The sequence below is a fragment of the Marinobacter sp. OP 3.4 genome (genome assembly GCF_036224885.1).
Classification (GTDB): Bacteria; Pseudomonadota; Gammaproteobacteria; order Pseudomonadales; family Oleiphilaceae; genus Marinobacter.
Map to the genome: position 1 here is coordinate 1 of NZ_JAVVLT010000118.1, position 57671 is coordinate 57671.

The 57671-nt window shown below is 63.0% G+C and carries 47 protein-coding genes and 3 pseudogenes (1 of these 50 running past the window's edge); 39 read left to right on the top strand and 11 right to left on the bottom strand.

The window, feature by feature from the left end; translation table 11 throughout:
- The first annotated feature begins 446 nt into the window (after positions 1-446).
- Positions 447-1424: an HTH-type transcriptional regulator CysB gene (cysB, locus tag RO069_RS20085; protein WP_328189849.1), complete on the top strand. Its 978-nt coding sequence runs from the start codon at positions 447-449 to the stop codon at positions 1422-1424.
- An 81-nt stretch (positions 1425-1505) separates the two neighbouring features.
- Here the strand turns inward: cysB and RO069_RS20090 are convergent, their stop codons facing one another.
- Positions 1506-2255 (bottom strand): phosphoadenylyl-sulfate reductase, encoded by a 750-nt coding sequence (locus RO069_RS20090; RefSeq protein ID WP_328189994.1) that lies wholly within the window; start codon positions 2253-2255, stop codon positions 1506-1508.
- 185 nt (positions 2256-2440) lie between these two features.
- Here RO069_RS20090 and thrH point away from each other — a divergent pair, with 185 nt between their 5' ends.
- Entirely contained in the window at positions 2441-3049 is a 609-nt protein-coding gene (gene thrH, locus RO069_RS20095) for a bifunctional phosphoserine phosphatase/homoserine phosphotransferase ThrH (protein ID WP_328189850.1), read from the top strand.
- Positions 3050-3092: 43 nt separating this feature from the next.
- Here the strand turns inward: thrH and pabB are convergent, their stop codons facing one another.
- On the bottom strand, positions 3093-4412 hold the full coding sequence (gene pabB / locus RO069_RS20100) for an aminodeoxychorismate synthase component I (protein ID WP_328189851.1): 1320 nt from the start codon (positions 4410-4412) through the stop codon (positions 3093-3095).
- Positions 4413-4504: 92 nt separating this feature from the next.
- Here pabB and RO069_RS20105 point away from each other — a divergent pair, with 92 nt between their 5' ends.
- From RO069_RS20105 to RO069_RS20150, 10 genes are all read left to right on the top strand, one after another.
- The gene (locus RO069_RS20105) at positions 4505-5482 is read left to right on the top strand and encodes a DUF58 domain-containing protein (RefSeq protein WP_328189853.1); all 978 of its coding nucleotides are present in this window, start codon (positions 4505-4507) and stop codon (positions 5480-5482) included.
- Positions 5479-7542 (top strand): transglutaminase family protein, encoded by a 2064-nt coding sequence (locus RO069_RS20110; RefSeq protein ID WP_328189854.1) that lies wholly within the window; start codon positions 5479-5481, stop codon positions 7540-7542. The genes RO069_RS20105 and RO069_RS20110 overlap by 4 nt, the downstream gene beginning before the upstream one ends.
- A gap of 5 nt (positions 7543-7547) precedes the next feature.
- Positions 7548-8543, top strand: coding sequence for a DNA polymerase III subunit delta' (gene holB / locus RO069_RS20115; protein ID WP_328189996.1), 996 nt, complete (start codon positions 7548-7550; stop codon positions 8541-8543).
- Positions 8544-8652: 109 nt separating this feature from the next.
- Positions 8653-9003, top strand: a complete 351-nt coding sequence (locus RO069_RS20120) for a PilZ domain-containing protein (RefSeq protein WP_189577885.1) — start codon at positions 8653-8655, stop codon at positions 9001-9003.
- A gap of 49 nt (positions 9004-9052) precedes the next feature.
- Complete coding sequence (locus RO069_RS20125; RefSeq protein WP_328189855.1) at positions 9053-9967, top strand: alpha/beta fold hydrolase; 915 nt, start codon at positions 9053-9055, stop codon at positions 9965-9967.
- Between the two features lie 5 nt (positions 9968-9972).
- Entirely contained in the window at positions 9973-10893 is a 921-nt protein-coding gene (locus RO069_RS20130) for a DUF4892 domain-containing protein (protein WP_328189856.1), read from the top strand.
- Positions 10886-12073 carry a patatin-like phospholipase family protein gene (locus RO069_RS20135; protein WP_328189857.1) on the top strand — a complete coding sequence of 396 codons (1188 nt, stop codon included), beginning with the start codon at positions 10886-10888 and terminating at the stop codon, positions 12071-12073. The genes RO069_RS20130 and RO069_RS20135 overlap by 8 nt, the downstream gene beginning before the upstream one ends.
- A 93-nt stretch (positions 12074-12166) precedes the next feature.
- Complete coding sequence (prmB, locus tag RO069_RS20140; protein WP_328189858.1) at positions 12167-13069, top strand: 50S ribosomal protein L3 N(5)-glutamine methyltransferase; 903 nt, start codon at positions 12167-12169, stop codon at positions 13067-13069.
- Between the two features lie 36 nt (positions 13070-13105).
- Positions 13106-14200, top strand: coding sequence for a chorismate synthase (aroC, locus tag RO069_RS20145; RefSeq protein WP_328189859.1), 1095 nt, complete (start codon positions 13106-13108; stop codon positions 14198-14200).
- Between the two features lie 120 nt (positions 14201-14320).
- Positions 14321-15469, top strand: coding sequence for an MFS transporter (locus tag RO069_RS20150; RefSeq protein WP_328189997.1), 1149 nt, complete (start codon positions 14321-14323; stop codon positions 15467-15469).
- Here RO069_RS20150 and RO069_RS20155 read toward each other — a convergent pair.
- Positions 15462-16328 carry a LysR family transcriptional regulator gene (locus tag RO069_RS20155; RefSeq protein WP_328189860.1) on the bottom strand — a complete coding sequence of 289 codons (867 nt, stop codon included), beginning with the start codon at positions 16326-16328 and terminating at the stop codon, positions 15462-15464. The two genes, RO069_RS20150 and RO069_RS20155, sit on opposite strands and share 8 nt — an antisense overlap.
- A 413-nt stretch (positions 16329-16741) precedes the next feature.
- Here RO069_RS20155 and leuC point away from each other — a divergent pair, with 413 nt between their 5' ends.
- The 21 genes and pseudogenes from leuC to cobA all read left to right on the top strand — a co-directional run.
- Entirely contained in the window at positions 16742-18160 is a 1419-nt protein-coding gene (gene leuC / locus RO069_RS20160) for a 3-isopropylmalate dehydratase large subunit (RefSeq protein WP_328189861.1), read from the top strand.
- A gap of 17 nt (positions 18161-18177) precedes the next feature.
- Positions 18178-18825 carry a 3-isopropylmalate dehydratase small subunit gene (gene leuD, locus RO069_RS20165; RefSeq protein ID WP_328189862.1) on the top strand — a complete coding sequence of 216 codons (648 nt, stop codon included), beginning with the start codon at positions 18178-18180 and terminating at the stop codon, positions 18823-18825.
- A 52-nt stretch (positions 18826-18877) separates the two neighbouring features.
- A complete protein-coding gene (leuB, locus tag RO069_RS20170) occupies positions 18878-19951 on the top strand; it encodes a 3-isopropylmalate dehydrogenase (RefSeq protein ID WP_328189863.1) in 1074 nt (357 codons plus the stop codon).
- Positions 19952-20077: 126 nt separating this feature from the next.
- Positions 20078-21193 carry an aspartate-semialdehyde dehydrogenase gene (gene asd / locus RO069_RS20175; protein WP_328189864.1) on the top strand — a complete coding sequence of 372 codons (1116 nt, stop codon included), beginning with the start codon at positions 20078-20080 and terminating at the stop codon, positions 21191-21193.
- 423 nt (positions 21194-21616) lie between these two features.
- Positions 21617-24742 (top strand): FimV/HubP family polar landmark protein, encoded by a 3126-nt coding sequence (locus tag RO069_RS20180; protein ID WP_328189865.1) that lies wholly within the window; start codon positions 21617-21619, stop codon positions 24740-24742.
- Between the two features lie 87 nt (positions 24743-24829).
- On the top strand, positions 24830-25735 hold the full coding sequence (truA, locus tag RO069_RS20185; protein WP_328189866.1) for a tRNA pseudouridine(38-40) synthase TruA: 906 nt from the start codon (positions 24830-24832) through the stop codon (positions 25733-25735).
- 11 nt (positions 25736-25746) lie between these two features.
- A complete protein-coding gene (locus RO069_RS20190; protein ID WP_328189867.1) occupies positions 25747-26409 on the top strand; it encodes a phosphoribosylanthranilate isomerase in 663 nt (220 codons plus the stop codon).
- Positions 26402-27610, top strand: coding sequence for a tryptophan synthase subunit beta (gene trpB / locus RO069_RS20195; protein WP_442915402.1), 1209 nt, complete (start codon positions 26402-26404; stop codon positions 27608-27610). Before RO069_RS20190 ends, trpB begins: the two co-directional genes overlap by 8 nt.
- Before the next feature lie 46 nt (positions 27611-27656).
- On the top strand, positions 27657-28469 hold the full coding sequence (gene trpA, locus RO069_RS20200) for a tryptophan synthase subunit alpha (protein ID WP_328189868.1): 813 nt from the start codon (positions 27657-27659) through the stop codon (positions 28467-28469).
- Between the two features lie 41 nt (positions 28470-28510).
- Entirely contained in the window at positions 28511-29446 is a 936-nt protein-coding gene (gene accD / locus RO069_RS20205; protein ID WP_328189869.1) for an acetyl-CoA carboxylase, carboxyltransferase subunit beta, read from the top strand.
- Positions 29433-30746: a bifunctional tetrahydrofolate synthase/dihydrofolate synthase gene (gene folC, locus RO069_RS20210; RefSeq protein WP_328189870.1), complete on the top strand. Its 1314-nt coding sequence runs from the start codon at positions 29433-29435 to the stop codon at positions 30744-30746. The genes accD and folC overlap by 14 nt, the downstream gene beginning before the upstream one ends.
- 141 nt (positions 30747-30887) lie before the next feature.
- A complete protein-coding gene (locus RO069_RS20215; RefSeq protein WP_328189871.1) occupies positions 30888-31595 on the top strand; it encodes an SPOR domain-containing protein in 708 nt (235 codons plus the stop codon).
- Positions 31596-31753: 158 nt separating this feature from the next.
- Positions 31754-32332, top strand: coding sequence for a CvpA family protein (locus tag RO069_RS20220; RefSeq protein ID WP_328189872.1), 579 nt, complete (start codon positions 31754-31756; stop codon positions 32330-32332).
- Between the two features lie 48 nt (positions 32333-32380).
- Positions 32381-33904 (top strand): amidophosphoribosyltransferase, encoded by a 1524-nt coding sequence (gene purF, locus RO069_RS20225; RefSeq protein ID WP_328189873.1) that lies wholly within the window; start codon positions 32381-32383, stop codon positions 33902-33904.
- Positions 33905-33917: 13 nt separating this feature from the next.
- Positions 33918-35141 (top strand): O-succinylhomoserine sulfhydrylase, encoded by a 1224-nt coding sequence (locus RO069_RS20230; protein ID WP_328189874.1) that lies wholly within the window; start codon positions 33918-33920, stop codon positions 35139-35141.
- 192 nt (positions 35142-35333) lie between these two features.
- Positions 35334-35732: pseudogene (locus RO069_RS22150) on the top strand (DNA translocase FtsK 4TM domain-containing protein); the annotation flags it as partial.
- A 477-nt stretch (positions 35733-36209) separates the two neighbouring features.
- Positions 36210-37769: pseudogene (locus tag RO069_RS22155) on the top strand (DNA translocase FtsK); the annotation flags it as partial.
- Between the two features lie 18 nt (positions 37770-37787).
- Positions 37788-38426, top strand: coding sequence for an outer membrane lipoprotein chaperone LolA (gene lolA / locus RO069_RS20240; RefSeq protein WP_328189877.1), 639 nt, complete (start codon positions 37788-37790; stop codon positions 38424-38426).
- A complete protein-coding gene (locus RO069_RS20245; protein WP_328189879.1) occupies positions 38426-39775 on the top strand; it encodes a replication-associated recombination protein A in 1350 nt (449 codons plus the stop codon). Before lolA ends, RO069_RS20245 begins: the two co-directional genes overlap by 1 nt.
- Before the next feature lie 155 nt (positions 39776-39930).
- Positions 39931-41205 carry a serine--tRNA ligase gene (serS, locus tag RO069_RS20250; RefSeq protein ID WP_328189881.1) on the top strand — a complete coding sequence of 425 codons (1275 nt, stop codon included), beginning with the start codon at positions 39931-39933 and terminating at the stop codon, positions 41203-41205.
- Positions 41206-41348: 143 nt separating this feature from the next.
- Positions 41349-42110, top strand: a pseudogene (cobA, locus tag RO069_RS20255) (uroporphyrinogen-III C-methyltransferase); the annotation flags it as partial.
- A gap of 37 nt (positions 42111-42147) precedes the next feature.
- Here the strand turns inward: cobA and RO069_RS20260 are convergent.
- Positions 42148-43221, bottom strand: a complete 1074-nt coding sequence (locus RO069_RS20260) for a 3-deoxy-7-phosphoheptulonate synthase (RefSeq protein WP_328189883.1) — start codon at positions 43219-43221, stop codon at positions 42148-42150.
- A gap of 243 nt (positions 43222-43464) precedes the next feature.
- On the opposite strand from RO069_RS20260, the gene RO069_RS20265 reads away from it, so the two are divergent.
- On the top strand, positions 43465-45273 hold the full coding sequence (locus RO069_RS20265) for a DUF1631 family protein (RefSeq protein WP_328189884.1): 1809 nt from the start codon (positions 43465-43467) through the stop codon (positions 45271-45273).
- 32 nt (positions 45274-45305) lie between these two features.
- Complete coding sequence (locus RO069_RS20270; RefSeq protein WP_328189886.1) at positions 45306-45710, top strand: PilZ domain-containing protein; 405 nt, start codon at positions 45306-45308, stop codon at positions 45708-45710.
- Between the two features lie 62 nt (positions 45711-45772).
- Here RO069_RS20270 and RO069_RS20275 read toward each other — a convergent pair whose 3' ends face one another.
- The 7 genes from RO069_RS20275 to gloB all read right to left on the bottom strand — a co-directional run bounded on the left by RO069_RS20275 (position 45773) and on the right by gloB (position 55051).
- Positions 45773-46564, bottom strand: coding sequence for an enoyl-ACP reductase FabI (locus RO069_RS20275; RefSeq protein WP_328189888.1), 792 nt, complete (start codon positions 46562-46564; stop codon positions 45773-45775).
- A gap of 57 nt (positions 46565-46621) precedes the next feature.
- Positions 46622-48253, bottom strand: a complete 1632-nt coding sequence (locus RO069_RS20280; protein WP_328189889.1) for an ABC transporter ATP-binding protein — start codon at positions 48251-48253, stop codon at positions 46622-46624.
- Between the two features lies 1 nt (position 48254).
- Positions 48255-49274 (bottom strand): ABC transporter permease, encoded by a 1020-nt coding sequence (locus RO069_RS20285; RefSeq protein ID WP_328190000.1) that lies wholly within the window; start codon positions 49272-49274, stop codon positions 48255-48257.
- A gap of 6 nt (positions 49275-49280) precedes the next feature.
- Positions 49281-50357 (bottom strand): microcin C ABC transporter permease YejB, encoded by a 1077-nt coding sequence (locus tag RO069_RS20290; protein ID WP_328189891.1) that lies wholly within the window; start codon positions 50355-50357, stop codon positions 49281-49283.
- Between the two features lie 51 nt (positions 50358-50408).
- Positions 50409-52247 (bottom strand): extracellular solute-binding protein, encoded by a 1839-nt coding sequence (locus RO069_RS20295; protein WP_328189892.1) that lies wholly within the window; start codon positions 52245-52247, stop codon positions 50409-50411.
- Positions 52248-52331: 84 nt separating this feature from the next.
- Positions 52332-54044, bottom strand: coding sequence for a lytic transglycosylase (locus RO069_RS20300; RefSeq protein WP_328189895.1), 1713 nt, complete (start codon positions 54042-54044; stop codon positions 52332-52334).
- 212 nt (positions 54045-54256) lie between these two features.
- On the bottom strand, positions 54257-55051 hold the full coding sequence (gloB, locus tag RO069_RS20305; RefSeq protein ID WP_328189898.1) for a hydroxyacylglutathione hydrolase: 795 nt from the start codon (positions 55049-55051) through the stop codon (positions 54257-54259).
- Between the two features lie 122 nt (positions 55052-55173).
- On the opposite strand from gloB, the gene RO069_RS20310 reads away from it, so the two are divergent.
- The 4 genes from RO069_RS20310 to RO069_RS20325 form a co-directional block, all read left to right on the top strand.
- Complete coding sequence (locus RO069_RS20310; RefSeq protein ID WP_328189900.1) at positions 55174-56022, top strand: methyltransferase domain-containing protein; 849 nt, start codon at positions 55174-55176, stop codon at positions 56020-56022.
- Positions 56022-56474, top strand: coding sequence for a ribonuclease HI (gene rnhA, locus RO069_RS20315; RefSeq protein WP_328189901.1), 453 nt, complete (start codon positions 56022-56024; stop codon positions 56472-56474). The genes RO069_RS20310 and rnhA overlap by 1 nt, the downstream gene beginning before the upstream one ends.
- 8 nt (positions 56475-56482) lie before the next feature.
- A complete protein-coding gene (dnaQ, locus tag RO069_RS20320; protein ID WP_328189903.1) occupies positions 56483-57184 on the top strand; it encodes a DNA polymerase III subunit epsilon in 702 nt (233 codons plus the stop codon).
- A gap of 344 nt (positions 57185-57528) precedes the next feature.
- Positions 57529-57671, top strand: partial view of a chemotaxis protein gene (locus tag RO069_RS20325; RefSeq protein WP_328189904.1) — the 5' end (the start) only. Its footprint extends 1567 nt past the window's final position; 143 of the gene's 1710 nt are visible here — the first part of the coding sequence; its start codon is at positions 57529-57531; its stop codon lies off the right edge, out of view.

Genomic DNA, 57671 nt, shown 5'->3' on the forward strand with positions numbered 1-57671 from the left:
TCAGGCATTACTACAAGGCGCGTTCCGCCGGGAATAGTGGTTCTATTGCCAAGGGGCGCAACACCGTAGTAATGCCTGACACAGCCTCCCGGAGGGCGCGCCATACGCAGCCCCTGGCAGTGTTGCGACTCTTGGCAAGGGATTCACCATTCCCGGCGAGCCGCGCCTCGCCAGGAGCTGCGTATGGCACGCTGAAATGCTGCGAACTTATGTTAAGGGACACTAACCTGGACGATTCCGGGGAACGTCTCACACTGTTATACCCCGATTTCATGAAAACCGACTTGTATACCCCAGTTTTGGACTACACTGATTATCGAATGCTCTCTATTCTATAAAAGAATGAAAACAACGATCTTTATGCGTATTCTGGTAGTGGCTCAGGAACGACCACGCCAGTGGCAGGGTGCAATATCCTGCGTCCGCTATGGGGAGAGAAAGCAACAATGAAATTACAACAACTGCGCTACATCTGGGAAGTTGCCCACCACGACCTGAACGTCTCCGCTACGGCCCAGAGCCTGTTTACCTCCCAGCCCGGTATTTCCAAGCAGATCCGGTTGCTGGAGGACGAACTGGGTATCGAGGTGTTCGCGCGCAGCGGCAAGCACCTGACCCGGATCACCCCGGGCGGGGAGACCATTATCCGGGAAGCGGGGGAGATCCTGCGCCGGGTGGAGGGCATTAAGAAGATTGCCCAGGAGTTCAGCAACCAGCGCAAGGGTGACCTCAGTATCGCCACCACCCATACCCAGGCACGCTACGCACTACCGCCGGTGATCCAGGGTTTTATCGAGACCTATCCGGACGTGTCCCTGCACATGCACCAGGGCACTCCCATGCAGATTTCGGAAATGGCGGCCAACGGTGCCGTGGACTTCGCCATCGCCACCGAGGCCATGGAGCTGTTCAACGACCTGATCATGATGCCTTGCTACCGCTGGAACCGCTGCGTGATCGTGCCCCGCAACCATCCCCTGGCGCAGCTCCCGGAGCTGACCCTGCCGGAACTGGCCAAGCATCCGATTGTCACCTACGTGTTCGGGTTCACCGGGCGTTCCAAGCTGGACGAGGCGTTCCAGGCGGAGGGGCTGGAGCCGAAGGTGGTGTTCACCGCCGCCGATGCGGATGTCATCAAGACCTATGTCCGGCTGGGGCTGGGTGTGGGGATCATTGCCTCCATGGCCTACGACCCGGAAGCGGATTCCGACCTGGTGGCCCTGGACGCCAGCAAGCTGTTCAGGCCCAGCGTGACCCGCATTGGCTTCCGCAAGGGCACCTTCCTGCGGGGCTATATGTACGACTTCATTGAGAGGTTCGCGCCGCACCTGACCCGCGACACTGTCAACGAAGTGGTGTCGCACCAGGGCAGCCGGCAGGAAATCGAGGACCTGTTCCGGAACGTGGAACTGCCTCTCTACTGAGGCGGATAGTCCCGGAACGCCGGGAGGGCGGCGGGCGGTGCCCGATGCGTCTCCACGGCGTCAGGATATTCGTTCAGACGTTCAGGCGTCGCTGGCAATCAGGTTGCCGGCGTGCAGTCCGCATTCCTTCTGGGTGGCTTCCTCCCACCACCAGCGGCCCTCCCGCTCGTGCTGGCCGGGCAGTACCGGACGGGTGCAGGGTTCGCAGCCAATGCTCACAAAGCCCCGCTCGTGGAGCTTGTTGTAAGGGGCTTCGGAAATCCGGATATAGTCCCACACTTCCTTTGACGTCCAGTTGGCCAGCGGATTGAACTTCACCAGCTCGTCACCACGACCGTCGAAGGCATCGTCCAGTTGCACCACAGGCACCTCGTTGCGGGTGCCAGGGCTCTGGTCCTTGCGCTGGCCGGTGATCCAGGCATCCAGGGTCTTCAGCTTGCGGCGCAGGGGCTCCACCTTGCGGATACCGCAGCATTCGCCGTGGCCGTCCTCGTAAAAGCTGAACATGCCCTTTTCCATGACCAGGGCCTGGATGGCTTCCGCATCCGGAAACTGGAATTCGATATCGATGCCGTAGTGCTTGCGCACACGCTCGAAGAATTCGTAGGTTTCCGGGTGCAGGCGACCGGTATCCAGGGAGAACACCCGGAGCCGGTCCGTCAGTTTGTGGGCCATCTCGATCAGGGCCACGTCTTCCGCGCCGCTGAAGGAAATGGCGATCTCGTCGTAGCGGGCCAGTGCCGCCTTGAGGATCGCCCTCGGGCTCTGGCCGTCCAACTCTCTCTGAAGCTGCTCAATGTCAGTCATCGAATTATCGTTATCCTGTGAAATGGTGACGCCAATTTATCACCAGATCGAAGGTTCATGAAGTAATCTGCAATCATAAGGTTATAGCAGGCGTCGGTCATTTCCGGAGGCAGGCTCCCTGCAACGATGCAATTGGCGCCGGTTTTTTCTATCATAGCGGGCCCATCGATCAACAAGCGGCCGTGCCCGGCCGGTAACAGGAGAAGAGTGTGGAACTTGCGTGCCTTGACCTTGAGGGAGTGCTGATCCCGGAAATCTGGATCGCGTTTGCGGAAAAAACCGGGATTGAAGAGCTCAAGGCCACCACCCGGGACATCCCCGATTATGATGTGCTGATGAAGCAGCGGCTGCGCCTGTTGGACGAGCACGGTTACGGTCTGCCGGCCATCCAGGAAGTGATCGGTGAACTGGATCCGCTGCCCGGGGCGCGGGAGTTCCTGGACTGGCTGCGTGAACGCTTCCAGGTGGTGATCCTGTCCGACACCTTCTACGAATTCGCCATGCCGCTGATGAAGAAGCTGGGCTATCCCACGCTGCTGTGTCACAAGCTGGAGGTGAACGACGAGGGCCGCATCACCAACTACCTGCTGCGCCAGCGTGATCCCAAGCGCCAGTCGGTTCGGGCCTTCCAGTTGCTGAACTACCGGGTGATTGCCGCTGGCGATTCCTACAACGACACCACCATGCTGACCCAGGCCGAGGGTGGCATCCTGTTCCATGCGCCACAGAACGTGATTGAGGAATTCCCCCAGTTCCCGGCGGTGCAGGACTTCGAGTCACTGAAGAAGACCTTCCTGGAGCTCAGTAACCGCTTCTGAGCTCTCCCGAGGCCCGCGTCAATGCCCGGCGGGCCTTAGGTAGTCATTCTGAGGTTCCCGGATCCTGCCCCAGCGCTTCCAGCGTGGAGAGCAGACGCTGGATCTTGGTGAGGGATTCCTGGTATTCGTCCTGCGGATCGGAATCCGCCACGATACCGCAACCCGCCCAGCCGCGAATGCGGCCGTCCGCCAGGGTCTGCAGGCTGCGGATGGCGATATTGCTTTCCAGCCGGTTGTCCGCCCCCCACCAGAACAGGCTGCCGCAGTAGGGTTCCCGGGGGTGGGACTCCAGCTCGTCGATGATCTCCATGGCGCGGCGTTTGGGGGCTCCGGTAATGGAGCCGCCGGGAAAGGCGCCAAGCATGGCCTCGAAGGGCGTCGTATCCGCTTCCAGGGTGCCGGTGACGGTACTCACCAGCTGGTGCACGTTGCGGTAGCTTTCCACCTCGAAGAGCTGGGGCACCCGTACCGAGAAGGGGGCGCAGAAGTGGGACAGGTCGTTGCGTATCAGGTCCACGATCATCAGGTTTTCGGCCCGGTCCTTGGGGTTGGTGGCCAGTTCACGGGCCAGGGCCCGATCCTGCTCTGGATCTTGCCCCCGGGGGCGGGTGCCCTTGATGGGCTTGCTGGTCACGCGGTCGCCGTGGATTTCCAGGAACAATTCCGGTGACACGCTCAGCAACTGCCAGTCGCCGGCGTTGAGGTAGCCGCTATGGGGGACCGGGATAGCCCCGGTAAGGGCGTTCCAGGCCAGCCAGGGATCACCGTCAAAGCGCCCCTCGAACATCTGGGACAGGTTGGCCTGATAACAGTCCCCGGCGTGGATGTAGTCCAGTATGCGTCGCACTCCTGCCTGGTAGTCCTCCGCCGATGACAGCGGCCGGAACGGGGCGGTGAGGCGGAAGTCAGTCCGGGGGATCGTTTCCGGACTGGCGGTGGTCGCCGCCAGGATGCGGTCCGCCAGCGCCCCCGGACAGGTCTCGTGGAACAGCAGTTGGGCGTCCCCCGAGGCGGGAATCGCCAGTTCCCAGCGGTACAGGCCGGCCCAGCCAGCGCTGTCCAGGGCGTCGCCTCGGCTGCGGAAACCGGGAACCGTCTGCCGCCCCGCTTCGTAGAACAGACTGCCGGCGATGCCGCCGCAGGTATCTCCACTGGCCAGGAGCCGGTGTTCGGCGAGGATGTCGGCAACGGTATCAGCGAACCGCTGCGGGTCGTCCGGAAAGCGCCATTCCCGGACCGGCAGGGCACTGATCCGCCGACCGGCGCCCCGGTCCGTGTCCAGGCAGATAAAACCCTCAAGCCCGGAGAGGGCATCAACGATACCGTCGAGTCGGGAACGGGGGACTGTATAGCGGGTCAACATCCGGAAACCTGATGGGGTCGTGGCCGTCATATGGGCGGCACATGATACCCTATATGTTTGACCAATAAACGGCCCCGGGTAAGGAAGTAGTCGTGTCAGCCATCAAACTCAAGGCCAACCGCCGCTGGCGGGCGTGGGTCAATCGCCGGATACCCCGGGAAGACCAGCGCCACCTGGATCGACGCTCCATCTTTATCCTGCCCACCGGTGCCGGCGTCGTCTTCGGTGTGCTGCTCGTGGTCATGTTGCTCACCGGCATCAATTACCAGAACAGCCTGATCTACCTGCTCACCTTCCTGCTGGGGGCCCTGTTCGTGGCGGCCATGCACCAGACCCACAATAACCTCAGTGGCCTGGATATCGCCATGCTGAAACCCGGCGAGGGCTTTGCTGGTGAACCGATTGCCTTCCATGTCCGTCTGCAGGCGGACCATGACGCCACCGCCATTGATCTGCTCAACGACAACGGCCCGGGCGCAAGCCTGTCGGTTCCCGGGGGAACCCTGGTGGACGGAGCCATCGAGGTGCCCAGTCGCGAGCGGGGCTACCTGCTGCCTGACCGGGTGCGGGTGGAAACCCGCTTTCCCTTCGGCCTGCTGGTCGCCTGGTCCTGGCTGCAACCGGCCACGCCGGCCATCGTTTATCCCCGTCCGATCACCCCTCCCCAGGCGCCGGAAGGCAGTGACGACGGCGAGAACGCCGAGGCGGACCAGCGCAGCCAGGGGCAGGATCAGGTGGAACTGCGGCCCTGGCGGGAAGGAGATCTCAGTGCCCGGGTGGACTGGAAGCGCTATTCACGCAACGGTGAGATGGTGGTGGCTGACTGGCAGGGGGAACTGGGCAGCCCCCGGTGGCTGGACTTCGAGGGCTTTCCCGGTACCGATCACGAACTGCGCCTGAGCTACCTGGCGGCCCTGGTCCAGGAGCGCTCCCAGGCCGGCGAGGTCTGGGGCCTGCGCCTGCCCGGGCTGACCATTGAACCGGACCAGGGCGACCAGCACCGTAAGCAGTGCCTCCGGGCCCTGGCCACCTGGCGGCAGACACCGCCGCAGGGGGAGGGCGACCGATGAGCACCCGCGCTCCCATGCTGCCCAGCGGCGCACTGCTCTGGTTGCTGTGCGGATTTCTGGTACTGTTGCTGCCCCAGTGGGATCGCCTGCCCCTGTGGCTGCTGGCGGCGTGTCTGTTGCTGGCCGGCTGGCGCTGGGCGGTCCAGCAGGGCCGCGTGCGCCTGCCGGGTCGATGGCTGCGGCTGGGGGTGATGGGCACCCTGATTGCCGGCTATGTGGCCACGGTCAGCGGTCATTTCAGTGTCGACACCGCGGCCTCGTTCTTTGTCCTCGCCGTCGGTCTGAAATGGCTGGAGACCCGGACCCGGCGGGATTTCTTCGTGCTGTTCTTTATACTGGTCTACCTGGCTGCGGTGAACTTCCTGTTCCAGCAGGGTATCGGCTGGACGCTGGTCACCCTGGCCGGGATTGTCCTGCTGCTGGTGGCCCTGCAGATGCTCCATACACCGGGTGCCAGCCATAGCCCGGCCAAGGGCTTACGGCGGCTGGGGAGCATGATGCTCAAAACCCTGCCGGTAGTGCTGGCGCTGTTTATCTTCTTTCCCCGCATGGCGCCCCTGTGGAGCGTGCCGCTGGTGTCCGGCGAGGCCCGCACCGGGCTGTCGGACGCCATGACCCCGGGAGACATTTCCAACCTGGCCCAGAGCAGTGAACGGGCTTTCCGGGTCACCTTCGGGGGCGCCATGCCCGCCCACCGGGACCGGTACTGGCGGGCCCTGATCCTGGACCGGTTCGACGGCACTACCTGGAGCCAGTGGCAGGATGAACCGCCATCGCGGCTGGGCCGGGTCGACCTGGATGCCGGCATCGGCGACCTGGCCGACAACCAGTACGATGTGCTGATGGAAGCCTCCGGTGAACGCTGGGTCTACGCCCTGGACAATTCCCGGGCGGTGTCCGGCAATGTCAGTCCGGTGCCGGGCAATCTGTTCCGGCTGGAGCGACCGGCGGATACCTCGGTGCGCTACCGTATGGCCCTGGAGCCCGCCACCGAGGATCCCCGTTCACTGACACCCTCGGAGCGACGCCGATACCTGCAGTTGCCGGAGCAGGGCAATGAACGCAGCCGCCGGCTGGCCCGGGAACTGTCCACCGCCACCAATTCCGACATGGAACTGGCACAGTCGATCCTGACCCGCTTCCGGCAACAGGCATACTTTTACACCCTGCGACCGCCCACCATGCCCGACGATCCGGTGGACGCCCTGCTGTTCGATACCAAGCGGGGGTTCTGCGCCCACTACGCCAGTGCCACCACGTTCCTGCTGCGGTCCGCCGGCATCCCGTCCCGTATCGTGGCGGGGTACCAGGGCGGTTCCACCGGCGCCGATGATGCCTACCTGATCGTGCGACAGTACGATGCCCATGCCTGGGTGGAGGCCTGGATAGCGGACCAGGGTTGGGTCAGGCTGGATCCCACCGCCGCCATCTCCCCGGACCGCATTGAATCCGGCCTGCGGGATGCCGTGGCTGAGGAAGGCTCGTTCCTGGAGGACGACTGGACCTCGCCCCAGCGGTACGGAGATGTGGCGGTGGTGCAATGGTTCAGCCTGCAGATGGACCGGATCAACTATAACTGGCAGCGCTGGGTGGTGGGCTACCAGGGGCAGTCCCAGATGGACCTGATGAGTCGCCTGCCGGGCAACATCGGCCTCAAGGAACTGGGCTACATCACCGCCTCCCTGGTGGGGTTGGCGCTGCTGGTGGCTGGTGTGATCACCGCCCTGCGGCATAGTGGCGGTCGCTCAGCGGACCCGGTCGCCCTGCTGGTGGAGCGCTGGGTGCGGGCCCTCCGGCAACAGGGTGTCACGGTACCGGCGGGGGTTACCCCGGAGCAACTGGCCCGCATCACCGCCGACCAGGCGCCGCCCGCCGGTCGTCTGGCGCAAGCCTTTGCCCGTGACCTGAACAACCATTACTATGGCTCCAGTTCCCGTCGGTCGAGAACCGACAACCGGCAGGAGGCCCTCGGCCTGAGGGTCATGCGGCGTCGGCTGTCGGCCATCCGGCGGGCCCTCAGGGAACACCCCAAACCATCGTCGAGCAGGAACCGTCCGTGACCCGAATGCCCTGGCTGACGCCAGCACTGGAACCCTTTGCGCAGGCCCTGGATCAGGGACGGCTGCCCCATGCAACCCTTATCCACGGGGAACGGGGCGTGGGCAAGCGGCAACTGGCGGAGTCGATTGCCGCCCTGCTGGTATGTGACCAGCGCACGGAGGGGAGCCGCGAGGCCTGCGGCCAGTGCCGTCAGTGCCTGCTGGTGGCGGGGGAATCCCACCCCGATATCCGGGTCTACCAGCCGGAAAAATCCCGCATGATCCGTATCGACCAGGTGCGGGCGCTGTCCCAGTTCGCCGTCGCCTCGCCCCAGGTGGCCGGACTCAAGGTGGCGGTGGTGGACCGGGCGGACCAACTCAATATCAACGCCGCCAACGCGCTGCTCAAGACCCTGGAGGAACCGGCATCGGACGTGGTGCTGCTGTTGCTGCAGGAAACCGGTCGACCGGTGCTGCCCACCATCCGGTCCCGCTGTCGCATCATGCCGGTGCCGACACCACCGGCCGCCGAAGCCGCCAGCTGGCTGTTTGCCCGGCTTGAGGAGCGGGACGATGCCCCGGAGACCGACCAGCAGGCCCTGGCCCTGCATCTGGCCGGAGGGGCGCCCAGGCTGGCGCTGGAGTTGCTGGACACCGGTTTCCTGGAACAGCGTGAGTCGGCACTGGACGCTTTCCGGCAGTTCATGAAGGGGGCGGTATCGGTGGCAACCGCCGCCAGGGCCTTCCGGAGCCTGGGCCATGAGGCCACCCTCAACCTGATGGAGGGCTGGGCCAATGACCTGGCCCGTGCCATGGCCGGGGGCGAGCCCCGGGACCCGGGCATCGCGGAAGTGGTACGATACCTGGCGTCGGGCAATCCGCCATGGCGGGCCCAGGAACTTGTGGACGCCATCCGCGAATCCCGGCGCGCCCTGGTGAATAATGTGAACCCCGAGCTGGAGACCGACCGCCTGCTGATCCAGTGGCGAAGCCTGATGCCCCGGCGCAAACGGGCAGGGTAGTGGCTGCTGGCCCCGGTTGGGCCAGTGCCCGGGTCTGCTAGACTAACGATACATTCAGCCTGCGGAGCGGTTACCGCGGCAATACAATGACAAACGCTGGAGGAAAGCCATGGGTCCTGGTTTTGGCGCACGCAGTGGTATCCTGACCCTGACCATCAAGGACAAGGCGGTGCTGTATGCCGCCTACATGCCCTATATCCGCCAGGGTGGGCTGTTTATTCCCACCCAGAAGCAGTACCAGTTGGGGGATGAGGTCTTCCTGCTGCTCAACCTGATGGATGAACCCGAGAAGATCCCGGTGGCCGGCAAGGTGGTCTGGATCACGCCACGGGGGGCGCAGGGCAACCGTGCCGCCGGTATTGGCGTGCAGTTCAACGGTGAGGACGAAACCGCACGCACCAAGATCGAATCCTACCTGGCGGGCTCCCTGAGTTCTGACCGGCCCACCCATACCATGTAACGTCCGGGCGTGGCTGCCCGTTGTTCCGTTTTAAGGAAAGTCTGCTTTCATGAACCAGTCCCTGTCCCCGGACCTGCTCTCTGATTCCGAATCCGACTTCAGGGAGGTGCGCTGGCCCCTGAAACACCTGACTCTTGCAGGGTTGCACTGGCCGGCCAGCGACGCCGAGCCGGGGACCACCCCGGTGCTGATGCTCCACGGCTGGCTGGACAACAGCCTGACCTTCTACCGGCTGGCGCCGACCCTGCGGTCCCTGGGTAATATCTGGGCCCTGGACCATGCCGGTCACGGCTACTCAGGCCATCGCCCTGAGGGCCAGAGCTACCTCCTGGCGGACTATGTGGCCGACCTGGCGGAGCTGATCGAGACGCACTTCGCCGATCACGACCAGGTGGACCTGGTGGGCCATTCCCTGGGCGGTATTGTTTCCATGCTGTATGCGGCAGCGTTTCCCGAGAAGGTCCGCCGGCTGGTGATGATCGACAGCCTGGGCCCCATCTCCAAGGCGCCGGAGGAATCCGTCAGCCAGCTTCGCCGGGGCATCCGCAAGCGCCTGTCAGGCTCCGGTGCCAGCACCGGCTATCCGTCCCTGGACGACGCCGCGACGTTGCGGACCCGGGGCCGCAATCCGCTGTCCGTGGAGGTGGCCCGGGTGATGCTCTCCCGCAACCTGGAGCAGGGGCCGGATGGCTGGCACTGGCGCACCGACCCCCGGCTGCGTCACCCATCCACCATGGTATTCTCGGAAGAACAGGTGATGAGCTTCGTGCACTCGGTGTCGGCCCCGATCCTGCTGATCCGGGCGGAACACGGTCTGCTGGCCTCCTTCGAGCGCTGGCAGAAACGCTTCGATGCCCTGGCCAATGTCCGTTGCCTGGATATCGATGGCGGACACCACTGCCACCTGGACGGTAATATCACGCCGGTGGAGCAGGGGATCCGGTCGTTCCTGGCAGGGGAGTAGTCATCATGCCGATACCGGTATTTATCCAACTCCGGGCCCTATTGGTGCTGACGGTGCTGTCGGTCCCGTTTGCCGCTCAGGCCAGTCTGCTCCCTGACTTTCCGTTGTCCACCCTGGAGGAGGAGCGGCCAATCAGCGCGGCCAGTCACCGGGTCATGCTCAGCGCCATTCGTGAGGTTGGGGATGAAGTCCGTGCCGAGCGCTCGGTCCGGCTGGAGGTGGACGGCACCGGTCGCCTCTACCTGTTAAATCCGGATGCTGCCCGGCAGGATGCCCGGGCCTGGTACCTTGAGCAGTTGCAGGCGCGCAATGCCACCATCCTGTTCCAGTGCGAAGGACGCGAGTGCGGTCGGAGCAACGTATGGGCCAACCAGGTCTTCGACCAGGCCAGTCTCTATGGTCGTGATGCCGACCAGGAATACCTGGTGGCGGCACTGGAAGACGAGGCGGGCCAGCGCTGGCTGGTCACCCTCTACACCGTCACCCGGGGCAACCGACGCGATCACCTCTGGCTGGAAGAGTTGAAGCTGTCGGATGACGCGGAGATTCCGGGGGGTGAGGCCTCTCGTGGCCGCATTGCAGGGCCGGTGATTGTGCCCTGGGAGGGCGATTTCACGGTCCGTTTCGACTGGGGCGTGGAAACCCGTCGCCGGATCGATTCCATGGCGGAGGTGAAAGGCAGCCAGGTGGTGATCGCTGCCTTTGCCAGCCTGGGGGATAATGAAACCGTCGAGGAATCCATTGCCCGGGCGGAACGGGCCGCCACCACCATGTCCGACCTGCTGGACCGTTCCGGCATCTCCCGCTCCCGTCACCTGATACGGGGCATTGGCCCGCTGGTTGACGTGGCATCACCGGGGCGCCCCGGAAACCGCATCGAGATCCTGGTCATCGCACCACCGGCAGGGGGGGCAACGGATGAGTGACCGGAAAAAGCCAGCGTCCGGGTCATCCGGAGGGGCCCGGACGCCTGCGATCGAGTCCTCCGCCGCCGGACCAAAGCCAGCGGCACCCGATGCCCGCGGTGTTGATTCCCCGCCGGAGCAGCGCAAGCGGGTGGCATTGGCCCTCGGGTCCGGAGGCGCCCGGGGGTATGCCCATATTGGTGCCATCGAGGTGCTGGAGGAACGGGGTTACGAGATTGTGGCCATTTCCGGCTGTTCCATGGGGGCATTGATCGGCGGAGTGTATGCCGCCGGCAAGATGCAGGCCTACAAGGACTGGGTCACCGGGCTGGGGCAGTTCGACGTGCTCAAGCTGCTGGATGTGACCCTGAACTCGGTGGGCGCGATCCGGGGCGAGAAAGTCTTCTCCGTGGTCAGGGACATGCTGGGGGATACCCGCATCGAGTCCCTCCCCATTGCCTACACCGCCGTGGCCACGGACCTGCTGGGGCACCGGGAAATCTGGTTCCAGGAGGGGCCCCTGGACCAGGCCATCCGTTCCTCCATCGCCATTCCCGGGCTGATCACTCCGGTGATATTGAATGGCCGGGTACTGGTGGACGGCGCCTTACTCAACCCGCTGCCCATCATGCCCACCATTTCCGCCCACGCGGACATGGTGGTCGCGGTGAATCTCAGTGGCGAGAACGACCGGGACAGCCGCATTCCCGATGCCGCCTTCCATCCCCTGGACGACGACAACGAGCTGGATGAATGGATCGGCAAGATCCGCGACAAGGCCTCGCGCTGGCTCGACTGGGAAGCCCTGAAATCCTTCGGAGGCCGCCGGGACATGGGGAATCCGGTGAAGGGGGGCTCCCCGGAGGAGAAACTCGAGGACGAGGTACGGGAGCAGAGCGAGGAGAAACCGGCAGCGGATCGCGACCCCTGGCAGGAGACGGGCACCATCAACTGGGACAAGCTGGGCATCGGCAAGTTTGACATTATGAACCTGACCATCGAGACCATGCAGAGCGCCCTGGTGCAGTACAAGCTGGCCGGCTACCCGCCCGACCTGCTGGTGAACGTGCCCAAGAATTCCTGCCGCACCTACGATTATCACAAGGCACCGGAACTGATCCAGATTGGCCGCGAACGCATGCACACCGCCCTGGACCGGTTCGAGAAGAACCGCAACAGTTCGGGGCCGCTGGCGGTCTGACGCCGGGGCTGCCCGGCACGACGAATCCGCGTATAATCCGCCGACAACATTCATTGCCCGCCGCTTCGGCGGGGCTGGCAGAAGGAACCGGCATTGACCCGTCCCATTGACGACCTGATTACCGTGCGGGATTGCCTGCGCTATGCGGCGTCCCGCTTCAGCGAGGCCGGCCTCTACTTCGGCCACGGTACCGACAACGTCTGGGACGAGGCGGTGCTGCTGGTGATGCGCAGCCTGCACCTGCCGCTGGAGAACAACACCCTGTTTCTGGATGCCCGGCTGACCCGGGACGAACGCCAGGTCATCCTGGAGCGCATCGACCGGCGTGTCCAGGATCGCAAGCCGGTGGCCTACCTGATTGGCGAGGCCTGGTTCATGGGGTTGCCGTTCAGGGTGGATGAGCGGGTACTGGTCCCCCGGTCCCCCATGGCGGAATTGCTGGAGGCGGGCCTGCAGCCCTGGCTGGCGGACCGCCCGGTGGAGCGGGTGCTGGATCTCTGTACTGGCAGCGGTTGCATCGGCATTGCCGCCGCGAGCGTATTCACCGATGCCCGGGTGGACCTGTCCGACGTGTCGGAGGATGCCCTGGAAGTGGCCCGTACCAACATCCAGCTCCATGGATTGGAAGACCGGGTGAGGGCGGTACGGTCCGATGTATTCGACCAGCTGGAGGGCCGTTACGACGTTATCCTGAGCAATCCGCCCTATGTGGATGCCGAGGACATGGCGGACATGCCCGACGAGTACCACCACGAGCCCCGGCTCGGCCTGGAAGCGGGGCATGACGGGCTGGCAATTGCCCATCGCATACTGGACCGGGCCGCCGACCACCTGAACCCGGGCGGACTGTTGATCGTAGAAGTGGGCAATAGCTGGGGCGCGCTGGACGATGCCTATCCGCAACTGCCGTTTACCTGGCTGGAATTCGACAACGGGGGCGACGGCGTATTCGTGCTGACCCGGGAAACCCTGGTGGAAGGTCTCGGGAAGTCCTGACAAAGATTTTAACTGTTAACGACAAGATGCTGAATTATGTCCGGAAACACCTTTGGAAAACTGTTCACCGTCACCTCCTTCGGTGAGAGCCACGGTCTGGCCCTGGGCTGCATCATCGATGGTTGCCCGCCGGGTCTGGAGCTGAGCGAGGCCGACCTGCAGGCGGACCTGGATCGCCGCAAGCCGGGCACGTCCCGCCATACCACCCAGCGCCGGGAAGCGGACGAGGTGAAGATCCTGTCCGGCGTGTTCGAAGGCAAAACCACCGGCACCCCCATCGGCCTGGTGATCGAGAACACCGACCAGCGCTCCAAGGACTACTCGAAAATCGCCAACCAGTTCCGGCCGGCCCATGCCGACTATACCTACATGCATAAATACGGTGTCAGGGACTATCGCGGCGGCGGTCGCTCCTCCGCCCGGGAGACCGCCATGCGGGTCGCTGCCGGCGCGGTGGCGCGCAAGTACCTGGAGCAGCGCCTGGGCATCCGCATCCGCGGCTACCTGTCACAGCTTGGCCCCATCAAGGCGGAAACCTTCGACTGGGAGCAGGTGCACCAGAACCCGTTCTTCTGCCCGGACGCCAGCAAGGTGCCGGAGATGGAAGCCTACATGGACGCCCTGCGCAAGGAGGGCAACTCCATCGGCGCCAGGATCAACGTGGTGGCGGACGACGTTCCCCCCGGCCTCGGCGAGCCCATCTTCGACCGGCTGGATGCGGACCTGGCCCACGCCCTGATGAGCATCAACGCCGTCAAGGGCGTGGAAATCGGCGCCGGCTTCGACTCGATTACCCAGAAGGGCACCGAGCACCGGGACGAAATGACGCCGGAAGGCTTCCTGTCCAACAATGCCGGTGGCGTGCTCGGGGGCATATCCTCCGGCCAGCCCATCGTTGCCAGCATCGCCCTCAAGCCCACCTCCAGCCTTCGACTGCCGGGGCGGAGCATCGATGTGGACGGCAACCCGGTGGAAGTGGTCACCACCGGTCGCCACGACCCCTGCGTGGGTATCCGGGCGACGCCCATCGCCGAGGCCATGATGGCCATCGTGCTGATGGATCACTACCTGCGCCACCGGGGACAGAACGGCGATGTCGAGGTTACCACCCCGACCATCGGACAGCGTTGACAGCGGGCGCCTTGCTCTCAAGGCTCTCAGTGGCTCAGTAGGTTAGCGAATTGGCCAAACGGGACACTGGCGCCCCCTTAACGGCTTTACCGAACGACCGGAATCTCAAGGAAAACCGTTATTTACTGGCGACTCTCAAACCTCTACTTCTGGTTCTTCGCCCTGCTGGGCTCGCTGCTGCCCTACTGGTCCCTGTACCTGGAAGGGCGGGGCTTCTCCTACCTGCAGATCGCCACCCTGATGGCGACCATCCAGCTCACCAAAATCGTGGCCCCCAGCGTCTGGGGCTGGATCGGCGACCAGACCGGCCTGCGGGTACGGCTGGTACGCTTCGGCGCCGTCGTGGGCTCATTATGCTTCGCCGGTGTCTTCCTGGAGCCCGGGTTCTACGGGCTGCTGCTGGTGATGCTGATGTTCACCTTCTTCTGGAACGCCATCCTGCCGTTGTACGAAGTCATCACCCTGCGGGTGCTGGGCTCGAAGAAAGAAAAGTATGGACGCATCCGCCTGTGGGGGTCGGTGGGCTTTATCGGCGGCGTCGCCATCATTGGCGCCATCCTGGAGTTTATCCCGATCACCATGCTGCCATGGCTGTTGCTACCGGTGTTTGCGGGCATTGCGGTCTCCACCTTCCTGGTGCCCTCGGAACGGGGCGCCCAGAAAACCAGTGCCCCCAACGGCAGCCTGAAAGCCATTGTCGGTCACCCGGCGGTGATTGCCTTCTTCGCCATGAACTTCCTGCTCCAGGTCTCCCACGGCGCCTACTACACCTTCTTCAGCATCCACCTGGAACAGCACGGCTACGGCAAACTCCCCATTGGCCTGTTGTGGTCACTGGGCGTGATCGCCGAAATCGGTCTGTTCGTGGTGATGCACCGACTCACACGGTATTTCAGCGTCCGCCAGATCGCCATCGGCGCCCTGATGCTCACCATGCTGCGCTGGATCCTGATCGCCGAAGTCACCGACGTGGTACCGATACTGATCTTCGCCCAACTACTGCACGCCGCCTCCTACGGCGCCCTCCACGTCATCTCCGTGCAGTATGTCCAGGGCTTCTTTGGCCAGCACCACCACGGCCAGGGCCAGGCCTTGTACAGTGGCCTGACCTTCGGCGCTGGCGGTGCCGTGGGGGCCTGGCTCTCCGGCTTCCTGGTGGACGGCTTCAGCACCTCCGCCGCCTTCTGGGGCGGCGCCGTGGCCATGGTCTTCGCCATCTTCATCACCTGGCGCTGGCTACAGCCACCGCCGGACACAGCCGCTACCTGATCTCACCGGCAATCGTCAGCAGGGCCCGGGCCTGGGGGCTGAGCGACCGTCCCCGCAACCCGATGGCGCCCAGGAACCGGCTGACACGATGCCCAACCGGCAGCACCGTCAGGGAGTCATCCACCATGCTCACCGGCAACACACTCCAGCCAAGACCCACACCGGCCATTACCTTCAGGGTTTCCATATAGTTCGTGGGCATGGGCAGATTCAGGGATAAGTCCGCATCCAGGAACAACCGACTCACCGTCCGGTAGGTGGCCGTCCCGGCCTCGGGCAGCAAGGCATCATAGCCCGACAACGCCGCCAGATCCGGCGCCTCCATGTTGGCCAGCGGGTGATCCGGCGACACCACAAACACCATCTCATCCTCCCATCGGGCGTGCACCTCGAACGACTGGTCCATACTCTCGCTCAACGTCACAAACGCCAGCTCCGCCGACCGCCGCCGCATCCGGTCATAGGCCCCTTCCGAATCCATGAACTGCAGACCCAGCGTTACATCCGGATACTCCCGGTTCAGCCGCTGGAGCCAGGCGGGCAGGTGATGCAGACCAATATGGTGACTGGCAATCAGCGACAGGTGACCGGCCACCTCACCATCCCGGTCCTGCAGCGCCAGCCGGGCGTTATGGACCTCATCCAGAATGCGCCGGGCATGGGGCAGCAACCGGGCGCCAGCATCCGTCAGACGGATCTGTCGGTGGCTGCGTTCAAGCAGGGGGGTGCCAAGCTGATTCTCCAGCGCCGCCAGGCGTTTGCTGATGGCGGGCTGTGTCAAGTGGAGGGTGTCGGCGGCTTCGGAAAAGGAGCCCTGATCAATGACCGTAATAAACGCTTTGAGTGCATTGGAGTCCATGTGTTCTGCTCTTTAGAGGCCTGCGAAAAGGTTTGAGGTTCGGGGTGGGGGATGTTTTTCCAGGACCGTCGAGCGCCAGGGGTGGAGCGCGTAAGCGCTTCACGGGCCGGCCATGGACGGCCGGGCCTGGACCTTTGTTGCGACGCAGGAGCAATTAGCAACAAAGGGCGCTCGTCGAGCCCTACATGGACGTACTTGCGGGGCGTGTCCTGGAAAAATATACCGCTCCCCGGACCAGGCACCTCAGTTCGATAGCACACATCAAATCAAGGTAAGCAATAAACTCTACTTTATCATTCCAGAAAGGAATGCAAACCATGAAAAACATGAATTGAGGTTATTCGCCACAGGGGAGTAAAATTCCCCACATAGCAGTCAAAACCAAGACCCGAATAACCGAGAGAGACCAAACCATGGCGGGCAAGACCTTATACGACAAATTGTGGGACGACCACCTGGTCAAACAGCGGGACGACGGCTCCGCGCTGATCTACATCGACCGGCACCTGCTCCACGAAGTCACCTCACCGCAAGCCTTCGAAGGCCTGCGCCTGGCCGGCCGCAAACCCTGGCGCATCGACGCCAACATCGCCACGCCGGACCACAACGTGCCCACCACCGACCGCGAACGTGGCGTGGAAGGCATCGTCGACCCCGTGTCCCGCATCCAGGTGGAAACCCTGGACAAGAACTGCGACGAGTTTGGCATCCTCGAATTCAAGATCAAGGACCAGCGCCAGGGCATCGTCCACGTCATCGGACCGGAGCAGGGCGCCACACTGCCCGGCATGAGCATCGTCTGCGGTGACTCCCACACCTCCACCCACGGCGCCTTCGGCTGCCTGGCCCACGGCATCGGCACCTCCGAAGTGGAACACGTACTGGCCACCCAGTGTCTCGTCCAGCAGAAAATGAAAAACATGCTGGTCAAGGTGAACGGCAAGCTCGGCCCCGGCGTGACCGGCAAAGACGTGGTCCTGGCCATCATCGGCAAGATCGGTACGGCTGGCGGCACCGGCTACGCCATCGAATTCGGTGGCGACGCCATCCACGACCTGAGCATGGAAGCCCGCATGACCATCTGCAACATGTCCATCGAAGCGGGCGCGCGGGTTGGCATGGTCAGCGTTGACGACACCACCATCGACTACGTCAAGGGCCGCCCGTTCACGCCCAAGGGCGACCAGTGGGACAAAGCCGTCGAGTACTGGCGCACCCTGCACAGCGACGCCGACGCCGAGTTTGACAAGGTCATCGAACTGGAAGGGGCCGAGATCCAGCCGCAGGTGAGCTGGGGCACCTCGCCGGAAATGGTCGCAGGCGTTGGCAGCAACGTGCCCGACCCGGCTGCCGAGCAAGACCCCATCAAGCGGGAAGGCATCGTACGCGCCCTCAAGTACATGGGCCTCGACGCCAACATGAAGATTACCGACATCAAGCTGGACCGGGTGTTTATCGGCTCCTGCACCAACAGCCGTATCGAAGATCTGCGCGAGGCGGCCAAGGTGGTCAAGGGCCGGAAAGTCTCCCCGATCCTCAAGCAGGCCATGGTGGTTCCCGGCTCCGGGCTGGTAAAAGCCCAGGCGGAACAGGAAGGTCTCGACAAAATCTTTATCGAAGCCGGCCTGGAATGGCGTGACCCGGGCTGCTCCATGTGCCTCGCCATGAACGCCGACAAACTGGGGCAGGGGGAGCACTGCGCGTCCACCTCCAACCGGAACTTCGAGGGCCGTCAGGGCTTTGGTGGCCGCACCCACCTGGTCAGCCCGGCCATGGCCGCAGCCGCCGCCATCAACGGCCATTTCGTTGACGTCCGCGAGATGATGAACTGATCCACAGGAGACAGACCATGAGAGCATTGCAGCAACACAAGGGCATCGTCGCCCCCATGGACCGGTCCAATGTGGATACGGACATGATCATCCCCAAGCAGTTTCTCAAGTCCATCAAGCGGACCGGTTTCGGCCCCAACCTGTTTGATGAGCTGCGTTACCTGGACGAGGGCAAGCCGGACCAGGACTGCTCCCGGCGGCCCATCAACCCGGACTTCTTCCTGAACCAGGAGCGCTATCGCAACGCCAGCGTGCTGCTGGCCCGCCGAAATTTTGGCTGCGGCTCCAGTCGTGAGCACGCCCCCTGGGCTCTGGATGACTTCGGTTTCCGGGTGATCATTGCCCCGAGCTTTGCCGACATTTTCTACAACAACTGCTTCAAGAATGGCCTGTTACCCATTGTTCTTCCTGAAGAAACAGTTGACCAGCTGTTCCAGGAAACCGAAGCCAACGAAGGCTATGAGCTGTCCGTGGATCTGGAGAGCCAGACCGTGACCACCCCGTCCGGCGAGTCCTTCAGCTTCGAGGTGGACGATTTCCGCCGCCACTGCCTGCTCAACGGCCTGGATGATATCGGTGTCACCCTCGAGGATGCCGACCTGATCCGAGACTACGAAAACAGCCGCCGCAAAACAGCCCCCTGGCTGTTCAACGCCGGCCACTGATAACGCCGACGCTGTTCGCTGAATCAACACTGAATCAACAAGGAAAATACCCATGTCCAGAACCGTACTCATGCTGCCGGGTGACGGAATCGGCCCTGAGATCGTTACCGAGGCGGAAAAGGTCCTGCGCAGGATCAACGACCAGTTCGGTCTTGATCTGCACTTCGAGCAAGCTTTGGTGGGGGGTGCGGCGATCGACGAAACCGGCGAGCCGCTGCCGAACAAGACCCTGGACCAGGCGAAGAAGGCCGATGCGATTGTGCTGGGTGCCGTGGGCGGTCCCAAGTGGGATGGCCTGGAAATGGCCAAGCGGCCTGAAAAGGGTTTGCTGGGGCTGCGCTCCAACCTGGAACTGTTCGCCAACCTGCGTCCGGCCATTCTGTACCCGCAACTGGCCTCCGCCTCATCCCTCAAGCCGGAGGTGGTGTCCGGGCTGGATATCATGATCGTGCGGGAACTGACCGGCGGTATCTACTTCGGTCAGCCCCGGGGTGTGCGCAAGCTGGAAGGGGGCGAGCGTCAGGGCTATAACACCTACGTCTACAGCGAATCCGAGATCCGCCGCATCGGCCGGGTGGCCTTCGAAGCCGCCCGGCAGCGTCAAGGCAAACTGTGTTCCGTGGACAAGGCCAATGTGCTGGAAGTGACCGTGCTGTGGCGGGAAATCATGGACGAACTGGCGAAGGAATACCCGGACGTGGAGCTGTCCCACATGTACGTGGATAACGCCGCCATGCAACTGGTTCGTGCGCCCAAGCAGTTCGACGTGATTGTGACCGGCAACATGTTTGGTGATATCCTTTCGGATGAAGCGGCAATGCTCACCGGCTCCATTGGCATGTTGCCGTCCGCTTCCCTGAACTCTGAAAAGCAGGGCATGTACGAGCCCTGCCACGGTTCAGCGCCGGATATTGCCGGCCAGGGCATTGCCAATCCGCTGGCCACCATCCTCAGTGGTGCCATGATGCTGCGCTACAGCCTCGGTGAGGAAAAAGCCGCCGGGGCCATTGAGGCGGCGGTCAGCAAGGTGCTGGACCAGGGTCTGCGTACCGCGGACATCATGTCCGAGGGCGCGAAGCAGGTATCCACCCGGGAGATGGGTGAGGCTGTCCTCGCGGCCCTGTAACGGTCAGCCCATCGGCCAGCACCCACGAAACCCGACGGCAGCAGGATGCCGCTGCCGCGGGATCATCCATCCGGTCCCTGCCAGCGATAACGGCAGCGGGCGGGCATAGAGTCTTAAAGGTCGCACATGAAGCGAGTTGGACTTGTAGGTTGGCGTGGCATGGTGGGCTCTGTCCTCATGCAACGCATGCGTGAAGAAAACGATTTTGCCGATATCGATCCGGTGTTCTTTTCCACTTCCCAGACCGGGAAGCCGGCCCCGGATGTTGGCAGGGAAGGCGTCCCGCCACTCCAGGACGCCTTTGACGTCGGCACCCTGAAAACCATGGATGTCATCGTCACCTGCCAGGGTGGCGACTACACCACCGCGGTCTACCAGAAACTCCGTGATGCGGGCTGGGATGGCTACTGGATTGATGCCGCTTCCACCCTGCGCATGGTGGACCACTCCGTGATCGTACTGGATCCGGTGAACCGCAACGTCATCGACGAAGCCCTGGGTAAGGGCGTCAAGGACTATATCGGCGGTAACTGCACCGTCAGCCTGATGATGCTGGCCCTGGGAGGCCTACTGGAGCAGGACCTGATCGAGTGGGTGTCCCCCATGACCTATCAGGCGGCTTCCGGCTCCGGTGCCCAGAACATGCGCGAGCTGCTCAACCAGATGGGTTCGCTCAACGGTGCCGTGAAGTCCGAGCTGGAAGACCCGTCGTCAGCCATCCTGGAAATCGACCGCAAGGTCACTGACACCATGCGTTCCGGGAACTTTCCCACCGAGCATTTCGAAGTGCCCCTGGCGGGCAGTCTGATTCCGTTTATCGACAAACAGCTCGATAACGGCATGAGCAAGGAAGAATGGAAGGCCGGCGTGGAAACCAACAAGATCCTGGGGCGCAGTGACAACCCGATCCCCATCGACGGCATCTGCGTGCGGATTGGTGCCATGCGCTCCCACAGCCAGGCCATGACCATCAAGCTGAAGAAGGACCTGCCGATCGACGAAATCGAGTCGATCCTGGCGAAGGCCAACGACTGGGTGAAGGTGGTTCCCAACGAGAAGGAAGCCACCATGGCGGAGCTGACCCCGGCCAAGGTGACGGGGACGCTGAGTGTGCCCATCGGCCGGATTCGCAAGCTGACCATGGGGCCGGAGTACATTTCCGCCTTCACGGTCGGGGACCAGTTACTCTGGGGAGCGGCTGAACCCCTGCGCCGGATGCTGCGCATCCTCCAGGAGCGTTGAAAAACTGACGATTGCAAAGTCGTATAATGCCAACTGTGTACCGTTTCAGGTAACAGGTCAGGGGCGCCGGCTGAAATCAGCCGCCGCCCCTGTTATTTTTTCGGGATCTTTTCTCAGTTTGTTCCAAAAATGAGACGGAATAAGCCATCGAATGCTGGAAATGGCGTATCGTGTCCTGAAAGTCTCGACTCAGGCCGATGATCACCGACCTGTTTTCAGAGGGTTTCTAAACTTGGAGTCACAACTGTTTCCGTGAAATACATCAGGAAGTGGTGCAAAGATGCGATGTGATTGATTGATAAAGCTGGCATTATCAACAATACTCTCTTCACTCTAAAATTAAAAAAGTGAAAGTCATCCAACCTCGTCCGATTCTGTATTCATCTAGCGGTAACGAATAACGGAGACTGGTAAGGAAAAAGCATGAAAGTACGCAAGCTTGCGGTTGCTCTGGCTCTGGCGGGAGGGCTTGGTTCCGGTGTCGCACAGGCACTGGGGCTCGGGGAGATAGAAATACAGTCCTATCTGAACCAGCCAATGAATGCAGAGATCGACGTTAACAGGCTGGACGGTGTCAGCCCCGACGACATCATAGTGAATCTGGCATCAGAGCAGGATTTCGAACGCGTTGGCTTGCGCCGCGACTTCTTCCTTACGCGCCTGAATTTTGAAGTGACCACCGCGCCCAATGGTGAGCTGGTCATATCGGTGACGTCCAGTGAGCCGGTGCGCGAACCCTACCTGAATTTCCTGGTGGAAGTGACCTGGCCCAGCGGTCGTGTCATGAGGGAATACTCGGTACTGGTGGACCCCCCGGTCTATGCCGAGGAGTCCGGGGTATCCGAGTCCGTGCAGAGCACGCAGACCCGCCAGGCACAGCAGACCACCAGTCAGCCGCGCGATACCGCCAGCCAGGACACCCGGCCTGCTTCGGATGATACGACCACCACCCGGTCCGCCGTAAGTGGCAGCCTGGAGGTCCAGGCATCCGATACGCTCTGGGAAATCGCCGAGCGGGTCCGGCCGGACACCAGCGTGTCCATGGAACAGGTCATGCTGGCCATCCAGGACCTGAATCCCGATGCGTTTATAGACGGCAATATCAACCGGATCAAACGGGGCGAAGTTCTCCGGGTACCGGAATTGGACGACATGACCGCCCGTACCCGGGCCCAGGCCAATCGTGAAGTGGCCGCCCAGCACCGGGCCTTCGCACAGCCCGAGCCCGAGGTGGATGCCACCCAGGGTGAGGTCGCCGCGTCGGGCAGTGGTGATGGCGCCGGCCAGGCGTCGTCCGACGAACTCAGGCTGGTTGTGCCTGAGGACGGTGATGAGGCCCGCAGTGACGGTTCCGCCGGCGGTGACGGCCGCCAGGGTGGTACCGCAGATGCGGGCGAGGCCGTCGCGCTGGAGGAGCTGGACCGCGTGCAGCGGGAAAATGACGAACTCAACAGCCGGGTGGAAGACCTGCAGGACCAGGTGGAAACCCTGCAGCGGCTGATCGAGTTGAAGGATACCCAGCTTGCCGAAATCCAGGGTGGCATGGCCGAGGCTGATGAGCCCGCCGAAGGCCCTGCGGATGGCACCGGCGAAACGTCGGGCATGACCGTGGCCGAGCCCGGCACTGAGGATGCCGCTGACGACACCGCGCCCACGGAAGGTGACGCCGGAGAAATGGCGGGCGACACCATGGCGCAGGATGGTGACACCGTGGACGAGGCAGCCGATACCGGCATGCCAGAGGACCAGGCCGAACCGGCGGCGGACGATGCCATGCCCGGTATGGATGACCCCGTCATGACCGACGAGGACATGGCCGCGGGCGATGACACCACGGCCATGCAGCCGCAGGACGACCAGCAGCCAGCGGATGCCGCTGCCGATGGCCCCGTGGCCGCAACTGGCGAGCAGCAGGAAGCCGAGGAACCGCAGCCGTCCAGCCCAGCGCAGGACAAGGGTTTCCTGGCCACTGCCATTGACCTGATTGCCGGCAACTTCCTGTACCAGATCGCCCTTGGCGGTTTCCTGGTTCTGCTGTTGCTGGTGGTGCTGCTGATTTCCCGTCGCCGCGCCAGCAAGGAGGATGAGTTCTATCAGCAGCTGGATGAAGGCGATGAGGATGACGGCTTCGAGCTCACCCTGGGCGAGGAAGAAGCGGCCGAATCCGCCAGCGCCATGGAAGAGGCGGACAGGTATGTGTCCTACGGCCAGCATGAAGCGGCCGCTGAAGTACTGGAAAACGCCATCTCCCGTGAGCCGAGCCGTTCCGACCTGCGCCTGAAGCTGCTGGCGGTCTATGCGGATACCGGCAACCGTGCCGCATTCGACAAGCAGTACGCGGAGCTGGAAGCCATGGAGCTTGATGAGGCCCAGCCGGAAGCGGAAGCCCTTCGTGCCCGTCTGGAAGAGGCGGAATCCACCCCCAGTATCGATGAACTGGAATCCCAGCTCCGTGGCGGCGACGCCCTGGGTGAATCCCGGGGGGAAGAGGACGCCTCCGATAACATCGCCAGCACCCCAATGGACGAGGAAACCAATGAGCTGATGAGCTCGTTCGAGGAGCTGGACCTGCCGGATGAGGACACCGGAGAATCCAAGGAGGATGATAAGGACTCGCCCATCGAATACGATTTCTCCGGGCTGGATACCTCTGATCCCGCCGAGGAAGAAGCGAAGCGGCCCGAACCGGCATCCACCCCGGAAGAGACCGATGACGGCCTTGGCGATATCGACTTCGATCTGCCGGAAGAGCAGGGCAGCGAGGCCGACGCCAGCGACCGGACCGAAGAAGAATCCCTGGAACTGGATGACGACTTCGGTTCCCTGGATCTCGACGATGCCGGCATCGATAGTGAGCCATCTGCCGAGGATGTGGAAGGCGCGGCAGAGCCCGCCGAAGAAGACAACCTTGATTTCGGAGACCTGGAGCTGGAAGGCGAGGGTGAAGAACCCGCCGATCAGTCCGCCAACCCGGAAGACGAGGCGGACCTGGACGAATCCTTCCTCGACGAGCTGGACGCCGAGCTGGACAAGGTAACGTCCGGCGACAGCAGTGACGACGACGGGCTTGAGGATCTGGAGCTGGATGTCTCCGATGAGGATCTGGAACTGATGGACCAGGCCTCCGAGTCCGAGCCGGAAGACGAAAGCCAGCTCGACCTGGGGGACCTGGACCTGGAAGAACCGGAGTCCGCGTCCGAGGCCACCGGCGAGGAGCCGGCGGGGGACGACCTGTCCGACCTGGAGATTCCCGAGCTCGACAATGAATCGGTTGCGGATGAGGAGGCCGGTACACCTGTGGAAGAATCTGAACCCCGCTCCGGCGACAAATCCAGCATCGACGAGATCGACGAAGCCTCCCTGGGCGATGACGACGACTTCGATTTCCTGTCCGGCACGGACGAAGTGGCAACCAAGCTGGACCTGGCCCGTGCCTACGTGGATATGGGTGACAGCGAAGGCGCCCGGGAAATTCTGGAAGAGGTTATCCTGGAGGGAAGCGACGAGCAGAAGACGGAAGCGCAATCACTGCTCAAAAAGCTGCCCTGATCCGTTATAATAGCCAATCGAACCAGAACGCCGGCCCATGCGCCGGCGTTCTTTATTGATACACCCCTTTATCAACCCGGTAACACCTTGTTCCAGACCCCCATTCCGCTAACCACTGACAATGCCATTGGCGACGGCCGGGTCGCCCTCGCCCTGGAATACGACGGCGCCGCCTACCATGGCTGGCAACGCCAGAAAAGCGGTGTGCCATCGGTGGAAGAAACCTTGACCCGGGCGGTCAGCAAGGTGGCGGACGAACCCGTGGATCTGGTTTGCGCGGGGCGCACGGATGCCGGTGTTCACGGCAGCTACCAGGTGGTGCATTTCGACACGCGGGCGGTGCGCAACCTGCGGTCCTGGGTCATGGGAATCAACACCGCATTGCCACGCAGCATCGCGGTGCACTGGGCCGGTAACGCCCCGGAACCCTTCCATGCCCGATTTTCGGCGGTGTACCGCCGCTACCGTTATGTTATCTTCAATGGTCCGGTAAGGCCCGCGCTGCTGGCACCACAGGTGTCCTGGACATTCCGTCCGCTGAATGAGGAAGCCATGCAGGAGGCGGCGCACCTGCTGCAGGGGGAGCACGATTTCAGTGCCTTCCGGGCAGCCGGTTGCCAGTCCCGCTCTCCCTGGCGCTTCGTGGAGTTCATCCGGGTTCATCGCCGTGGTGATTTTGTGGTGATCGATGTCCAGGCCAACGCCTTCCTGCACCATATGGTGCGGAACTTTGCCGGCTCGCTGATGGCCGTTGGCCAGGGCAAGTATCCCCCGGCCTGGGTCGGTGAGGTGCTGGCCACCGGTGACCGTCGCAAGGCGGCCGTCACCGCACCGGCGGAAGGGCTTTACCTGGTGGACGTGGGTTACCCGGAGGCGTTTGCCATCCCCCGCGCCCAATGCGGCCCGGCCTTTGTCCGACCCTGGTTTGATGACGGGCTGAATGCCCCGGTGGCCCCGAGCTGGATCCACCGCAAGCCAAGAACCCGTTCCTGATGAGGTCAGTTGTGTCTCAAGTACGCACACGCACCAAAATCTGCGGCATCACCCGACCGGAAGACGCCCTGGCTGCGGCCGAGGCGGGCGCCGACGCCATCGGGCTGGTATTCTACGGCGCCAGCCCAAGGGCCGTGACCCTGGAGCAGGCTGCGGCCATTGCCGGGGCCTTGCCGGCCTTTGTCACCCTGACCGGGCTTTTCGTCAATCCGACACGCATGGAAGTGGAGCAGGTGCTGGCCCGGGTGCCCCTGGACCTGCTGCAGTTCCATGGCGACGAGTCACAGGATTTCTGCAGCCAGTTCCATCGTCGCTGGATCAAGGCGGTCCGGGTCCGCAATGAAGAGGATATTGAAAATGCCTTTCGGGACTGGAATCGGGCATCGGGATTGCTGGTGGATACGTATGATCCCCAGCGGTATGGCGGGACTGGCCAGAGTTTTGACTGGTCCGTCATCCCGGAACAGCGTCCCTTGCCACTGATATTGGCCGGCGGTCTCAACTCTGCTAACGTTGCCACCGCCACCCGGCAGGTTCGGCCCTGGGGTGTGGACGTCAGTGGCGGCGTGGAGGCGTCCGACGGCACACCCGAAGGCACCCGCAAGGGCATCAAGGACGCCGCCAAAATTACCGAGTTTCTGAGCGAGGTTAATCGTGCCAACCAAACTGACTGATGAAATGCTGAGCCAACTGCCGGACGCCCGGGGGCATTTCGGGGCCTACGGCGGTCGTTTCGTGTCCGAGACACTGATGGATTCGCTGATGACCCTGGAGCGGGAATACCTCCGGCTGAAGACGGATCCGGAATTCCAGGCGGCCTTCGACAAGGACCTGGCCCACTATGTCGGCCGGCCCAGTCCGCTGTACTTTGCCGAGCGGCTGACCCGGGAAACCGGCGGTGCCCAGATCTGGCTCAAGCGCGAAGACCTCAACCACACCGGTGCCCACAAGGTGAACAACACCATCGGCCAGGCCCTGCTGGCGTCGTTCCTTGGCAAGACGCGGGTTATCGCCGAAACCGGCGCCGGCCAGCACGGTGTTGCTACGGCGACGGTCTGTGCCCGGCTGGGGCTGGAATGTCATGTGTTCATGGGCGCCGAGGACGTACAGCGACAGTCCCTCAACGTCTATCGCATGAAACTGCTGGGCGCGGAAGTCCATGCCGTCGAAAGTGGCACCCGCACCCTGAAGGACGCCATGAACGACGCCATGCGTGACTGGGTGGCGAACGTGGACGACACCTTCTACATCATCGGTACCGTGGCCGGCCCCCATCCCTATCCGCTGCTGGTGCGTGACTTCCAGTCAGTCATCGGTCGCGAGACCCGGCAGCAGGCACTGGAGCAGGCGGGCAAGTTGCCGGATGCCTTGGTGGCCTGCGTCGGTGGTGGCTCCAATGCCATCGGCATGTTCTATCCGTTCCTGACCGACGAGTCGGTCAAGCTCTACGGGGTCGAGGCCGGTGGCCTGGGCCTGGAGACCGGCCAGCACGCCGCGCCCCTGGCCGCAGGGCGTCCCGGTGTCCTCCATGGTAACCGCACCTACCTGATGGAAGACGAGAACGGCCAGATCGCCGGTACCCACTCCGTATCCGCCGGCCTCGATTACCCGGGCGTGGGGCCGGAACACAGCTGGCTCAAGGACATCGGCCGCGCGGAATATGTGTCTGTAACGGATGATGAAGCCCTGGCGGCGTTCCGCCGGCTGACCCGGGTCGAGGGCATCATGCCCGCACTGGAAACCGCCCACGCCGTGGCCTACGCCATCAAGCTGGCCGCCGACATGGATCCGGAGCAGATGGTAGTGATCAACATTTCCGGTCGCGGCGACAAGGACATCCACACCATTGCCCAGCTTGACGGCATTGAGGTCTGAGCCCGGTGCCGGACCAGGATCCACTGATACAGGAGCACGCATACGCATGAGTCGAATTGCAGGGGTGCTGGACACTCTCCGGGAGCAGGGCCGCAAGGCGCTGATCCCCTATATTACCGCCGGTGACCCACACCCGGACCAGACCGTTGAACTGATGCACACCCTGGTGGCAGCGGGGGCGGACATTATCGAGCTGGGCGTTCCCTTTTCCGACCCGATGGCCGATGGCCCGGTGATTGCGCTGGCCTGCGAGCGGGCGTTGAAACACGGTACCTCACTGCGTCAGGTAACGGCCATGGTGAAGACCTTCCGCGAGCAGGATCCCCACACGCCGGTGGTGCTGATGGGCTATCTGAACCCGATGGAAGCCATGGGCTACGAGGCATTTGCCGATGCCGCGGCGGATGCCGGCGTGGACGGTATCCTCACGGTGGACCTGCCGCCGGAGGAAGCCGATGAAGTGGCGCCACTGTTCACCCAGCGCCAGATGGATTCCATTTTCCTGCTGTCGCCCACCACTACCGATGACCGCATCCGTGCAATCAGTGAACACTCTTCGGGCTATGTGTACTATGTTTCCATAAAAGGCGTGACTGGTGCCGCCTCCATTGATGTGGAGGAAGTGGGTCGCAAGGTGGCCAATGTCCATCGCATTACCGCGTTGCCGGTGGGTGTCGGTTTCGGGATCCGTGACGCGGAAACCGCCGCCGCCGTGGGTAAGGTATCCGATGGTGTAATAGTCGGCAGCGTGCTGGTGGATACAATAGCTCGCCATCAATCGGATCCGGCCGGGCTGAAACAGGCGCTTACGGATCTGCTGCACCCAATGCGAGAAGCGCTGGACGGGCTGGCCTCCTGACGGCGTCGCGTTCAGCCTCCATGGAATGACAGGATGACAAAATGAGCAACTGGCTAGACAAGATCATGCCGAGCAAGATCCGCTCGGAATCCAAACAGCGAACCGGTGTGCCCGAGGGGCTCTGGAAGAAATGCCCCAAGTGTGGCGCCTTCCTCTACAAGCCGGAGCTGGACAAGAACCTTGATGTCTGTCCCAAGTGCAACCATCACTTGCGGGTGAGTGCGCGCCGTCGCCTGGAAATCTTCCTGGACGACGATGGTCGCGAGGAAGTGGCCAACGAGCTGGAGCCGTGGGATCGCCTGAAGTTCAAGGATACCCGGCGCTACAAGGAGCGGCTGGCCCAGAACCAGAAGGCGACCGGTGAAAAGGATGCCCTGGTGGTCATGCGTGGCCGTACCCTGGGCATTCCCCTGGTGGCCTGTGCCTTCGAGTTCAACTTCCTGGGGGGTTCCATGGGGCAGGTGGTGGGCGAGAAGTTCGTCCGCGCCGCCAATATCTGCCTGGAGGAGCGCATCCCCCTGGTCTGCTTCTCCGCGTCTGGTGGTGCCCGCATGCAGGAGGCCATCCTGTCCCTGATGCAGATGTCCAAGACCGCTGCCGTGCTGGAGCGGATGAAGCAGGAGGGCATTCCCTACATCTCCGTGATGACCGATCCAGTGTTCGGTGGTGTTTCCGCCAGCCTGGCCATGCTGGGCGACCTGAATATTGCCGAGCCCTATGCGCTGATAGGCTTTGCCGGACCCCGGGTCATCGAACAGACCGTGCGGGAGAAACTGCCGGAGGGCTTCCAGCGCAGTGAGTTCCTGCTGGAGCACGGCGCCATCGACATGATCCTTCATCGCCACAAGATGCGTGAACGCATCGCGTCGATCCTGGCCAAGTTCACCGACCTGGACCGGCCGGAGAAGGAAGAGCCCATCGAATTCGAGGTGACGGAACGACCGGACTCACCCGACACGGCCAATGCCGAGCAGTGACCGGAAGGCGCCTGTTCCTCCGGGGGCGGGCGCCGGGCTGTCCGGCTGGCTGTCGTATCTTGAATCCATCCATCCGGTGGAGATGGACCTGGGACTTGACCGGGTCCTGCTGGTACTGCGCAGGCTGATGCCCTCGGGCCCCGGGGGGCGCGTGATCACCGTTGGCGGCACCAACGGCAAGGGCAGTACCGTGGCCGCCCTGGAAGCGCTGTTGCTGGCCGCCGGCGAAACCGTCGGCTGCTATACCTCACCCCATCTCCTGACCTATAACGAACGGGTGCGCCTCAATGGCCATAATGCCAGTGACGAGTCGCTGATCCGGGCGTTCGGGCAGGTGGAAAAGGCCCGGGGCAACACCTCGCTGACCTATTTCGAGTTTGGCACGCTGGCCGCCTTCCTGGTGATGGTGGAGGCTGGTGTGGACAACCTGGTGCTGGAAGTGGGGCTGGGCGGTCGCCTGGATGCGGTCAATGTCCTTGATGCCGACCTGGCGATCATCACCTCGGTTGACCTTGATCACACCGCCTGGCTCGGCAACGACCGCAATACCATCGGTTATGAGAAGGCCGGTATCCTGCGTCAGGGCCAGACCGCCATCTGCGGGGACGACGATCCTCCGTCCTCCATCCTGCAGCAGGCCAGTGCCCAGAACGTTCGCCTGCTCCGGCCCGGGCAGGGCTATGACATCCGCATGGCAGGGGGTAGGGCACAACTGGTGACCGCTGATGGCCACGGGATTGATCTGCCAGGCAACAGCCTGCCTCTGAACAGCCTGGCGGCTGCGGCCATGGCCTGTCTGAAGTTGGGCGTGGGCCTGGATGATGGGGCGATGGCCCGGGTGCTGGCCGGCGTTACCCTGCCGGGGCGTTTTGAGCAGGTGGCCCGTTCGCCGGATGTGTTCTTGGATGTGGGGCACAATCCTCACGCCGCCGGCTGGCTCGCCCGTCGGCTTGAAACATTGCGGGATGCCAGCGGCTATCGGCGGTTGCTGGCGGTGTATGCCGGCCTGGAGGACAAGGATTCCGCCGGAGTGGCCCGTGTTCTGGCGCCGCAGGTGGATCACTGGTTCCTGGCGGGGCTCGATATGCCCCGTGGCCTGTCGGGAGAGGCGCTGGCCGGACGCCTGGAACCGGAGTTGGCGGACGGACAGAGCACTATCCACGGTCACGTGGCGGATGCCATTGCCGATGCCATGCAGTTGGCGGGGAAGGGCGACCTGGTGCTGGTATTCGGGTCCTTCTTTACCGTAGTGGAAGGCAAGCGGTATTTTTCAGACGGAACATCGGACACGGCGGGGTAACGCCTTACGGTTCCGTCATGGATGGGACGACGCTTTGAGTTGGTGGTCCGTGGCGGTTATATTCACACACATGACGTCGGCGTATCCGGTCAGCTGTGACCGGTCGCACTACCATGGCCTGTAACAGGGAGCCGAAGTAAGGTGAATGGACTGAAGCAGCGGATTATCGGAGCATTGGTGCTGATTTCACTGGCGGTGATCTTCGTGCCGATGATGTTTGACGAGCCCCACGACGAACGCGCCGTCCGTTCCCTGGATATTCCCGAAGAACCACCGTTTCCGGAAGTGTCCGTGCCCGAGCAGGATGAGTCCCTGAGTGGCGTGCCGGACTATCGTGTGGAGGAAACGGAGCCGGCACCCACCCCGGAGATCGTCGAGGACCCGGCCATGGGTACCCAGCCGGGACAGGCCGCTGGTGAAGGTGATAATGTTGCCCCCGTCGAGCAGCCACTGGTGGGGGAGGAAGAGCCTTCCGAACCGCCCCCCGAGTCGGCAACCACCGCATCGGCGGACAACGCCGGCGATGCGGGGCAGACATCAGCCGATCAGCAGGCCTCCGCCCCCTCCGAACCGGATACCGCCGGGGAAGGGGATTTCGAGCGTACCCTAGAGGGTGCCTGGGTACTGCAACTGGGCAGCTTTGGCAACGAGGAGAACGCCCGTCGCCTGCGGGACAATGTGCGGGAGCGCGGCTATGGTGCCCACCTGCAGGAAGTGGTCCGTGATGACCAGCGCCTGGTTCGGGTGTTCTCCGGTCCCTTTGCCGAGAAGGCAGAGGCCGAGAAGGCCAAGGAGGTGCTCGACAAGGCGTTCGGCGTCAAGTCCCTGGTGACCGAGGGCGGTGGTTGATCATCAACGTCGCCCATGGGCTGTCCTGATATTCCCCCGGAGCTTCCGGGGCCCCGTTTGTTCCCGGTCCCGTAGGGATAACCACAAGTGCCCGGATGGTTTGGGTTGCCGGTGATTCCTGATAGAATTCGCGTTTCCTGTTCATCACCGGGTTACCCATGAACGCGCTGATCTGGATCGACTGGGTCATTATCGCCCTGCTGACAATTTCCACCCTGATCAGCCTGAAACGGGGCTTCGTCAGGGAAGCGCTGTCGCTGGTCACCTGGGTGGCGGCGTTCATCATTGCCCGGACCTTCCATCCGCAGATGCAGTCACTGCTGGCCAGTACCGTGGAAACCCCGCTGGTTCGCCTGATTGCCGCCTTTGCCATCCTGTTTGTCGCCACGCTGATTGTTGGTGCCATCGTCAACAACCTGATCGGCCATCTGGTCCGGGTAACCGGGCTGAGCGCCACCGACCGGGTACTGGGCATGTTCTTCGGGTTGTTGCGCGGTGTGGTCGTGGTGGTGGTGGCCATTGCCTTCACCCGGTACACACCACTGGCGGAGGATACCTGGTGGCGGCAGTCCCTGATGATAGAGCGCCTGGGCGTGGTGGAAGACTGGTCCCGGCGGACCTTTGGTGATGAATTCGAACGTTTCCTGGGACCCGCACCGTCGGGCGAGGATGTGCAGGAGAAGGTATCCGAGGCAGTCAGAAACCGGGCACTGGAGTCCGGTGCCGAGAGTCTCTGATCACCGCCTGAATGCAGTTGATCTAATGTTCTGGAGAACACAGCACTCATGTGTGGAATTGTAGGCATTGTCAGTACACAGTACGTGAATCAGGCGCTGTATGACGCCCTGACCGTACTCCAGCACCGGGGCCAGGATGCGGCCGGTATCGTGACCTTTCAGGATGAGCGGTTTTTCCTGCGCAAGGACAACGGCCTGGTGCGGGATGTGTTCCTGACCTCGCACATGCGTCGGCTGGTGGGCAACGTGGGTATCGGCCATGTCCGTTACCCCACCGCCGGCAGCTCCAGTTCCGCCGAGGCCCAGCCGTTCTACGTCAACAGCCCCTACGGCATCACCCTGGCCCACAACGGCAACCTGACCAATGCCGACGACCTGGCGCGGGACCTGTTCCGCACCGACCTGCGGCATATCAACACCAATTCCGACTCGGAAGTGCTGCTGAACGTGTTTGCCCACGAACTGCAGAAGCTGGGCAAGCTCAACCCCACAAAGGATGAGATCTTCGCGGCGGTCAGGGCGGTACACAAGCGCTGTCGTGGGGCCTATGCGGTGATCGCCATGATCACCGGTTACGGCATCGTCGGCTTCCGTGACCCCAACGGCATCCGTCCAGCCTGTTATGGCGTGCGTGAAACCGACGCGGGCAAGGAGTACATGATTGCCTCCGAGAGCGTGGCCCTCAATGCCGCCGGCTTCCGTCTGGTGCGGGATATCGCCCCGGGCGAGGCGGTCTACATTGAAACCGACGGCACCCTGTATACCGAGCAGTGCGCGGAGGCTCCGAGCCTGCATCCGTGTATCTTCGAGCATGTGTACTTTGCCCGTCCTGATTCCATCATGGACAAGGTGTCGGTCTACAAGGCCCGCCTGCGCATGGGCGAAACCCTGGCCGACAAGGTGCTGCGGGAACGGCCTGACCATGATATCGACGTGGTGATGCCCATCCCCGACACCAGCCGGACTTCGGCGCTGCAGATGGCGCACCGGCTGGGGGTGAAATTCCGGGAAGGCTTTATCAAGAACCGCTACATCGGCCGCACATTCATCATGCCCGGCCAGACCATGCGCAAGAAGTCCGTGCGCCAGAAACTGAACCCCATTGACCTGGAGTTCCGGGGCAAGAACGTGATGCTGGTGGACGATTCCATTGTGCGCGGTACCACCTGCCACGAGATCATCCAGATGGCCCGGGATGCTGGCGCCCGCAAGGTGTATTTCGCCTCCGCCGCGCCCCCGGTGCGTTATCCCAATGTGTACGGTATCGATATGCCGTCGCCCCAGGAACTGATCGCCCACGACCGCACGGTGGAGGAAATCCAGGAACTGATCGGTGCGGACTGGCTGGTCTACCAGGATCTGGATGACCTGATTTCCTGTGTCAATGATGTGAACCCGGACATTGAGGGCTGGGAGTGTTCCGTCTTCAATGGCAATTACATTACAGGCGATGTGGACGATGCCTACCTGGCGCGGCTTGATGCCCTGCGCCGGGACGAGGTCAGGGAAGCGGCCCGGGCCGGCCTTCCCGAGGACAACGGTATCATCGACCTGCATAACGACGAAGACTGAGGCCAGTAACACCATGACCCATCGCCGCGAAGAACACACGTTCATACCGGAGCCGGACCTGGAAGGGGTATCCGTGGATACCCTCGCGGTGCGTGCGGGACAGCACCGCACCAGTGAGCTTGAGCACAGCGATGCCATTTTCCCGACATCCAGCTTTGTCTATGGCAGTGCCGCCCAGGCCGCCGCCCGTTTTGGCGGTGACGAGCCCGGCAACATCTACTCCCGCTTCACCAATCCGACGGTGAAGGCGTTCGAGGAGCGCATTGCGGCCATGGAGGGTGGCGATCGTGCGGTGGCCACGGCATCCGGCATGGCGGCGATCCTGGCCACCTGCATGGCGTTGCTGGAGCAGGGCGACCATGTGGTGTGCTCCCGGGGCGTGTTCGGAACCACCAACGTGCTGTTCCAGAAGTACCTGGCAAAGTTTGGGGTCGCCACCACTTTTGTAGGCCTGACCGATATGGACGGCTGGCGGGAAGCGGTGACCGACCGCACGCGGCTGCTGTTTATCGAGACCCCGTCCAACCCCCTGTGCGAGGTGGCGGACATGACGGCATTGGCCGAGCTGGCCCATGCCAACGACGCCCTGTTCGTGGTGGACAACTGTTTCTGCACACCGGTGCTGCAGCGTCCGTTCGAGTATGGCGCGGATATCGTGATCCATTCCGCCACCAAGTACCTGGACGGGCAGGGGCGCTGCCTGGGTGGCGTCGTGGTGGGCAATCACCAGCTGATGGAAGAGGTGTTCGGCTTCCTGCGGTCGGCGGGCCCCACCATGAGCCCGTTCAATGCCTGGATCTTCCATAAGGGTCTGGAAACCTTACCAATCCGTATGCGTGCCCACTGTGAGAATGCGCTACAGTTGGCCCGTTGGCTGGAACAGCAGCCCGCGGTTGAAAAGGTCTACTACGCGGGTCTGGAGAGCCATCCCCAGCACGAGCTGGCGAGTCGGCAGCAGGATGGCTACGGTGGTGTGTTGTCGTTCACCGTCCGTGGCGGTCAGCCGGAGGCCTGGGCCTTTATCGATGCCACCCGCATGGTGTCCATCACCGCCAACCTGGGTGACGTGAAAACCACGATCACCCATCCGGGCACCACCACCCACGGTCGGTTGTCCCCGGAGGACAAGGCCCTGGCCGGCATCAGCGATAACCTGATCCGGCTGTCGGTGGGCGTTGAAGCCCTTGAAGACCTGAAGAACGACATGCGCCGGGGCCTGCAGGCCCTGGAGACTTGATGCCGGCGGTATCATTGTTTTCGCCATTTCATCAGCAGAGGATCGTCTCCGGACTTCATGGCTAAGACTGGCAAGCAAGAAGCGGCCCCAGTGGCGCTCACGGAAAAACAGCAGCGGTTTCGCCGGCTGGTCGCCCAGGGCGCCAGGGAAGGCCTGGTCATTGCACTGATCGCATTGACCATCTTCCTGGCTATGGCCCTCGCCACCTATAGCCCGTCGGATCCCGGCTGGGCCTCCATTGGCCATCAGGTCAGCGTGGATAACGCCGCGGGGCGCTTCGGCGCCTGGCTGGCCAGCCTGATGATGGACGTGTTCGGGCAGGTGTCCTATCTGTTCCCGTTAATGGTGGCCGGGTACGCCCTGCTGCTGATCCGCCTGCGTCATGACCCCCTGGAAATGCACTGGCCGCTGCTGCTGATGAGGGCCGGGGGCTTCCTGCTGATCCTGCTGTCCGCCTGCAGCCTGCTGGCCCTGTATTCCCTGTTCGGCCTGGGGGCAACCTCCGGCGGTGTGCTGGGGCAGGCGGTCTCCTCCGCCATGGTCCGGTTCTTCAACCTGCCCGCCACCACCCTGATCCTGGTGGCCATCTTCCTGTTTGCCCTGACCGTGACCACGGGGCTGTCCTGGTTCCGGCTGATGGACGCGGTGGGCGGCTACACGCTCAAGGGCCTGCTCTGGCTCAGGGACCTGTTCACCCCCAGCGAATCCTCCGATGGCGAAGACGACAGGCCGGAACCTGCCCGCAAGGTGAATCCCGCACCTGAGCCCCCCGTGCTGACCGACACCGGGGCAGGGGAGGAGGCACCTGGCAGGCCCTGGTGGCGTTGGCTGTGGCCCTTTGGCGGGAAAAAGGGTGACGATAACGACGAGGTCTCCCGGCCCAGGGCGGACCCCATGTCCGCGCGGCGGGGGCTGGACGACGATGAGCCGGTGATCCTGGAGAGTTTCAGTTCCCGGGACGACGAGGCGCCGACACCCAAGCCGAAGAAGGCCAACGGTAAGAAGACGGATGCGGCCAATAACAGCAAGGTGAAAATCTCGCCCTTCAAGCGGGACGACGTCAGTGAGTCGGAGAAGGCGGAGACCCGTAAACAGGCGTCCCTGTTTGAGGACCTGGAGAGCCCGATACCGCCACTGACCCTTCTGGATCCGCCGGAGGAGCACAAGGGCCAGGGCTATTCCGAGGAATCCCTGGAACACATGTCGCGGATGCTGGAAGAGAAACTGGCGGATTTCGGCGTTTCCGTGGAGGTGGTCGAGGTCAATCCCGGCCCGGTGATCACCCGGTTCGAGATCAAGCCGGCGCCGGGCGTGAAGGTCAGCAAGATCTCCAACCTGGCCAAGGACCTGGCCCGCTCCCTGGCGGTGCTCAGTGTACGGGTGGTGGAGGTCATTCCCGGCAAGTCCGTGGTGGGTATCGAGATTCCCAACGAAAAGCGTGACATGGTGCGCCTGAGCGAGGTGCTCGGGGCGAAAGTGTTCACCGAATCCTCCTCGGCCCTGACCCTGGCCCTGGGTAACGATATCGGCGGCAACCCCATGGTGGCGAACCTGTCCAAGATGCCCCACCTGCTGGTGGCCGGCACCACCGGTTCCGGTAAATCCGTGGGCGTGAACGCCATGCTGATCAGTATGCTGCTGAAGGCAACGCCGGAGGATGTGCGCTTTATCATGGTGGATCCGAAGATGCTGGAACTGAGCATCTATGAAGGGATCCCGCACCTGCTGTCGCCGGTGGTGACGGACATGAAGGACGCCGCCAATGCCCTGCGCTGGTGTGTGGCCGAGATGGAGCGCCGCTACAAGCTGATGGCCAATCTCGGGGTCAGGAATGTGGCCGGCTACAACCGCAAGGTGAAGGACGCGCGGGCGGCGGGCGAGCCGCTCCTCGACCCCTTCTGGAAGCCGGACGAGTACCTGGACAACGACGAACAGCAGCGGCCTGAGCTGGAAACCCTGCCGTTTATCGTGGTGGTGATTGACGAGTTCGCCGACATGATGATGATCGTCGGCAAGAAGGTGGAAGAACTGATCGCCCGTATCGCCCAGAAGGCGAGGGCAGCCGGCATCCACCTGATCCTGGCCACCCAGCGCCCGTCGGTGGATGTCATTACCGGCCTGATCAAGGCCAACATCCCCACCCGGATTTCCTTCCAGGTGTCCTCCAAGATCGACTCCCGCACGGTACTGGACCAGGGCGGCGCCGAGCAGTTGCTGGGTCATGGCGACATGCTCTACCTGCCACCGGGTTCCGGCCTGCCGGTGCGGGTCCACGGCGCCTTCGTGGATGACGACGAGGTGCATCGTATCGTCAATGCCTGGAAGGCCCGTGGGGAACCGGAATACGTGGACGATGTCCTTAATGGAGCGGAGGGCGAGAACTTGCCCGGTGTGCCCACCCTGTCCGAGGGTGGCGGCGACAGCGAGGGCGATGCGCTCTTCGATGAAGCGGTGGCGTTTGTCACCGAGGGTCGGCGGGTGTCCATCTCCTCGGTGCAGCGCAAGTTCAAGATCGGCTACAACCGGGCCGCGAACCTGGTGGACGCCATGGAAGCTGCCGGTGTGGTCAGCCCCGCCGGCCATAATGGCGCCAGGGAAGTCCTTGCGCCGCCACCCCCGAAACCCTGAGTTCTCAGGAGGTACTGAATGATCAAAGCGGGTCGCACAATTCTGGCCACGGCAGCACTGGTGCTGTTCTCCGCCGCCACCTGGGCGCAGGAGCAGGCCGCCGAACGCCTGGCCGACACCCTGAGCAGCTATTCCACCTTCCAGGCCGGCTTCACCCAGACCGTGGCGGATGACCAGGGCCGGGTGATCCAGCAAACCAGCGGCACCCTAAAGGCCAAGCGGCCGGGGCTGTTCTACTGGGAAACCGAGCCTCCCACCAACCAGTTCATCGTCAGTAATGGCGAGACCGTGGAACTGTACGACCCGGACCTGGAACAGGTGACCATCCAGGACCTGGATGAGCAGGTCAGCACCACCCCGGCCCTGCTGCTCAGTGGCGAGACCGATGGTCTGGCGGAAACCTACGAGATCAGCGAGGCCCGCTACGGCGACCACACCCGGGAATACACCCTGGTGCCCCGCAGCGAGGACTCCCTGTTCCTGTCCCTGACCCTGACCTTCTACGATGACGAGCTTCAGGCCATGCGTCTGGAGGACTCCCTGGGCCAGCGCACGGAGCTGGAATTCGGCAATATCCGCATCAATCAGCCGGTGCCGGACGTGGCGTTCAAGCTGGATTACCCGGAGTCGGTGGATGTGATCCAGGGAATGCAGTAATGCAGGACAGCCTGTTCGGGGAGCAGCGCGGGTTCGAACCGCTGGCGGCCCGCATGCGGCCCCGCAACCTGGATGAATACGTGGGTCAGGCCCATCTGGTGGGACCCGGCAAACCGCTGCGACAGGCGGTGGAGCAGGGACAGCTCCACTCGATGATCCTGTGGGGGCCGCCCGGCGTGGGCAAGACCACCTTCGCCCGCCTGCTGGCCAGTGTCGGCGATATGGGGTACGAAACCCTGTCGGCGGTGCTGTCCGGGGTCAAGGATATCCGCGCCGCCGTGGAGCGGGCCCGCAGCCGCAAGCAGGCGGAAGGGCGGGACACCCTGCTGTTCGTGGACGAGGTGCACCGGTTCAATAAGAGCCAGCAGGACGCCTTCCTGCCCCATATTGAGGACGGCACCTTTATCTTTGTGGGTGCCACCACGGAGAACCCGTCATTCGAACTCAACAGCGCCCTGCTGTCCCGCACCCGGGTGTATGTGCTCAAGAATATCGAGGAGCCTGACCTGGTTGGGCTGCTGAAACGGGCTTTGCACGCGGAGGATGGCCTGGCGGACCGGGTCACCGTCGGTGATCCGGTGCTGGCCATGATGGCCGCCGCCGGCAGTGGTGATGCCCGCCGGGCCCTGAACGTGCTGGAGGTGGCCTCCGACCTGGCGGAACCGGGTGCCGATGGCCGCCCGGAAATTACCGAGGCGGTGCTGGAGCAGGTCCTGCAGAGCAGCCTGCGCCGTTTCGACAAGGGCGGGGACGTGTTCTATGACCAGATTTCCGCCCTCCACAAGGCGGTGCGTGGGTCGGACCCGGACGCATCCCTGTACTGGATGTGCCGCATGCTGGATGGCGGCGCCGATCCGCTCTACGTGGCCCGCCGGCTGGTGAGGATCGCCTCCGAGGATATCGGCAACGCCGACCCCCGGGCCCTGCGCATGTGCCTGGATGCCTGGGAGGTGCAGGAGCGCCTGGGCTCCCCCGAGGGCGAGCTGGCCATGGCCCAGGCGGTGACCTATATGGCCCTGGCCCCCAAGAGCAACGCGGTCTACAGCGCCTACAACCGGTGTATGGCGGATATCCGCCAGGACCCGGATTACCAGGTGCCCGTCCACATCCGCAACGCCCCCACCTCGTTGATGAAGGACCTGGGCTATGGCGAGGAATACCGTTACGCCCACGACGAACCCGAGGCCTTCGCCGCCGGTGAAGCCTACCTGCCCGAGGATATCCACCAGCGCCGTTATTACGAGCCGGTGCCCCGGGGGCTGGAGATCAAGCTCGGGGAGAAGCGCCAGCGCCTGGATGCCATGAACAGCGCCAGCCAGCGGCAGCGTTACCCGTCCGACCAGTCCTGACACGGACCAACCACGGATCGCCGGAGCTTCACGCATCCGTTCCTTTTACCGGTCCCTGTTTCGCAATTGCCTGTCATACCTTAACGGGGGACGCGGCGAACGGTTATAATCTCCCGCTATTGTTATCAATCACACCCAGTCAAACAGGGATTGCCATGCTCGACCCGAAACGTGTCCGCGCTGAAACCGATGACATTGCCCGCCGTCTGGCGGTCAAGCACTTCACCTTTGATCGCGACCAGTTCAATGAGCTGGAAGAGAAGCGTCGATCCATCCAGGTGCGGACCGAAACCCTCCAGGGCGAGCAGAACCGCCGGTCCAAGTCCATCGGCAAGGCCAAGGCGGCGGGCGAGGATATCCAGCCCCTGTTGCAGGAAGTGGAAGACCTGAAGCGTCAGAAGGCGGAAGCCGAGGACGAGCTCCGTTCCGTGCAGGAAGCCCTGACAGCGTTCCTTGATGGCATCCCGAACGTGCCGGATGACACCGTGCCGGAGGGGGAGAGCGAGGACGAGAATGTGGAGGTGCGCCAGTGGGGCACACCCCGTTCCTTCGATTTCGAGGTGAAGGACCACGTCAGCCTGGGCGAGGCCCTGGGCGGCATGGATTTCGAGGCCGGCACCCGCCTGGCCCACAGCCGGTTCGTGGCCATGCGCGGTGGTGTTGCCCGCCTGCACCGGGCGCTGACCCAGTTCATGCTGGACCAGCACACCCTGGAGCATGGCTATGAGGAAACCTATGTTCCCTATCTGGTGAACAAGGATACCCTGTACGGTACCGGCCAGTTGCCCAAGTTCGAGGAGGACCTGTTCCGTATTGACGGCGAACAGCCCCTGTACCTGATTCCCACCGCCGAGGTGCCGGTGACCAACCTGGTCGGGGATTCCATCCTGGATGACGCCAGCCTGCCGCTGAAGTTTGTCGCCCATACGCCATGCTTCCGCAGTGAGGCGGGTTCCTATGGTCGCGATACCCGGGGCATGATCCGGCAGCACCAGTTCGACAAAGTGGAACTGATCCATATTGTGCGCCCAGGGGAGTCCGAGGCGGCGCTGGAGGAACTCACCGGCAATGCGGAAAAGATCCTGCAGCTCCTTGACCTGCCGTACCGGGTGGTGGAACTGTGCGGTGGGGACATCGGCTTTGCCGCCGCCCGAACCTATGACCTTGAGGTCTGGTTGCCGGGGCAGGGCAAGTACCGTGAGATTTCCTCCTGCTCCAATACCCGGGACTTCCAGGCACGTCGCATGCATGCCCGGTGGCGTAACCCGGAAACCGGCAAGCCCGAGCCCGTCCATACCCTGAACGGGTCAGGGCTCGCTGTCGGCCGCACCCTGATTGCGGTGATGGAGAACTACCAGCAGGCGGACGGCAGCATTGAGGTGCCGGAAGCGCTGCGCCCCTATATGCGAGGTCTGGACAGGATTCAATGACAGGCAAGGAAAAGACGGACATCAGCCCGGAACAGCGTGGTGCACCGCGATCCGTGGATGCCCCATTAAAGGGCGGTTCGGGGGTTCGGCTCCCGTCCCGCTACCGGGTGAACCCTGTCACACGGAACCCCAATTCGTCGGAAGGCGAGGTGTTCCTGGTCGGCGCCGGTCCGGGAGATCCAGAGCTGCTGACCCTGAAGGCCTGGCGGATCCTGCAGCAGGCGGACATCGTGCTCTACGACCGGCTGGTGTCCCAGCCCATCATGGAGATGATCCCCGAGGGCACCGAGCTGGTGCATGTGGGCAAGAAGCGCGCCGATCACACACTTCCCCAGGACCAGATCAACCAGAAACTGGTGGACCTGGCCCGGGAAGGCCGTCGGGTGGTGCGCCTGAAGGGGGGCGACCCCTTTATCTTCGGCCGGGGTGGTGAGGAGATCGAAACCCTGGCGGAAGCTGGCGTCCGCTTCCAGGTGGTTCCCGGTATCACGGCCGCCTCCGGTTGTGCCGCCTACGCCGGTATTCCCCTGACCCACCGTGACTACGCCCAGTCCGTGCGCTTCGTCACCGGCCACCTGAAAAACGATACCTGCGACCTGCCGTGGACCGACTTTGTCCAGACCAACCAGACCCTGGTGTTCTACATGGGATTGGTGGGGCTGCCCATTATCGTGCGCGAGCTCACCGCCCACGGCATGTCACCGTCCATGCCGGTGGCCCTGGTGTCCCGCGGAACAACGCCGGAGCAGGACGTGGTGAGCGGTACCCTGGAGAATATCGTGGACAAGGTGCAGCAGAGCGCGGTACAGGCCCCGACGCTGGTCATTATCGGCGAGGTGGTGGGGCTCAGGGACAAGCTGGACTGGATGGCCGCCGTACAGGCCGGCGACATGGATCAGGACTGAACGGACCGACCAGGTCGGTCCGCCGGTACCAGGTGGTTCAGCCTTTGCGGCCGGGCAGCACGTCCCTGAGTTTGTTGCGCATATCCCGTAGCGCCTTCTCGGTGGTTTCCCAGTCGATGCAGGCATCGGTGACCGAGACGCCGTACTTCAGGTCGTCCAGGTTGTCAGGAATCGACTGGTTGCCCCAGTTGATGTTGCTCTCCACCATCAGGCTCTGGATCGACCGGTTGCCTTCCAGGATCTGGTGGGCCACATCCTGCATCACCAGCGGCTGGATGGCCGGATCCTTGTTGGAGTTGGCGTGGCTGCAATCCACCATGATGGACTTGCGCAGGCCGGCCTTCTCCAGGGCCTGCTCACACAGGGCCACACTCACCGAATCGTAGTTGGGCTTGCCGCCGCCACCACGCAGTACCGCATGGCCGTACTGGTTGCCCCGGGTACGGACAATCGCCACCTGGCCCTGCTGGTCGATGCCCAGGAACGAGTGGGGGTGGGACACGGATTTCATGGCATTGATGGCCACATCCAGGCTACCGTCGGTACCGTTCTTGAAACCGATGGCCATGGACAGGCCACTGCTCATTTCACGGTGGGTCTGGGACTCGGTGGTGCGGGCACCGATGGCGGACCAGGAGATGCTGTCCTGCAGGTACTGGGGTGAGATGGGATCCAGCGCCTCGGTTGCGGTGGGCAGCCCCAGTTCCGCGATATCCAGCAGCAGGCGACGACCCATGTGCAGACCCTGCTCGATGTCGAAGGAGTCGTTCAGGTGTGGGTCGTTGATCAGCCCCTTCCAGCCGACGGTGGTACGGGGTTTCTCGAAATAGACCCGCATCACGATGTAGAGGGTGTCACTCAGTTCGTCCGCCAGTGCCTTCAGGCGCCTGGCGTAATCCCGGGCCGCTTCCACATCGTGGACGGAGCAGGGCCCCACCACCACAAACAGCCGATGGTCCTTGCCATCAAGGATGTCATAGATGGTCTGGCGTCCTTCGGTGACGGTGGCCGCGGCCTTCTCCGTCAGGGGCATTTCCCGCTTGAGGGCTTCCGGTGTAATCAGCGGCTCCTGACTGGCCACGTTGAGGTTCTCGAGTTGCTTGCCGGACATACTGTTGTGCTTCCTGATCTTCTCTCGTCAAAGCCCTCCGGACACTGCTGCGCGGGGGCTTCGGTGGTTATTTTGATGGACGGATATACTGCGCCATTTGACTGGCCAATGCAACGGACCGGGGCCGCATTCCGGCCGTTGCGGGCTGGACCTTACGCGGCTGGCATGCTGCAATGTGGAAGGTATCCCCAGACGGGATAATCAGGTGCCCGACGGGGCTGATGTCTGAAACCAATGGTCAACATGCCCGATTCCTCTTTTCCCGAGTCCTCGCTTCCCGATTCCCTGCGCGAACGGATCCTCGGCGTTATCCGCGAGATCCGGGTACCGGACCTGCCATATCCGGTCGGACAGCCGGAGCGCTTCCAGGACTGGTCCGGGCTCCTGCGGGAGCACTGGACCCTGCAGACCGACCAGCGGGTATCGGAGGTACTGAATAACCTGGAAGGCCCCTGGTCCGTGCAGCAGGTCAACGGAGCCTACCTGGCCGACCGTATCATGGACGTGTTCCTGCGATCGTCCGGATTACATCCGGTACTGGTTGCCCGTCTCGCCCGCCTGCGCTATCCCCTGGCCTGGCGGCTGGCGGCCGAAGAGCATCCGTTGTTCACCGGTCTGCTGGTGGAGTGGCTGGACAGCTTTGCGGACTGGCGCGGGTGGAGCGATTCCGGGGGGCGGTCGTCCCGGGCACTGCTGGATCAGCTGGACCAGTTGGTGACGGTGCTGGACCAGTGTTTCGGGGACAACGACCTGGCGCCATTCGCGGCCTTCTGCGACAAATGGCACCGGGAGGCTGAACGACGGCACCAGCACTCCAGCCGCCTGCACCAGCGACTGGTGGAAACGGAAACCGGGGCCGCCCGTCAGCGGCGGGCGGACCAGGTGGCCCGGGCGGTGACCGGACGGGCGCTGGAAGGGCGGCAGTTGCCGGTGGCGACGCAGGACTTCCTGATTGATCACTGGCTGCCGCTACTGCGGCAGGTGGTCTGGCAGGAGGGTGTCCAGGGGGAGAACTGGCGCCACGGCACACGCCTGTTGGAGTGGATGGTGTGGGCTGGTGATCCAAAGCTCTCCGGTCAGAACATGGACCGCCTGTACCAGGTGGGGGAACAGCTATCGGACCGGATCACCGAGGTCTGGCAGCGGGTCCGACGGGAAGCCCCGCCCCGTGGTCCCCTGTCCGCGGTGGAAGCGGTTCTGGTGGACCGCCTGCGCGGTGGTGATCCCGAGGCGGAGTCCACCCGGGACCGACTGGCCCGCCTGGACCATGATCCGGCCTGGATGGATCTGCCGAAGGTTTCCGCCGACACCCTGGAGCAATATTGTGGAAGCTGGTTCGTGGAAGGCAGTGGAACCCGTGAACAGCGCCGTTTCTTCCTGGCTTACCTGGAAGAGACCGGGGAAGTACTCTGGAGCAACGGCTATGGCGTACGGCTGGGGCTGACACCCTGGCTGGAATTCCGCCAGTCCCTGGACGACGGTCGCATGCGTCCGTTACCGCCGCTGACCCGGTTTGGTGATGTGCTGAACGACACCGTGTCAGCCCTGGACCGGGTGCTCTCATCCCAGCGCGGCCAGCGCCAGGAAGCGGCCCGCAAGGCCCGGGAACGGGCGGAACAGCTCAGGCAGAAGAAAGAGGCCGAAGCCAGGCAAAAGGCACAGGCCGAGGCGGCCCGCAAGGCGGAGGCCGAAAAACAGGCACGACTGGCCCGGGAGCGGGCGGAGGAGGAAGAGGCCGCTCGGATCGAGGCAGCCCGGGTAGCGGCCATGGACCAGGCGGTGGCCGAGGTGGAGCGTATTAACCTGGGGGGATGGATCGCCCTGCGGAAGACTCCTGACGCCGAAGACGAACAACGCCTGAAACTGGCGGTACGGATCAACGCCAGTCGCAAACTGGTCTTTGTCGACCGTCTTGGGCTTAATCGCACGGAGCTGACCACGGATACCCTGGTAGAGCGTTTGCTGACCGGTACCGCCCGCATACTGGGGGCCACCGCCGAATTCGACGAAACCCTCAGCCGGGTGGTGGGCCGTATCCGTGTCGGTCGCTAACCCCGTGTCCCCCTGATGAAAGTGGCAGAACAATGAAAAATAACGACCCCTACGCATTTGGTAGTGATGAGCTGTACCCGGACCGGGAGCAGCGGGACGAGTTCCGGCTGGTGGGGCGCGCCAGCGTCACCCTGGAGCTGGAATCGGCGGAGCCTGGCGAGGCCAGGCGGGCGCGGGTCGCGCCGGCGGAAAGCTCGGACGTATCTCCAGGCGGACTGAGGGTGATCACCCGTGAACCACTGACCCCGGGGGCTTTGTTGCCCGCAGGCATCCGCCTGCACGGTGCCGATGAGGCCTGCTCACTGACGGTGGAGGTGGTCTGGTGTCGCCCGGTGGACGATGGTCGCTGGCAGTCCGGGCTGAAGATCCTGGAAACCGGAGACAGTGATTACCTGGCCTGGATGGACGCTGTGGCCGGGGCCATGGAAGGAGAATAGTCCGAGGGAGTGGTGCAGGGCAGGCAGTACCGGGGGTGAGTGTCACCCCCGGTTGGAACGGATCACTCTTCCAGGGTGCCCATGCCGGTAATGTTGAAGCCACAATCCACGTACATGACTTCGCCGGTGACGCCACTGGCCAGGTCGGAGCCCAGGAAGGCGGCGGCATTGCCCACTTCCTTCTGGGTCACATTGCGCTTGAGGGGCGCGCGACCGGCGTTCTCGTTGAGCATGCGGCGGAAGGCCTTGATGCCGGATGCCGCCAGGGTCTTGATGGGCCCGGCGGAGATGGCATTGACCCGCACCCCGTCACCACCCAGCGACACCGCCATGTAGCGTACGCTGGCTTCCAGGGAGGCCTTGGCCAGACCCATGACGTTGTAGTTCGGCAGCACCTTCTCGGACCCAAGGTAGGACAGGGTCATCAGGGAACTGTGCTCGTTCAGCAGGCCATGCTGGCGGGCGCCCTTGGCCAGGGCCACGAAACTGTAGGAACTGATGTCGTGGGCAATCCGGAAACCTTCCCGGGTGGTGACGTCCACATAGTTGCCGTCCAGTTCGTGGCCTGGGGCGAAGCCCACCGCATGAACGATGATATCGACGCTGTCCCAGTGCTTCTTCAGCTCGGAGAAGACGTTATCGATCTCCTCGTCGCTGGCGACATCGCAGGGGAACGTGAGCTGGCTGCCCCAGTTTTCCGCGAAACCGACCACACGGGATTTCAGTTTGTCGTTCTGATAGGTAAAGGCCAGTTCGGCGCCTTGCTCATGAAAGGCCTCGGCAATGCCGTAGGCAATGGAATGTTTGCTGGCAACGCCAACAATCAGTGCGCGTTTACCGCTTAGGATTCCCATGTAAATTCTCCCTATGATGAATTTTGCGGGCATTATCCCTGAAGGAGGTGGCCCTGCCTAACGGTCCATTGGTCGTAGGTCGGCCTCCGACCCATTGGACGGCGGTCGGTAAAACAGGGCGGCCGCCAGCAGTTCCCGGGTGTACTCGGATTCCGGGTTCTGGAATATGACCTCCGCTGGTCCGCTTTCCACCACCTGGCCGGAGCGAAGCACCAATAGCTGGTGACTCAGGGCCCGGACCACGGCCAGGTCATGACTGATGAAAAGATAGCTTAGCCGGTAACGGGACTGCAATTCCTGTAGCAATTCAATGACCTGTTTCTGGACCGTGCGGTCCAGGGCCGAGGTGGGCTCGTCCAGTACGATCACGTCCGGTTGCAGCACCAGGGCCCGGGCAATGGCGATGCGCTGTCGTTGCCCACCGGAAAACTCGTGGGGGTACCGGTGGCGGGCGTCCGGATCCAGCCCCACGTCACGCAACGCCCGGATGACTTGCTGCTCCTGTTCGTCCCGGCTCGCGTCGCTGTGGATGCCCAGGCCTTCCCCGACGATGTCGCCCACCGACATCCGTGGGCTCAGGCTACCGAAAGGGTCCTGGAATACCAGTTGCATCCGCCGTCGCCAGGGCCGGAAACCCTTCTGGTTGAGGTGGTCGATACGGTCACCCAGAAAGAACACGCGCCCCTGGCCGCTGGTCAGCTTCAGCAGGGTATGACCGATGGTGGTCTTGCCACTGCCACTCTCACCGACGATGCCCAGGGTCTCTCCCCGGCGCAGGGTGAAACTGACGTCCTGGACCGCGTGGAGCCATCGGCGGGGCTTGCCGAACAGGGATTTGCCCACCGGGAAGCGAACGTTCAGGCTTTCCACCCGGAGCAGCTCATCCTGGCTGTCATCCATGGGCCGGGGTTGCTCCGGGGGCTCCGAGTCCAGCAGTTTGCGGGTGTAGGGATGTGACGGGGCGCTGAAGACCTGGTCGGTGTTGCCTTCCTCCACCTTGAGCCCGTTTTCCATCACCACCACCCGTTGGGCATAGTGGCGCACGATGGTCAGATCATGGGTGATCAGCAGCACGGCCATGCCCAGCCTGGCCTGCAACGACTGCAGCAGCTCCAGCACCTGTTGCTGCACCGTGACGTCCAGGGCCGTGGTGGGCTCGTCGGCGATCAGCAGGTCGGGGTCGTTGGCCAGGGCCATGGCGATCATCACCCGTTGTTTCTGACCGCCGGAGAGCTGGTGCGGGTAGCTGTCCAGACGCTCCTCCGGTTGCGGGATGCCCACCAGCTCCAGCAGTTCCAGCACCCGTTTGCGGGCCTGTGGCCCTCTCAGCCCCCGGTGTATGGCAAGTACCTCGGCCACCTGCTTTTCCACCGTATGCAGCGGGTTCAGGGAGGTCATGGGTTCCTGGAAAATCATGCTGATGGAGCGGCCACGGACCTGCCGCAGACGGCGTTCGCCGGCCCTGAGCAGGTCCTCCCCCCGATAGCGGATGGCCCCCTCCGGGTAGGTCACCAGGCGCTCGTCCAGCAGTCCCAGCGCCGCCAGCGCCGACACGGACTTGCCGGAGCCGCTTTCCCCCACCAGAGCCAGGATTTCGCCCTCCCGCACCTGGAAGGACAGGCCCCGGACGGCGGGTTCGTTGTCTCCGAACCTGAGGGTGAGGTTGTCGAATTCCAGTACGCTGGCCATATCAGTTCTTCCTCGGGTCAAAGGCATCGCGCACCGCTTCGCCCACGAACACCAGCAGGGTCAGCATCAGGGCCAGGCTGACGAAGGCGGAGATACCCAGCCAGGGGGCATGCAGGTTCTCCTTGCCCTGGGAAATCAGCTCGCCCAGGGACGGGGAGCCCGGCGGCAGGCCAAAGCCCAGGAAGTCCAGGGAGGTCAGCATGGTAATGGCGCTGGTCAGGATGAACGGCAGGAAGGTGAGGGTGGCGACCATGGCGTTGGGCAGGATATGCCGGAACATGATCTTGCGGTTCCCCAGCCCCAGGGCCCGGGCAGCCTTGACGTACTCCAGGTTGCGGGCCCGCAGGAACTCCGCGCGCACCACGTCCACCAGGGCAATCCAGCTGAACAGCAGCATGATGCCCAGCAGCCACCAGAAATTGGGTTTGATAAAGGCCGACAGGATGATCAGCACGAACAGCACCGGTAACCCCGACCAGATCTCCACGAACCGCTGGCCCAGCAGGTCCACCTTGCCGCCGTAGTAGCCCTGCAGGGCGCCCACGGCAACACCAACGATACAGCTGAGGATGGTGAGTATCAGGCCGAACAGCACGGAGATGCGGAACCCGTAGATCACCCGGGCCGCGACATCCCGGGCCTGGTCATCGGTGCCCAGCCAGTTGTCGGCGGACGGCGGTGCCGGTGAGGGCTGATCCAGGTTGTAGTTCACGGTGTCGTAGCTGAACCGGATGGGAGGCCACAATATCCAGCCCTTGCTGTTGATTTCCTCCTGGATAAAGTCGTCCCGGTAATCGGTTTCGGTGGGCAGGAAGCCGCCGAAGGTTTCCTCGGGGACGTTCTCGATCAGTGGCAGGTACAGCTCGCCCTCATAGGACACCAGCAGGGGTTTGTCATTGGCGATGAGCTCGGCGCACAGGGACACGGCAAACAGGATGAGGAACAGCCACAACGACCAGTAGCCCCGGCGATTGCGACGGAAGTTCTCGAAACGGCGGCGCTGTATGGGTGACAACGTCATCATTGCCTAGCCCTCCCTGCTTTCGAAATCGATGCGGGGATCCACCGCCACGTAGGTGAGGTCGCTGATCAGTTTCAGGATCAGCCCCATCAGCGTGAAGATGTACAGGGTGCCGAAGATCACCGGGTAGTCCCGGTTCAGGGCCGCTTCAAAACCCAGCAGGCCCAGGCCGTCCAGGGAGAAGATCACCTCGATCAGCAGCGACCCGGTGAAGAACAGCGACACCAGCACGCCGGGCATGCTGGCGATGACAATCAGCATGGCGTTGCGGAAGACATGGCCATAGAGTACCTGGCGCTGGTTCAGGCCCTTGGCCCTGGCGGTCACCACGTAATGCTTGCCGATCTCATCCAGGAAGGAGTTCTTGGTGAGCATGGTCAGGGTGGCAAAGCCGCCGATAACATTGGCGGTCACCGGAAGCACCAGGTGCCAGAAGTAGTCCTGGATTTTCTCCAGCCAGGACAGCTCGTCGAAGTTGGGGGACGTCAGCCCGCTGAGGGGAAAGATGTCGAAATAGCTGCCACCGGCAAACAGGACAATCAGCAGGATGGCGAACAGGAAGCCGGGGATGGCATAGCCCACCACGATCACCGAGCTGGTCCAGACATCGAAGCGGGTGCCGTCGTGGACGGCCTTGCGGATGCCCAGCGGGATCGAGACCAGGTAGATGACCAGTGTTGACCACAGGCCCAGGGAGATGGATACCGGCAGCTTGTCGACAATGAGTTCCACCACGCTCCGGTCCCGGTAGAAGGAATCCCCGAAATCGAAACGGGCGTAGTCGGCCACCATCTGGAAAAAACGCTCATGGGCGGGTCGGTCAAAGCCATACATGGCCTCGATCTCTTCCAGCAGTTCCGGGTGTATGCCCCGGGAGCTGCGACTGTCACCGCCGGCGGATACCTCGCTGCCACCACCACCGCTGGCGCGGGTCAGCGCGCTGCCGCCGTGGCCCTGCATCTCGGCGATAAGCTGCTCAACCGGACCGCCGGGTGCGGCCTGGACGATAATAAAGTTGAGCAGCAGGATCCCGAACAGGGTCGGAATAATCAATGCAAGACGCCGGAGAATATAGCTGCCCATGGTAACTGTCAGCTCCGGTGGTCAGGCATGAAGGTGGAATCAGGCATGGAATCAGTTGCCATACCACCAGTTGTCGACATCCACCCCGTTCTTGGGAGTGGTGGACGGGCGCTCCAGGAACGACCAGTAGGCGATCCGGTCCACGGAAAGGTGCCACTGGGGCACCACGTAATGGCCGTGGAGGAGTACCCGGTCCAGGGCATGGGTGCGGGTGACCAGGGATTCCCGGTCCGGCGACTGGATCACCAGCTTCACCAGTTCATCCACCACTGGATCCTGGATGCCGGCATAATTGCCGGAGCCTTTCGTGTCCGCAACCGAGGAATGCCAGAAGTTCCATTGCTCATTGCCAGGTGAGTCGGATTGTGGGATCACCATGGTGACGATGTCGAAATCGAAACTCTGGACCCGTTCCACGTACTGGTTGGTGTCCACCAGCCGCACGTCCACCTCCATGCCCAGGCGCTCCAGGTTGTTCTTGAACGGCAGTACGATCCGTTCAAAGGCTTTCTGGTGCAGCAGGAACTCGAACGACAGGGGCTCCCCGGTTTCCTGGTGGACCATGGTGCCGTCACGGACCTGATAGCCCGCTTCCCGAAGCAGGGCCATGGCCTTCCTCAGGTTATCCCTCAGGGTGCGGTCGCCCTCCGTGGAAGGGGGGGCGTAACGCTCCGTGAACACGTCTTCCGGCAACTGGTCCCGGTAGCGTTCCAGGATCTCCAGCTCGCGCCCCTCGGGCAGACCGGACGATGCCAGTTCACTGTTCTCGAAATAGCTGTCTGTCCGCTCGTACTGATCATGGAACAGGTTGCGGTTGGCCCAGTCGAAGTCAAAGGCATAGCCGATGGCCTCCCGCACCCGGGGATCCGAGAATTTGTCCCGGCGGGTGTTGAAGACGAACCCCTGCATGCCGGCGGGACGCTGGTGTTCGATGGCCTCGGTGATGATCTGGCCGTTGGCGAAGCGGTCGCCACTGTAGGCGGTGGCCCAGTTCTTGGCGGACATTTCCCGGCGGTAATCGTACTCACCGGCCTTGAAGGCCTCCAGGATGACCGTCTCGTCGGTATAGTAGTCGATGCGAATCAGGTCGAAGTTGAAGCGCCCCTGGCGCACCGGCAGGTCGGCGGCCCAGTAGTCCTTGACCCGTTCGTAGGTGACATAGCGACCCGCCTCGAACTCCCCGATGCGGTACGGGCCACTGCCCAACGGCGGGGTCAGGCCCTGTTCACCAAAATCCCGATCCTGCCAGTAGTGCTGGGGCAGGATCTCCATCTGGCCGAGGATCAGGGGAAGCTCACGGTTGCTGGTTTCGCCGAAGTCGAACCGTACCCGGTGCTTCGAAAGGACGGTGACCTCCTCCACACCCGCGTAGTAGTTCCTGATACCCGGGTGTCCCTCTTCCATCAGCAAATTGAAGGTGAAGGCCACGTCCTCCGCCGTGATCGGATGGCCATCGTGGAACCGGGCCTCGGGGCGCAGGTTGTAGATGACGTAGCTGCGGTCTTCCGGTGTCTCGATGGATTCCGCAATCAGGCCATAGGCGGAGAAAGGTTCATCGGCGGAGGACACCAGCAGGGTATCGTAAAGGTAGGTCCGGATGTCCGAAGCGGCAATGCCCCTCACGATAAACGGGTTGAAGGTATCGTAGCCGTTTGAGCGCACCGCCAGCCGAAGACGTCCGCCCTTGGGGGCCTCTGGATTGACATAGTCAAAGTGATCGAAATCCGGCCCGTAGGCCGGTTTGCCATGCATGGCAAGTGCGTGTACCGGTTCAACCGCGGCGTCGCTGTTCTGGCTGGTGTTGTCGTCGGCTGAGAGGGTGGCGGACAGGAACAGGGCGCCTGTCAATGCAAAGAGGGAAGAGAACCGAGATATCCTTGGTCTGGCCATAGACATTCTTATACCCGTTATTGTTGCCTGGGCGACCGAAGCCGCCCACTGGAATTGTTCAGAGGCTCCCTTTGACCGGAAAAATCAGGGGCTGTTCCGCACGTCCACGTAGAGTACCAGACTCTGGCCGGGTTGCAGATAACGGGAGGTGTTCAGATCATTCCAGGCGGCAATGTCGCTGACGTTGACCGCGAACCGGTTAGCAATGGTCGACAGGGAGTCGCCCTGGCGAACCCGGTACCCCACCTTGCGTACCATGCCGGAACGGTTGTTACTGGCCACCTGTGTGGCGGAGGCCGCATCGGCATTCTTCGACCAGATTACCAGCTTGCGACCCGGCACCAGCGGGTCCCCCGGCGCCATGCCATTCCAGGCGGCCACCTGCCGCACGCTGACGCCATGCTCCCGGGCGATATCCCAGAAGGTGTCACCCCGGGTCACCCGGTGTTCCACCCGCTGGCCGTCGCTGTTGCGGCCACCCCGCGCCTGTTTGCGGGCAACGCGCTGGCTTTCACTATGGCTGTAGGTTTCCTCGCCGGCTTTGGCGGAAGGGATCAGCAGTTGCTGGCCAACACGGATAATGTCGCTGTTGAGATTGTTCACCTCACGCAGCACGGCCACCGTTGTGCCGTAGCGGCGGGAGATGGCGCCCAGATTGTCGCCTGAGCGAACCTGGTAGTGGTCCCAGGATACCCGCGAGTCCGGATCCAATGAGGCAATGCCCTGGCGGAAACGGTCGGCACTGGCAACCGGCACCAGCAGGCGATGGGGGCCGTCCGGGCGAGTGGCCCAGCGGTTGAAGGACGGGTTCAGCAGGTAGATTTCGTCCACGTCCACCCCGGCCAGTTCCGCCGCGTGGGCCAGGTCGATCTGCCCACCGGTCTCCACCACCTCGAAGTAGGGCTCGTCCTCAAGGGGAGGCAGTTCGATGCCGTAGGCCTCGGGGTCGTCGAAGATCTTGGCCAGGGCGATCAGCTTGGGAACGTAATGGCGGGTTTCCCGGGGCAGGTCCAGGGACCAGTAGTCCGTGGGTTCGCCCTTGCGATTATTGCGGCGGATCGCGCTGGATACCGTGCCGCCGCCGCTGTTGTAGGCCGCCAGTGCCAGGGTCGGGTCGCCGTCGAAACGCTGGGCCAGCTGATCCAGGTAGGTCAGGGCGGCATTGGTGGAGGCGAGGACATCACGGCGGTCATCGTGCCACCAGCTCTGGTCCAGCCCGAAGTGGCGACCGGTGCCGGGAATGAACTGCCACAGGCCCGAAGCCCGGCCATGGGAATAGGCAAAGGGGTCGTAGGCACTTTCCACCACCGGCAGCAGGGCATACTCCATGGGCAGCCCGCGGCGTTCGATTTCCTCGACAATGTAATACAGGTAGCGACGTCCCCGTTCCACCACACGCTTCACGTAGGCCGGGTGCTTCTGGTACCACTCCAGTTGCTGTTGCATGCGCTCGTCGCCCTGGTCGTGGTCCATGGCGAAACCGGCGCGAATCCGCATCCAGAGGTCCCGGTCCTCCTCGGCCACCTCGCCGTCGGCCACTTCTCCGGAATCAAGCCGGTTCCGGGCCTTTTCGGCGGTTTCCTTGAGGGAGGGTTCTATGGACTCGTCCAGCTTGGTGGTGTCGTCCTTTGTCTGGCCCTCGACGGAGCGCTTGAGGGCATCGTCGCCGGCGGCAACCGTCTGCTGATGGGAGTCGAGGACGGTGTCATCCTCCTTGCCGTACCAGGACGGGTTGGAGGTGCAACCGGCCAGGAAAAAGGTGAGGAGGGTCAGTGTGGTGGTACGTCTTGCCATCATATTGGACATTCCAGAGCTCGGACGGATTCCAGCCTGTTTCCCTGGCTGCCGAGCGGGTCAACGGGTTCGTAAAACGTTCGCGATTTTATGTAACCCCCGTATGCGGGTCAATCACGGTCGCGTTACGGGTTCGCAAGGCCGGGGCCCATCATGGGCCCGGCGTCGGTGGCTGAATCGGTAAAAGACAGCTGGATGGGTGGCAGTGTAGCGAATCAGAAATGATCCTTGCCGTGACGCACTGCCGCAAACACACCGCTGTCACTATCTGTTACAAGATCGTGTTCGCGGCCATAACGTTCGGCGACACGGATGACCGCCGGGTCGTCCCAGCGCAGGAACGGGTTGCGCTGTTTCTCGTCACCCAGCACCACCGGCACGGTGGGGCGGTCTTCATCGCGCAGCGCCCGGCAGTGGTCCTCGAAGGCGGACAGGGCGGGATCATCCGGCAGCCAGCTGCGGGCGAAGCGCAGGTTGGCCAGGGTGTACTCATGGGCACAGAAGACGTGGGTGTCATCCGGCAGGCCGCGCAGGCCGGCCAGGGATTCCACCATCTGTCCCGGCGTGCCCTCAAACAGGCGCCCGCAGCCGCAGGCAAACAGGGTATCGCCACAGAACAGGACCGGATGGCCGGCCACTGGCGTGTCGCAGAAATAGGCAATATGGTCGAGGGTATGGCCGGGCGTGGCCATCACCTGGAAGGTCAGGCTCTGCCAGACCACGTCATCACCGGCGTGGACCGTGTCCGTGCCGCCGGTATACGGGGAGCCGCCTGGCGCTACGATCCGTTGGGGATTCAGTTGCTCACGCAGTTGCGCGATACCCCCGGTGTGGTCAGGGTGGTGATGGGTGACCAGTATGGTGTCCAGGGTGAGCCGGTGACGTTCCAGGTGGTCCACCACCGGTGATGCCTGTCCCGGATCAACGATCAGGGCCTTGCCGGAGTCCGTGTCTGCCAGGCACCAGATGTAGTTGTCTGAGAATGCCGGAATCGGTGTAATGGTCAGCATGGGCGCCTCATTTCAGGTGGTGGCCTCATTACTTCAGGCGATGGAGTGTCACTGCTATGATAAAGCATCGGGTTGCGCGTGCCCAAGGGACACTCGCGAACAGGGGGTAGGGGATGACAGACATGCGTGGCTTGGAGTGGCAGCGGTTAATCCGCCGCCGACGCCGTCAACAGCCCGATTACCGGGCCTCTCACCGCAGCCTGGAGGCCTGGTTCCAGTCTTCCCTGGGCCAGGCCCTGCTGGCGGACCAGCATGCCTGCGTGAACACCCATGTGGCGGACCTGGGCGGCGCCCGCCAGCTCCATGTCGCCCTGAGCCACCGTCTGCCCCTGGCCATCGACACCGATTACACCCAGCACATCATTGCCACACCTTACTGGCGCAAGGACCTGCCCGACGGGGTGGTGGTCTGCGATCCCGACGAGTTGCCATTTCCCTCGGGGTCGGTGGACCTGGTGATCCTGCACCATACGGCGGATTTCTCGGCATGGCCCCATCAGGTCCTGCGCGAATCGACCCGGGTGCTACGGGGTGGCGGACAGTTGCTGTTACTGGGTTTCAACCCGATCAGTTCCTGGGGCGTCCGGCGGTTGCTCAGTCGACGTCGCCGGGGCCCCTGGGGTGGGCGTTTCCTGCTGCGATCGAGGATGGAGGACTGGCTGAATCTGCTGGAATGCACGGTTGAGAGCTCCGGCAGCTATTTCTTCCGCCTGCCGGTGCAGAGTGACTCACTGGTGGAGCGGGCCAGTCTGCTCGAGTACGTGGGTAGCCAGAGCATGCTGCCGCTGGGCGCCTACTACTGCGTGCTGGCCACCAAGCGCGTCTGTGCCCCCATCGCCCGTCGTCGGGCATGGCGGCCCGGTAAGGTGATTCCGCTGCCCAGTCCCGGTACACTCGGCGTTTCACGACAGGGTCGCGCCCAGGGCAGGGCACGGCGTGATGCCGATGGACACGCAATCCGGAATCTTTGATGAGCGAACGAGTAACGCTGTATACCGATGGCGCCTGCAAGGGCAACCCCGGCCGCGGGGGGTGGGGCGCACTGTTAAGCTATGGTGGCCACACCCGGGAACTGTCCGGCGGGGAGCGGGCAACCACCAATAACCGCATGGAATTGATGGCCGCCATCCAGGGGCTTCGGGCCCTGAAACGTTCCTGTAAGGTGGATCTGTATACCGACTCCCAGTACGTGCGCAAGGGCATCACCGAGTGGATGAACGGCTGGAAGAAAAATGGCTGGAAAACCGCCGCCCGCAAGCCGGTGAAGAACGAGGACCTGTGGCGCGCCCTGGATGAGGAAGTGGCCCGCCACGACATCCGGTGGCACTGGGTCCGGGGCCATTCCGGCGTGCCGGGCAACGAACGGGCCGACGCCCTGGCCAACCTGGGCATTGAACAGCTTGAAGGCGCCAACGCGGAGTAGGAGCAAGCATGAGACAGATTGTCCTGGATACGGAAACCACCGGCATCGATCCGGCGGAAGGTCACCGCATTATCGAGATCGGCTGTGTGGAGGTGATGGAGCGGCAACTGACCGGTCGCCATTACCATGTCTATATCAACCCGGACCGGGAGGTGGAAGAGGAAGCCATCTCGGTACACGGAATCACCAACGAATTCCTGGCGGACAAGCCCCGTTTTGCCGAGGTCGCCGAGGAGTTCTTCGAGTTCATCAAGGGCGCGGAGCTGGTCATCCACAACGCGGCCTTCGACGTGGGCTTCATGGATGCCGAGTTCGCCAGGCTCAAGCCGGTGCGCAAGGTGGCGGACCACTGTGGCGTGCTGGATACCCTGGCCATCGCCCGGCGCAAGCATCCGGGGCAGAAGAACAACCTGGATGCGCTGTGCAAACGCTATGGCGTTGATAACAGTAACCGGGAGCTTCACGGCGCCCTGCTGGACGCCGAGATCCTGGCGGATGTGTTCCTGCTGCTGACCGGTGGCCAGACGGCCCTGTCGCTGGACGCCGGTAGCGACGGCGAGGAAGGTGTCCAGTCGATCCGGCGATTGCCGGCGGATCGTCCGCCCCTGGCCGTGGTGCGAGCCAGCGATGACGAACTGGCCGCCCACGAGGCGTTCCTGGATACGGTGGAAAAGGCGGCCGGAGAAGTCCTCTGGCGGTCGTCAACATGAATGGCTGGGTGATGAAAAGGGTTTCGTAAGGATATGCGATAGAACTGAGAACTGTTTAGGAGTTCTTGAAAGTGATAGCCGCACTCGCTTGAGCGGGCTAACTTTTGTGTTATAAGTAATGGACAGTCCTTGTATTACGGCGATTTGCCCGGGTAACCCGCGAAACCCCCGCGCTGTACCAGAAGGGTCGTGTGGTGCCCGGCCAGGCAGTACCCGTTGAATTCGGGGCGGGCCTGACCCGCGACCGTCGGGAGACCCCTGTTCAGGCCAGGCCTGTGCAGGAGGTACCTGAAGCGTATAAACGGTACCTGCGCAGGCCATGCTGAGACAGGAAGCGTCAGTTTATGATTCAGTCGTCACTAGCGACGAAGTCACAGTCGTTCGATCTGGTCAAGAAAGAGATAGAGCAGACCATCCGCAATGCGGAAACCAGCCTAGAGCGCTTCCAGGAGAACCGCGAAAGCGGTGAAGACCTGCAGAACTGTGT

What these genes read in the sequence shown, in the direction of transcription:
- cysB (WP_328189849.1), top strand. Translation starts at nt 447, where the DNA reads ATGAAATTACAACAACTGCGCTACATCTGGGAAGTTGCCCACCACGAC.
- pabB (WP_328189851.1), bottom strand. Translation starts at nt 4,412, where the DNA reads ATGTTGACCCGCTATACAGTCCCCCGTTCCCGACTCGACGGTATCGTT.
- RO069_RS20110 (WP_328189854.1), top strand. Translation starts at nt 5,479, where the DNA reads ATGAGCACCCGCGCTCCCATGCTGCCCAGCGGCGCACTGCTCTGGTTG.
- holB (WP_328189996.1), top strand. Translation starts at nt 7,548, where the DNA reads ATGCCCTGGCTGACGCCAGCACTGGAACCCTTTGCGCAGGCCCTGGAT.
- RO069_RS20120 (WP_189577885.1), top strand. Translation starts at nt 8,653, where the DNA reads ATGGGTCCTGGTTTTGGCGCACGCAGTGGTATCCTGACCCTGACCATC.
- RO069_RS20125 (WP_328189855.1), top strand. Translation starts at nt 9,053, where the DNA reads ATGAACCAGTCCCTGTCCCCGGACCTGCTCTCTGATTCCGAATCCGAC.
- RO069_RS20130 (WP_328189856.1), top strand. Translation starts at nt 9,973, where the DNA reads ATGCCGATACCGGTATTTATCCAACTCCGGGCCCTATTGGTGCTGACG.
- RO069_RS20135 (WP_328189857.1), top strand. Translation starts at nt 10,886, where the DNA reads ATGAGTGACCGGAAAAAGCCAGCGTCCGGGTCATCCGGAGGGGCCCGG.
- aroC (WP_328189859.1), top strand. Translation starts at nt 13,106, where the DNA reads ATGTCCGGAAACACCTTTGGAAAACTGTTCACCGTCACCTCCTTCGGT.
- RO069_RS20155 (WP_328189860.1), bottom strand. Translation starts at nt 16,328, where the DNA reads ATGGACTCCAATGCACTCAAAGCGTTTATTACGGTCATTGATCAGGGC.
- leuC (WP_328189861.1), top strand. Translation starts at nt 16,742, where the DNA reads ATGGCGGGCAAGACCTTATACGACAAATTGTGGGACGACCACCTGGTC.
- leuD (WP_328189862.1), top strand. Translation starts at nt 18,178, where the DNA reads ATGAGAGCATTGCAGCAACACAAGGGCATCGTCGCCCCCATGGACCGG.
- leuB (WP_328189863.1), top strand. Translation starts at nt 18,878, where the DNA reads ATGTCCAGAACCGTACTCATGCTGCCGGGTGACGGAATCGGCCCTGAG.
- asd (WP_328189864.1), top strand. Translation starts at nt 20,078, where the DNA reads ATGAAGCGAGTTGGACTTGTAGGTTGGCGTGGCATGGTGGGCTCTGTC.
- RO069_RS20180 (WP_328189865.1), top strand. Translation starts at nt 21,617, where the DNA reads ATGAAAGTACGCAAGCTTGCGGTTGCTCTGGCTCTGGCGGGAGGGCTT.
- trpA (WP_328189868.1), top strand. Translation starts at nt 27,657, where the DNA reads ATGAGTCGAATTGCAGGGGTGCTGGACACTCTCCGGGAGCAGGGCCGC.
- accD (WP_328189869.1), top strand. Translation starts at nt 28,511, where the DNA reads ATGAGCAACTGGCTAGACAAGATCATGCCGAGCAAGATCCGCTCGGAA.
- folC (WP_328189870.1), top strand. Translation starts at nt 29,433, where the DNA reads ATGCCGAGCAGTGACCGGAAGGCGCCTGTTCCTCCGGGGGCGGGCGCC.
- RO069_RS20220 (WP_328189872.1), top strand. Translation starts at nt 31,754, where the DNA reads ATGAACGCGCTGATCTGGATCGACTGGGTCATTATCGCCCTGCTGACA.
- purF (WP_328189873.1), top strand. Translation starts at nt 32,381, where the DNA reads ATGTGTGGAATTGTAGGCATTGTCAGTACACAGTACGTGAATCAGGCG.
- RO069_RS20230 (WP_328189874.1), top strand. Translation starts at nt 33,918, where the DNA reads ATGACCCATCGCCGCGAAGAACACACGTTCATACCGGAGCCGGACCTG.
- lolA (WP_328189877.1), top strand. Translation starts at nt 37,788, where the DNA reads ATGATCAAAGCGGGTCGCACAATTCTGGCCACGGCAGCACTGGTGCTG.
- RO069_RS20245 (WP_328189879.1), top strand. Translation starts at nt 38,426, where the DNA reads ATGCAGGACAGCCTGTTCGGGGAGCAGCGCGGGTTCGAACCGCTGGCG.
- serS (WP_328189881.1), top strand. Translation starts at nt 39,931, where the DNA reads ATGCTCGACCCGAAACGTGTCCGCGCTGAAACCGATGACATTGCCCGC.
- RO069_RS20260 (WP_328189883.1), bottom strand. Translation starts at nt 43,221, where the DNA reads ATGTCCGGCAAGCAACTCGAGAACCTCAACGTGGCCAGTCAGGAGCCG.
- RO069_RS20265 (WP_328189884.1), top strand. Translation starts at nt 43,465, where the DNA reads ATGCCCGATTCCTCTTTTCCCGAGTCCTCGCTTCCCGATTCCCTGCGC.
- RO069_RS20270 (WP_328189886.1), top strand. Translation starts at nt 45,306, where the DNA reads ATGAAAAATAACGACCCCTACGCATTTGGTAGTGATGAGCTGTACCCG.
- RO069_RS20275 (WP_328189888.1), bottom strand. Translation starts at nt 46,564, where the DNA reads ATGGGAATCCTAAGCGGTAAACGCGCACTGATTGTTGGCGTTGCCAGC.
- RO069_RS20280 (WP_328189889.1), bottom strand. Translation starts at nt 48,253, where the DNA reads ATGGCCAGCGTACTGGAATTCGACAACCTCACCCTCAGGTTCGGAGAC.
- RO069_RS20285 (WP_328190000.1), bottom strand. Translation starts at nt 49,274, where the DNA reads ATGACGTTGTCACCCATACAGCGCCGCCGTTTCGAGAACTTCCGTCGC.
- RO069_RS20290 (WP_328189891.1), bottom strand. Translation starts at nt 50,357, where the DNA reads ATGGGCAGCTATATTCTCCGGCGTCTTGCATTGATTATTCCGACCCTG.
- RO069_RS20295 (WP_328189892.1), bottom strand. Translation starts at nt 52,247, where the DNA reads ATGGCCAGACCAAGGATATCTCGGTTCTCTTCCCTCTTTGCATTGACA.
- RO069_RS20300 (WP_328189895.1), bottom strand. Translation starts at nt 54,044, where the DNA reads ATGATGGCAAGACGTACCACCACACTGACCCTCCTCACCTTTTTCCTG.
- gloB (WP_328189898.1), bottom strand. Translation starts at nt 55,051, where the DNA reads ATGCTGACCATTACACCGATTCCGGCATTCTCAGACAACTACATCTGG.
- RO069_RS20310 (WP_328189900.1), top strand. Translation starts at nt 55,174, where the DNA reads ATGCGTGGCTTGGAGTGGCAGCGGTTAATCCGCCGCCGACGCCGTCAA.
- rnhA (WP_328189901.1), top strand. Translation starts at nt 56,022, where the DNA reads ATGAGCGAACGAGTAACGCTGTATACCGATGGCGCCTGCAAGGGCAAC.
- dnaQ (WP_328189903.1), top strand. Translation starts at nt 56,483, where the DNA reads ATGAGACAGATTGTCCTGGATACGGAAACCACCGGCATCGATCCGGCG.